53 protein-coding genes, 1 tRNA gene and 1 pseudogene (1 of these 55 running past the window's edge) are annotated in these 57,671 nt (G+C 66.7%); 37 read left to right on the top strand and 18 right to left on the bottom strand.

Annotated features, from left to right (window positions below):
- The 6 genes from ACWDXS_RS08075 to ACWDXS_RS08050 form a co-directional block, all read left to right on the top strand.
- A protein-coding gene (locus ACWDXS_RS08075) for an acetyl/propionyl/methylcrotonyl-CoA carboxylase subunit alpha (protein ID WP_449963563.1) crosses the window boundary here: on the top strand, positions 1–395 show its end. 1,603 nt of this gene lie to the left of the window's left edge; the window shows 395 of its 1,998 coding nt (coding positions 1,604–1,998); the start codon falls outside the window, past its left edge; its stop codon occupies positions 393–395.
- A 41-nt stretch (positions 396–436) separates the two neighbouring features.
- Positions 437–2,032 (top strand): ABC transporter substrate-binding protein, encoded by a 1,596-nt coding sequence (locus ACWDXS_RS08070; RefSeq protein WP_449963560.1) that lies wholly within the window; start codon positions 437–439, stop codon positions 2,030–2,032.
- Positions 2,033–2,038: 6 nt separating this feature from the next.
- Entirely contained in the window at positions 2,039–3,043 is a 1,005-nt protein-coding gene (locus ACWDXS_RS08065; RefSeq protein WP_449963558.1) for an ABC transporter permease, read from the top strand.
- Positions 3,040–3,906 carry an ABC transporter permease gene (locus ACWDXS_RS08060; RefSeq protein WP_449963555.1) on the top strand — a complete coding sequence of 289 codons (867 nt, stop codon included), beginning with the start codon at positions 3,040–3,042 and terminating at the stop codon, positions 3,904–3,906. The genes ACWDXS_RS08065 and ACWDXS_RS08060 overlap by 4 nt, the downstream gene beginning before the upstream one ends.
- Positions 3,903–5,690 (top strand): dipeptide ABC transporter ATP-binding protein, encoded by a 1,788-nt coding sequence (locus ACWDXS_RS08055; protein WP_449963552.1) that lies wholly within the window; start codon positions 3,903–3,905, stop codon positions 5,688–5,690. Before ACWDXS_RS08060 ends, ACWDXS_RS08055 begins: the two co-directional genes overlap by 4 nt.
- Positions 5,691–5,761: 71 nt before the next feature.
- Positions 5,762–6,547, top strand: coding sequence for a helix-turn-helix domain-containing protein (locus ACWDXS_RS08050; protein WP_449963549.1), 786 nt, complete (start codon positions 5,762–5,764; stop codon positions 6,545–6,547).
- Positions 6,548–6,564: 17 nt separating this feature from the next.
- Here ACWDXS_RS08050 and ACWDXS_RS08045 read toward each other — a convergent pair whose 3' ends face one another.
- Positions 6,565–7,185 carry an alpha/beta fold hydrolase gene (locus ACWDXS_RS08045; RefSeq protein ID WP_378993068.1) on the bottom strand — a complete coding sequence of 207 codons (621 nt, stop codon included), beginning with the start codon at positions 7,183–7,185 and terminating at the stop codon, positions 6,565–6,567.
- A gap of 309 nt (positions 7,186–7,494) precedes the next feature.
- On the opposite strand from ACWDXS_RS08045, the gene ACWDXS_RS08040 reads away from it, so the two are divergent.
- From ACWDXS_RS08040 to ACWDXS_RS08005, 8 genes are all read left to right on the top strand, one after another.
- The gene (locus ACWDXS_RS08040) at positions 7,495–8,697 is read left to right on the top strand and encodes a transcriptional regulator (RefSeq protein ID WP_449963545.1); all 1,203 of its coding nucleotides are present in this window, start codon (positions 7,495–7,497) and stop codon (positions 8,695–8,697) included.
- Between the two features lie 87 nt (positions 8,698–8,784).
- Positions 8,785–10,302, top strand: coding sequence for an aldehyde dehydrogenase (gene adh, locus ACWDXS_RS08035; protein WP_378993073.1), 1,518 nt, complete (start codon positions 8,785–8,787; stop codon positions 10,300–10,302).
- Positions 10,302–10,679, top strand: a complete 378-nt coding sequence (locus tag ACWDXS_RS08030; RefSeq protein ID WP_378993074.1) for a DUF779 domain-containing protein — start codon at positions 10,302–10,304, stop codon at positions 10,677–10,679. The genes adh and ACWDXS_RS08030 overlap by 1 nt, the downstream gene beginning before the upstream one ends.
- 161 nt (positions 10,680–10,840) lie before the next feature.
- Entirely contained in the window at positions 10,841–12,268 is a 1,428-nt protein-coding gene (gene eat / locus ACWDXS_RS08025) for an ethanolamine permease (protein ID WP_449963542.1), read from the top strand.
- Between the two features lie 74 nt (positions 12,269–12,342).
- Positions 12,343–13,755, top strand: a complete 1,413-nt coding sequence (locus ACWDXS_RS08020; RefSeq protein WP_387445858.1) for an ethanolamine ammonia-lyase subunit EutB — start codon at positions 12,343–12,345, stop codon at positions 13,753–13,755.
- Between the two features lie 59 nt (positions 13,756–13,814).
- Positions 13,815–14,651, top strand: a complete 837-nt coding sequence (eutC, locus tag ACWDXS_RS08015; protein ID WP_449963538.1) for an ethanolamine ammonia-lyase subunit EutC — start codon at positions 13,815–13,817, stop codon at positions 14,649–14,651.
- A gap of 75 nt (positions 14,652–14,726) precedes the next feature.
- On the top strand, positions 14,727–15,125 hold the full coding sequence (locus ACWDXS_RS08010; protein ID WP_378636247.1) for an NUDIX hydrolase: 399 nt from the start codon (positions 14,727–14,729) through the stop codon (positions 15,123–15,125).
- Positions 15,126–15,217: 92 nt separating this feature from the next.
- On the top strand, positions 15,218–15,391 hold the full coding sequence (locus ACWDXS_RS08005; RefSeq protein ID WP_378993080.1) for a hypothetical protein: 174 nt from the start codon (positions 15,218–15,220) through the stop codon (positions 15,389–15,391).
- On the opposite strand, the gene ACWDXS_RS08000 is transcribed toward ACWDXS_RS08005, so the two are convergent.
- Together ACWDXS_RS08000 and mca are read right to left on the bottom strand one after the other, a co-directional pair.
- On the bottom strand, positions 15,388–15,633 hold the full coding sequence (locus tag ACWDXS_RS08000) for a hypothetical protein (RefSeq protein ID WP_378636354.1): 246 nt from the start codon (positions 15,631–15,633) through the stop codon (positions 15,388–15,390). The two genes, ACWDXS_RS08005 and ACWDXS_RS08000, sit on opposite strands and share 4 nt — an antisense overlap.
- Positions 15,633–16,499, bottom strand: a complete 867-nt coding sequence (gene mca / locus ACWDXS_RS07995) for a mycothiol conjugate amidase Mca (protein WP_378993082.1) — start codon at positions 16,497–16,499, stop codon at positions 15,633–15,635. Before mca ends, ACWDXS_RS08000 begins: the two co-directional genes overlap by 1 nt.
- Positions 16,500–16,619: 120 nt before the next feature.
- Between mca and ACWDXS_RS07990 the strand changes: the two genes are divergently transcribed.
- Together ACWDXS_RS07990 and greA are read left to right on the top strand one after the other, a co-directional pair.
- Positions 16,620–17,084 carry a DUF4307 domain-containing protein gene (locus ACWDXS_RS07990; RefSeq protein ID WP_378993084.1) on the top strand — a complete coding sequence of 155 codons (465 nt, stop codon included), beginning with the start codon at positions 16,620–16,622 and terminating at the stop codon, positions 17,082–17,084.
- Positions 17,085–17,360: 276 nt separating this feature from the next.
- Positions 17,361–17,852 carry a transcription elongation factor GreA gene (gene greA, locus ACWDXS_RS07985; protein ID WP_056813695.1) on the top strand — a complete coding sequence of 164 codons (492 nt, stop codon included), beginning with the start codon at positions 17,361–17,363 and terminating at the stop codon, positions 17,850–17,852.
- A gap of 91 nt (positions 17,853–17,943) precedes the next feature.
- Here the strand turns inward: greA and ACWDXS_RS07980 are convergent, their stop codons facing one another.
- Positions 17,944–19,086 (bottom strand): cystathionine gamma-synthase, encoded by a 1,143-nt coding sequence (locus ACWDXS_RS07980; protein WP_379316169.1) that lies wholly within the window; start codon positions 19,084–19,086, stop codon positions 17,944–17,946.
- A gap of 98 nt (positions 19,087–19,184) precedes the next feature.
- Between ACWDXS_RS07980 and ACWDXS_RS07975 the strand changes: the two genes are divergently transcribed.
- Positions 19,185–20,366, top strand: a complete 1,182-nt coding sequence (locus ACWDXS_RS07975) for an acyl-CoA dehydrogenase family protein (protein WP_378993088.1) — start codon at positions 19,185–19,187, stop codon at positions 20,364–20,366.
- A gap of 1 nt (position 20,367) precedes the next feature.
- Here ACWDXS_RS07975 and ACWDXS_RS07970 read toward each other — a convergent pair whose 3' ends face one another.
- Positions 20,368–20,649: a hypothetical protein gene (locus ACWDXS_RS07970; RefSeq protein WP_378993090.1), complete on the bottom strand. Its 282-nt coding sequence runs from the start codon at positions 20,647–20,649 to the stop codon at positions 20,368–20,370.
- Positions 20,650–20,807: 158 nt separating this feature from the next.
- Positions 20,808–22,109: an NtaA/DmoA family FMN-dependent monooxygenase gene (locus ACWDXS_RS07965; protein WP_387445856.1), complete on the bottom strand. Its 1,302-nt coding sequence runs from the start codon at positions 22,107–22,109 to the stop codon at positions 20,808–20,810.
- 158 nt (positions 22,110–22,267) lie between these two features.
- On the opposite strand from ACWDXS_RS07965, the gene ACWDXS_RS07960 reads away from it, so the two are divergent.
- A complete protein-coding gene (locus ACWDXS_RS07960) occupies positions 22,268–22,612 on the top strand; it encodes a DUF6401 family natural product biosynthesis protein (RefSeq protein WP_379315497.1) in 345 nt (114 codons plus the stop codon).
- Between the two features lie 62 nt (positions 22,613–22,674).
- Here the strand turns inward: ACWDXS_RS07960 and ACWDXS_RS07955 are convergent, their stop codons facing one another.
- Complete coding sequence (locus tag ACWDXS_RS07955) at positions 22,675–23,508, bottom strand: mechanosensitive ion channel family protein (RefSeq protein ID WP_378993095.1); 834 nt, start codon at positions 23,506–23,508, stop codon at positions 22,675–22,677.
- A gap of 371 nt (positions 23,509–23,879) precedes the next feature.
- On the opposite strand from ACWDXS_RS07955, the gene erm reads away from it, so the two are divergent.
- A complete protein-coding gene (erm, locus tag ACWDXS_RS07950; RefSeq protein ID WP_449963526.1) occupies positions 23,880–24,704 on the top strand; it encodes an ErmE/ErmH/ErmO/ErmR family 23S rRNA (adenine(2058)-N(6))-methyltransferase in 825 nt (274 codons plus the stop codon).
- Positions 24,705–24,763: 59 nt separating this feature from the next.
- On the opposite strand, the gene ACWDXS_RS07945 is transcribed toward erm, so the two are convergent.
- Positions 24,764–26,011, bottom strand: a complete 1,248-nt coding sequence (locus ACWDXS_RS07945; RefSeq protein WP_387445898.1) for a Glu/Leu/Phe/Val dehydrogenase dimerization domain-containing protein — start codon at positions 26,009–26,011, stop codon at positions 24,764–24,766.
- 156 nt (positions 26,012–26,167) lie between these two features.
- Here ACWDXS_RS07945 and ACWDXS_RS07940 point away from each other — a divergent pair, with 156 nt between their 5' ends.
- Positions 26,168–27,139 carry a LysR family transcriptional regulator gene (locus tag ACWDXS_RS07940; protein WP_378993098.1) on the top strand — a complete coding sequence of 324 codons (972 nt, stop codon included), beginning with the start codon at positions 26,168–26,170 and terminating at the stop codon, positions 27,137–27,139.
- Here the strand turns inward: ACWDXS_RS07940 and ACWDXS_RS07935 are convergent.
- Complete coding sequence (locus ACWDXS_RS07935; protein WP_378636216.1) at positions 27,107–28,489, bottom strand: cystathionine beta-synthase; 1,383 nt, start codon at positions 28,487–28,489, stop codon at positions 27,107–27,109. The two genes, ACWDXS_RS07940 and ACWDXS_RS07935, sit on opposite strands and share 33 nt — an antisense overlap.
- Before the next feature lie 113 nt (positions 28,490–28,602).
- Between ACWDXS_RS07935 and ACWDXS_RS07930 the strand changes: the two genes are divergently transcribed.
- Complete coding sequence (locus ACWDXS_RS07930) at positions 28,603–29,472, top strand: SGNH/GDSL hydrolase family protein (RefSeq protein WP_378636213.1); 870 nt, start codon at positions 28,603–28,605, stop codon at positions 29,470–29,472.
- A gap of 61 nt (positions 29,473–29,533) precedes the next feature.
- Positions 29,534–30,754 (top strand): acetyl-CoA C-acetyltransferase, encoded by a 1,221-nt coding sequence (locus tag ACWDXS_RS07925; RefSeq protein WP_378993100.1) that lies wholly within the window; start codon positions 29,534–29,536, stop codon positions 30,752–30,754.
- Positions 30,755–30,930: 176 nt separating this feature from the next.
- On the opposite strand, the gene ACWDXS_RS07920 is transcribed toward ACWDXS_RS07925, so the two are convergent.
- Together ACWDXS_RS07920 and ACWDXS_RS07915 are read right to left on the bottom strand one after the other, a co-directional pair.
- Positions 30,931–31,788, bottom strand: coding sequence for a Bax inhibitor-1/YccA family protein (locus tag ACWDXS_RS07920; RefSeq protein ID WP_378636207.1), 858 nt, complete (start codon positions 31,786–31,788; stop codon positions 30,931–30,933).
- Between the two features lie 150 nt (positions 31,789–31,938).
- On the bottom strand, positions 31,939–33,087 hold the full coding sequence (locus ACWDXS_RS07915; RefSeq protein ID WP_378993102.1) for a class I SAM-dependent methyltransferase: 1,149 nt from the start codon (positions 33,085–33,087) through the stop codon (positions 31,939–31,941).
- Between the two features lie 402 nt (positions 33,088–33,489).
- On the opposite strand from ACWDXS_RS07915, the gene ACWDXS_RS07910 reads away from it, so the two are divergent.
- The 9 genes from ACWDXS_RS07910 to ACWDXS_RS07870 all read left to right on the top strand — a co-directional run bounded on the left by ACWDXS_RS07910 (position 33,490) and on the right by ACWDXS_RS07870 (position 39,152).
- The gene (locus ACWDXS_RS07910) at positions 33,490–34,068 is read left to right on the top strand and encodes an AMIN-like domain-containing (lipo)protein (protein ID WP_378993103.1); all 579 of its coding nucleotides are present in this window, start codon (positions 33,490–33,492) and stop codon (positions 34,066–34,068) included.
- A 24-nt stretch (positions 34,069–34,092) separates the two neighbouring features.
- On the top strand, positions 34,093–34,632 hold the full coding sequence (locus ACWDXS_RS07905) for a DUF6153 family protein (protein WP_387445852.1): 540 nt from the start codon (positions 34,093–34,095) through the stop codon (positions 34,630–34,632).
- Between the two features lie 65 nt (positions 34,633–34,697).
- Positions 34,698–35,297, top strand: coding sequence for a DUF305 domain-containing protein (locus ACWDXS_RS07900; RefSeq protein ID WP_387445851.1), 600 nt, complete (start codon positions 34,698–34,700; stop codon positions 35,295–35,297).
- A 155-nt stretch (positions 35,298–35,452) separates the two neighbouring features.
- A complete protein-coding gene (locus tag ACWDXS_RS07895) occupies positions 35,453–35,992 on the top strand; it encodes a hypothetical protein (RefSeq protein WP_378993107.1) in 540 nt (179 codons plus the stop codon).
- Between the two features lie 88 nt (positions 35,993–36,080).
- Complete coding sequence (locus tag ACWDXS_RS07890; protein WP_449963516.1) at positions 36,081–37,388, top strand: serine hydrolase domain-containing protein; 1,308 nt, start codon at positions 36,081–36,083, stop codon at positions 37,386–37,388.
- A gap of 108 nt (positions 37,389–37,496) precedes the next feature.
- Positions 37,497–38,228, top strand: coding sequence for a GntR family transcriptional regulator (locus tag ACWDXS_RS07885; protein ID WP_378993109.1), 732 nt, complete (start codon positions 37,497–37,499; stop codon positions 38,226–38,228).
- Between the two features lie 85 nt (positions 38,229–38,313).
- On the top strand, positions 38,314–38,589 hold the full coding sequence (locus ACWDXS_RS07880; protein ID WP_378993112.1) for a hypothetical protein: 276 nt from the start codon (positions 38,314–38,316) through the stop codon (positions 38,587–38,589).
- Between the two features lie 159 nt (positions 38,590–38,748).
- A complete protein-coding gene (locus tag ACWDXS_RS07875) occupies positions 38,749–38,904 on the top strand; it encodes a DUF6131 family protein (protein WP_378993113.1) in 156 nt (51 codons plus the stop codon).
- Between the two features lie 35 nt (positions 38,905–38,939).
- Positions 38,940–39,152: a hypothetical protein gene (locus tag ACWDXS_RS07870; protein WP_378993115.1), complete on the top strand. Its 213-nt coding sequence runs from the start codon at positions 38,940–38,942 to the stop codon at positions 39,150–39,152.
- A gap of 36 nt (positions 39,153–39,188) precedes the next feature.
- Here ACWDXS_RS07870 and ACWDXS_RS07865 read toward each other — a convergent pair whose 3' ends face one another.
- Together ACWDXS_RS07865 and ACWDXS_RS07860 are read right to left on the bottom strand one after the other, a co-directional pair.
- The gene (locus tag ACWDXS_RS07865) at positions 39,189–39,986 is read right to left on the bottom strand and encodes an MHYT domain-containing protein (protein WP_378993117.1); all 798 of its coding nucleotides are present in this window, start codon (positions 39,984–39,986) and stop codon (positions 39,189–39,191) included.
- A 187-nt stretch (positions 39,987–40,173) separates the two neighbouring features.
- Positions 40,174–40,620 (bottom strand): SRPBCC family protein, encoded by a 447-nt coding sequence (locus tag ACWDXS_RS07860; RefSeq protein ID WP_449963511.1) that lies wholly within the window; start codon positions 40,618–40,620, stop codon positions 40,174–40,176.
- A 163-nt stretch (positions 40,621–40,783) separates the two neighbouring features.
- Here ACWDXS_RS07860 and ACWDXS_RS07855 point away from each other — a divergent pair.
- From ACWDXS_RS07855 to ACWDXS_RS07840, 4 genes and pseudogenes are all read left to right on the top strand, one after another.
- A pseudogene (locus ACWDXS_RS07855) lies at positions 40,784–42,269 on the top strand (peptide MFS transporter).
- Positions 42,270–42,320: 51 nt separating this feature from the next.
- Positions 42,321–43,832, top strand: coding sequence for an APC family permease (locus tag ACWDXS_RS07850; RefSeq protein ID WP_449963508.1), 1,512 nt, complete (start codon positions 42,321–42,323; stop codon positions 43,830–43,832).
- A 116-nt stretch (positions 43,833–43,948) separates the two neighbouring features.
- Positions 43,949–44,022, top strand: a tRNA-Leu gene (locus ACWDXS_RS07845).
- A 1,227-nt stretch (positions 44,023–45,249) separates the two neighbouring features.
- Positions 45,250–45,792: a hypothetical protein gene (locus ACWDXS_RS07840; RefSeq protein ID WP_449963505.1), complete on the top strand. Its 543-nt coding sequence runs from the start codon at positions 45,250–45,252 to the stop codon at positions 45,790–45,792.
- Between the two features lie 615 nt (positions 45,793–46,407).
- On the opposite strand, the gene ACWDXS_RS07835 is transcribed toward ACWDXS_RS07840, so the two are convergent.
- Positions 46,408–47,889: a DUF2130 domain-containing protein gene (locus ACWDXS_RS07835; RefSeq protein ID WP_449963502.1), complete on the bottom strand. Its 1,482-nt coding sequence runs from the start codon at positions 47,887–47,889 to the stop codon at positions 46,408–46,410.
- 791 nt (positions 47,890–48,680) lie between these two features.
- Between ACWDXS_RS07835 and ACWDXS_RS07830 the strand changes: the two genes are divergently transcribed.
- Together ACWDXS_RS07830 and ACWDXS_RS07825 are read left to right on the top strand one after the other, a co-directional pair.
- Positions 48,681–49,604 (top strand): helix-turn-helix domain-containing protein, encoded by a 924-nt coding sequence (locus ACWDXS_RS07830; protein ID WP_449963499.1) that lies wholly within the window; start codon positions 48,681–48,683, stop codon positions 49,602–49,604.
- 1,243 nt (positions 49,605–50,847) lie between these two features.
- Positions 50,848–51,933: a restriction endonuclease gene (locus tag ACWDXS_RS07825; protein WP_449963497.1), complete on the top strand. Its 1,086-nt coding sequence runs from the start codon at positions 50,848–50,850 to the stop codon at positions 51,931–51,933.
- Here ACWDXS_RS07825 and ACWDXS_RS07820 read toward each other — a convergent pair.
- The 4 genes from ACWDXS_RS07820 to ACWDXS_RS07805 form a co-directional block, all read right to left on the bottom strand.
- Complete coding sequence (locus ACWDXS_RS07820; RefSeq protein ID WP_449963494.1) at positions 51,884–52,510, bottom strand: hypothetical protein; 627 nt, start codon at positions 52,508–52,510, stop codon at positions 51,884–51,886. The two genes, ACWDXS_RS07825 and ACWDXS_RS07820, sit on opposite strands and share 50 nt — an antisense overlap.
- 242 nt (positions 52,511–52,752) lie before the next feature.
- Positions 52,753–53,931: a tyrosine-type recombinase/integrase gene (locus ACWDXS_RS07815; protein WP_449963491.1), complete on the bottom strand. Its 1,179-nt coding sequence runs from the start codon at positions 53,929–53,931 to the stop codon at positions 52,753–52,755.
- A gap of 146 nt (positions 53,932–54,077) precedes the next feature.
- The gene (locus tag ACWDXS_RS07810; protein WP_449963488.1) at positions 54,078–54,386 is read right to left on the bottom strand and encodes a helix-turn-helix transcriptional regulator; all 309 of its coding nucleotides are present in this window, start codon (positions 54,384–54,386) and stop codon (positions 54,078–54,080) included.
- 356 nt (positions 54,387–54,742) lie between these two features.
- On the bottom strand, positions 54,743–57,671 hold a 2,929-nt coding region (locus ACWDXS_RS07805; protein ID WP_449963485.1), incomplete at its 5' end, for a TraG/VirB4 family ATPase.

Here is a 57,671-nt window from a genome sequence, read left to right as displayed (position 1 = left end):
CGGCCGATGTGGGCATCACCGCTCGGCGAACCGACGGCGACACGATCACGGTCGGCTCCACCCCCTGCGTCGTTCGACGCGACGGCGAGGGCTGGAGCTGCCAGGTAGCCGGGGTTTCCCGGCAGGTGCGCTACGCCGAATACCGCTCGCTCGGCACAACGGCGACGGATCCCGAGATCCGCTCGCCCATGCCGGGCACCCTCGTGCAGCTCCACGTCGAATCGGGCAACCCGGTCGAGAAGGGACAGCTGCTCGGCGTGGTCGAGGCCATGAAGCTCGAACACGAACTGACCGCTACCCATGCGGGGATCGTCACCGTGACCGCGGCCGAAGGCGCCGTGGTCACCACAGCTCAATCACTGTTTCTCATCGAAGAGAGGGGCGCCGCGCTGTGATGCGACATCGGCGACTACTTGCCACAGCTCTGGTATCGGCGGTGGCCGTGCTGGCGACCGCGTGTGGTGGAACGGACACCGCGGCACGCGAATCGGCGCAACCGGTCAGCGGCGGCTCGTTGACGTGGGGGGTGGAGACCGAGCCGACCACGTTGAACCCGCACCTCAACGGGCAGAGCAATACGCACCTGATGTTGCGCAACGTCTTCGAGTCGCTCCTCGCGCGCACCACCGAGGGCGGTTTCGTCTCGTGGCTGGCCACCGGCCACGAGATCTCGCCCGACGGGCTCACCTACACCTTCCCCCTGCGTGAGGGCGTGAAGTTCACCGACGGCAATCCGCTCACCGCGACCGCCGTGGCGCGCAACTTCACCACGATGCAGGACGTGTCCTATTCCGGCGGCTGGTCCGCCGGGCCGCTGTCACATCTGGCCGCGGTCACCGCCCGCGACGAGCGCACCGTGGTGTTCACCCTGAAGGACCCGTACGCGCCGTTCCTCGACTTCGCCGCCGGTTTCCCCATCATCTCCTCGGCCGCGTGGGACAAGCCGCAGCTCAAGGCCGGTGGGCCGGAGATCGCGGGGACCGGTCCGTTCATCCTCGACCGCTACGTGAAGGGTCAGGAACTGCACTTCCGCAAGAACCCCGACTACAACTGGGCGCCGCAGAGCGCCAAGCATCAGGGTCCGGCCTACCTCGACGAGGTAACCTACCGTTTCCTGCCCGAGTCGTCGGTGCGCACCGGCGCGCTCACCTCCGGTCAGGTCGACCTCATCGAAGGCGTCTCCGGCAACGACGCCGCACTGTTCCGGGACAATCCCGACTTCACCTATTCGACCGGGCTGAACAACGGCAGCCCGTACACGCTGTACTGGAACGCGACCTCCGGCCCGGCCACCGATCAACGAGTCCGCAAGGCGCTCAACAACTCTGTCGACGTGAACGCGGTGCTGCAGTCGATCTATCGCGGCGAGCGCACCCGCGGCTGGGGCATCGCCTCCAGCGTCGACACTCTGTTCTACGACAAGAGCATCGAGGGCACCTACGGCGCCGACAAGGCCGCGTCGAACCGACTGCTCGACGAAGCAGGCTGGACGGCAAAGGATTCCGACGGGTTCCGGACCAAGGACGGCCAGCGGCTGACCGTCGAACTGGTGCAGGCCCAGTCGACGGTGCGCGATCAGCGTGAGGTGCTGTTGCAGGCGGTGCAGGCGCAGGCCAAGCAGAACGCGGGCATCGATCTGAAGCTGTCCTACGTCGACCTCGGCACCTACAGCGAGCTCCGCAAGAAGAACGCCTTCGGGTCGATCGCCAACTCCGACACCATCACCGGCGGCATCGACATCGAGAACCACTGGTACCCGCCGACGCCGCTGGGCACGCTGAACTACAGCCGCGCCACCGATCCCGAACTGTCCACCTGGCTGCGGGCCGCCGCCTCGACCACCGACTCCGCCGAGCGGGCCAAGCAGTACGCGGCGTTGCAGCGCTTCGCGATCGTCGACAAGGCCTACGGGCTGCCGCTCTACATTCCCGAGAACCAGATCGCGACGGCGGCCCACGTGTACGGCGCGGGATACCGTCCGTACAAGCAGCTCGCGGAGAACGCGTACGACATCTGGGTCGATCGTGGATAGGCGACGATGACGACGGAAGCGATCTCACCGGACGTCGTGACCGCCACGGGGGCCGGCGATGCTCGCGTCGGCACAGCCAAACGAATTGTGCTGCGGTTGATCACGGGTCTCGGCGTGCTGTGGGGTGCGACCACGCTGTCGTTCCTCGGTGTGCGGCTGGCGCCGGGCGACACGGTGGACGTGTTGCTCGGCGAACAGCAGCGCACGCCGGAGGTCGAGGCGGCCATCCGCGCCGAATGGGGACTCGACAGTCCGGCCGTCGTCCAGTACGCCCGCTACCTGTGGAATGTGGCGCACGGGGATTTCGGGCGTTCCTATGTGTTGCAGCGGCCGGTGTCGGAAATCATCAGTTCGCAGGCCGGTCCCACCTTGGCGCTGACGAGTGCCGCGTTGCTGGTGGCACTGGTGTTCGCGGTCGTCGTCGCGACGAGCACGGCGCAGCGGCGACGATCGCGCGCCGTCGCGAATGCGGTGGAGCTCGCCCTTGTTTCGACGCCCTCCTTCTGGCTGGGCATCGTGCTGCTGTCGGTGTTCAGCTTCCAGTTGAAGATCTTTCCGGTGGCGGCGAACAAGGGCTTGTCGGCCTTGGTTCTGCCCGCACTCGCGCTCGGCCTGTCGCTGGGCGCGGTGATCTCCCAGGTCTTGCGCGACGGGCTGGAGCGGGCCCTCGACGAACCGTTCGCGGTGACGGTGCGGTCGTGGTCGGTGAGCGAGAGCGCGTTGCGGCTGCGGCACGGTCTGCGGCACGCGAGCCTGCCCGCGGTGACCTTGACCGGCTGGCTGGTCGGCGGATTGCTCGGCGGGGCGGTGATCATCGAAGAGGTCTTCGGCCGCCCCGGACTGGGACGGGTGACCGTCGAAGCCGTTCTCGCGCAAGACCTTCCCGTCGTGCTGGCCGTGGCGATTCTCTCGGCATTCGTCTACGTCGTGATCAGCACGCTGGTCGATCTGCTCTACCTGTGGCTCGACCCGCGACTGCGCCGCGACTCACGCAAGGAAGGCCAACGATGACTGCCATCGGAGTGCGGCGGACAACCGATCGAATCAGCCTGCGCGCCAGAAGTTTTGTAGTGACGCCGGGTGTCGCCGTCGCAGCACTGACAGTGGGGCTGGTGGCGATCGCAGTGGTTGCCCCCGCCCTGCTGACCGGCGCCGACCCGCTCGGCGCCGATCCGTTGGCCGCCCAACTGCCACCGAGTACGCAGCATTGGTTCGGCACCGATCACCTGGGGCGCGACGTCTTCACCCGCGTCGTCCACGGCGCGCGCTACTCGCTGCTGATCGGCGTCACCGCCGTCGCGATCGCGGTGGTGGCGGGCACGGCGCTCGGCCTGCTGTCCGGGCTGGCGCGCGGGCCGCTCGACGAGCTGATCACCCGGTTCCTCGACGTGGTCTCGGCCTTCCCCGATCTTCTGCTCGCACTGGTCCTGATCTCGTTCACCGGTCCCGGCACCACGAACCTGATCTTCGCGCTCGGCATCGCCTCGATCCCCCGGTTCGCCAGGGTGGTGCGCGCGCAGACCCTCGTCGTGCAGGAGTCCGGGTATGTCGAACAGGCACGGACGTTCGGGCTCACCAGGGCAACGCTGGTGCGGCGGCACGTCCTGCCGCACGCGGTCGCGCAGGTCCCGATCCTGGCCACCATCGGCCTCGGCACCGCGATCCTCGGCGCGGCCGGTCTGAGCTTCCTGGGGATGGGCCCGCAGCCGCCGGAACCGGAATGGGGCGCGATGCTCGCCGAGGGACGCAACTATCTGCGCAATGCCTGGTGGATCGCCGTGCTGCCCGGCGTGGCGGTGACCGCCACGGTGATCGCGGTGAGCTCGCTCGGACGGCACTGGCAGCGGCACTACGACGGAAGGCCAACGACATGAGTCTGATCGCGGTCGAGAATCTGCGAGTCGGGTTCGCGGGCAAGGAGGTGGTGCACGGCATCGATCTGCGGATCGAGCCGGGCGAGGCCGTCGCCCTCGTCGGCGAGTCCGGGTCGGGCAAGTCGGTGACGGCCCGCACGCTGGTCGGCTTGGCCGGTCCAGGCGCCGATGTGCGCGCCGACCGTCTCGAACTCTTCGGGCAGGACGCGCGCAATCATCGCGATCGGCAGTGGCGGCGAATCCGTGGCAGCAGCATCGGATTCGTACTCCAGGACGCGTTGGTCTCCCTCGATCCGCTGTACTCGATCGGTAGCCAACTCGCCGAAGCGCAACGCGCGCTGACCGACCTGCGCGGGCAGGCACTCACCGCCCGCACCGTGCGACTGCTCACCGACGTCGGTGTCCCCGAACCCGAACTGCGGCTGCGCCAATATCCCCACGAGCTGTCCGGCGGACTCCGCCAGCGCGTGCTGATCGCGACAGCGCTCGCAGGCGATCCACGACTCATCATCGCCGACGAGCCGACCACAGCGCTCGATGTGACTGTCCAGCAACAGATCCTCGAGCTGCTCCGTGCACGCAAGGCCGAAGGCACGGCACTGCTCCTGATCAGCCACGACTTGGCAGTGGTTGCCGAGGTGGCCGACCGGGTGCTGGTCATGCGGGAGGGGGAGGTCGTCGAGGAAGGCAGCACACACGACGTGCTGACCCGTCCGGAGCATCCGTACACGAAGAAGCTGCTGGCGGCCGTACCCTCCGCCGCCTCGCGCGGTTCGAAGCTGGCGGTTTCCGGCCAGCCCGCCGAGCTACCGCTGCCCCGCCCCACCTCGCCACCGCCGAAGGTCGCGGTCGCCACCGAATCGCCACGGCCCAAGAACCCGACTGCCACCGCAACGCCGGAATCGGAGCCGGTTCGCGCCGCGTCGACGGCAAGCCGAACCAGCGGGCACACAGAGGAACCCGGGTTGCGCGAGCCATTGCCGCCGCGCTCGGTCGACAACACCCGGGTCGTGCTCTCGGTCCGCAACCTGCGCAAGACCTACGGCTCCGGATCGGCCGCCCGCACCGTGGTCGACAACGTCGACTTCGACCTGTTCGGCGGCGAAACTCTGGGCATCGTCGGCGAATCGGGTTCGGGCAAGACCACCACGGCCCGCCTCGCGCTGCGGCTCATCACACCGTCGTCCGGACAGGTGGTCGTCGACGGCGAACCGTGGAGTGAGCTCTCCGACAAGGCATTACGGCCGCTGCGTGGCGCGGCGCAACTGATCGCCCAGGACCCACTGAGCTCGTTCGACCCCCGCTACACCGTGGAGCGCGTCATCGGCGAAAGCCTCGACACCGTCGATCTGCGGGGCAAAGCCCGCACCCGGCGCGTCCGCGAGATCCTCGACGCGGTCGGCCTCGCCCGCGACCTGCTCCCCCGCCACCCCCGCACCCTCTCCGGCGGCCAACGCCAACGCGTAGCCATCGCCCGCGCCCTCGCCCCCAGCCCCGCCCTCCTGGTCGCCGACGAGCCGCTGTCCGCCCTCGACGTCTCCGTCCAAGCCCAGATCCTCGACCTACTCGCCGAACTCCAATCCGAGTTCGGCACCGCCCTGCTGCTCATCTCCCACGACCTCGGCGTCGTGCACCACCTCGCCGACCGCGTCCTCGTCATGAAAGACGGCAGGGTCGTCGAATCCGGCGAAGCGGATTCCGTCCTGCGCGCACCCCAGCACGAATACACCCGCCAACTCGTCGCCTCGGTCCCCCGCCTCCCCGAGGCCGCCGATCGCCGATGACCACCACAGCGACGCCGACCCGAATCCCCGGGTCGCGGCGTCCCCGGCGACACGTCGATACCCTGGTACGGGTGAGCGTCGATACCCGTTCGAAGATCCGCGGTTCCGCGCGGATACCGACCGCGTGGGCACGGCCGGGCCACATCGGGTACATCGGGCCGGATCTGCGGCCCGATACGCACTCGCCGCCGGTCGCGATGCTCACCGTGGGCCTGGACGGACCGCTGATCGTGCACACCACCCGCGGTCTGATTCGCACGGGCAGTTCCTTCGCGCCTGCCCGCACCGCCCACCGCGTCGTTGCCACGCAGGGGTGGATCCTGGTGTTGTTCATCGACCCGTCGAGTGCGCCCGCGACCATGATCGCCGACGAGATGACTTCCGCGGCAGGTACTTTCGGTCTCAGTCACCGCCGCGAGCGCGAACTCGTCGAGCTGTGTGGCCAACCCGGCGTCGACCCGGATCTGCTCTACAACCGCGCCGTCGCGGGCCCGACCCTCGACACGGACGCACGCATCGCCAGGCTCGCCGCCGCGATCCGCGACCAGCCCGCCAACGCGCTGCGCGCCGACCAGATCGCCGCGAACCTCGGCCTGTCCACCGGCCATTTCTTGCACCTGTTCACCCAGCACTGCGGCACCACGTTCCGCGGCTATCAACGCTGGAACCGCATGATCACCGCGATCACCAACGCCGTCAACGGCCACGACCTCACCCGCTCCGCCATCGACGCCGGCTTCGCCACCCCCTCCCACTTCAGCGAATCCTTCCGCGCCATGATCGGCCTGCCCGCCACCACGATGCTGCAGGCCGGCATCCACTTCGACCTGGGTGCCGGGGCCGTCCGGCCCGGATGAGCAGCTCGGCTGCGCTATCAGAGCAGCAGACGCGCCAGTTCCGCGGGACTGGACACCATGACCATGTGCCCGCCGTCCATTTCGACCGGCTCGATCCCCAGCCGGGAGGCTACGAGTTCGCGCATGAAATCGGCTGGGAGGAATCGGTCGTCGCGCAGCAAGATGAACCGGGTCGGCACCTCGGGCCAAAACGCCAGCGGCCAAGGGGACGTCATCGGCGTATCGGACTGGCCGCGCTCGTATTTCTCCGCCTCGGCCCGCTGCTCGGGGGTGAGCTGGTTGTAGAACACATCGTCATCACCGGAGGTCGCGTGTCCGGTGTTGGCCCACCAATCGCCTGGCGCCTCGCCAGGCGCCGGAATCATCGCCGATACCAACACCATTCGCTCCACAGGCACTCGATCGCACACCAGCGGTGCGGTGAACCCGCCGAACGAGTGCGCCACCACGACAACATCCCGGCGCGCGCCGATCGCCTCGACCACCGCGTCGGCGTATTCCGCCAACCCGGCGCTGTCGTCCTCGCTCGGCAACGACACGGGCACCGCGTCATGGCCGAGCCCGCGCAACTCGTCGGCCACCGGCCCCCAGTAACCCGCCGCGCACCCCGCTCCGGGGATCAGTATGAATGTGCTCACCTGGTCACCGCTCGACCGGTGAGTCTTCGCCGATCCGATCCTCCGAATCGAAGAACTCATCCGCGTCCCGGCACATCGTCGCGCCATCCACCCGCGGCAACATTCGATGGCGGGCGACCAGTTCGGCGGCACTTCGCCCAAGGCGACCTGGTGGCTCCACGGAGACAGGGTACGTCGCCGTCTCGCCGAGTCGGGCGTCTCCAGGTTTATCGGGTAGTTCGGCCTGACGAAACCGCTGCTCAGCGGGTGGCGCTGGGGCATGATGAAATGTGGAATCCTCGCCCAGTTCGTCTAGTAGGAAGAACCGAGATGGTGCAGCTCACGCTTTCCGCGCAGCGGGCTGCGCTGGAGCGGGAGTGGGCGATGTGGGTGCCGGGCGGGGTGGGGGTTTCGAGGGCAGGAGTGCGGTCCGAGGTGGCGCAGTCCTGGTCGCGGTCGTTGCGGACCGTGGATCCTGGGCGCGATCACGCGCCGGTCAGTGAGACCGATATCGGGCCACGGTGGGCGGAGTCGCCGTTGCGAGGGCCGGTGACCGAGCTGAAAGAGCAGTTGCACAGTGTCGCCGACGACGCGGGCTACGTCGCGGCGGTCACCGATGCTTCGGGGACGATTCTGTGGACATATGGCGGACCCGTGATGCGCAGGCGCGCCGAGCAGGTGAACTTCGCGCCGGGTGGCCGATGGGACGAGGCGCACATGGGGACCAACGCCCTGTCATTGGCGTTGCGCACCGACCAGCCGCACACGGTGTTCTCGGCCGAGCATCTCGTCGCGGCCCTGCACGGCTGGGTCTGTTATTGCGCGCCGATCCGCGCCGCCGACGGGACCCTGCTCGGCGTGCTCGACCTGTCGACGACCTGGAAACGCTCACATCCGCTGGCCATGGCCACCGTGCGCACCATGACCAGCGCCATCGAATCGAAGTTGCACGCCGCCGTGCCCGCGCCCGCCGGAATGCGGCTGACCTGCCTCGGCACCGGCCGGTTGATGCGTGACGGTCAGCAGATCCGGTTGCGGCCACGCCATCTCGAGATCCTGACCCTGCTCGCCCTCGACGACGACGGCTACAGCCACGAACGCCTGCACTACGCCGTCTACGGTGATCGCGCGGTCGGCGCGAGCACTCTCAAATCGGAGATGTCGTACCTGCGCCGCGCCACCGGCGGCGACATCACCAGTCGCGTCTACCGCTTCACCACTCCCCTGTCCTGCGACGCTGTCGACGTGCTGCGCGCCATCGAGCGAGGGGACCTGGACACGGCCGTCCGCCTGTATCACGGCCCGCTGCTGCCCGATTCGGAGACACCGGGCATCAGCGAATGGCGCGACTACCTCGAAGTCGCCATGCGTAACGCGGTTCTCAACAGCCCGGACGCGAATCACGCACTGACATACGGCGATTCCGCCCCCGACGACATCGCCGTCCACGAACACGCCCTCGCCCTGCTCCCCGCCCGCGACGCACGCCGCGCCGTCGCCACCGCACGCCTGCACAGCGCCCTTCGCGCCTGATCGGTCCGGCTTCAACGTTTCATCAACCCTGAGCGGGGATAGTGATGGGCGTCACGATTCACCGGAATCAGCGAGGAGCCACCGCACATGATCTACGCCAAGCCGGGCACCGAGGGCAGCGTCGTCAGCTACGCGCCGCGATACGACAATTTCATCGACGGCAAGTGGATTCCGCCGGTCGAAGGCCGCTATTTCGAGAACACCTCGCCGGTGGACGGGCAGCCGTTCTGCGAGATCGCCCGCTCGAGCGCCGCCGATGTGGAACTGGCGCTCGACGCCGCCCACCGTGCGGCCCCGGCCTGGGGTGAGACCTCGGCCGCCGAGCGCGCCAACATCCTCAACAAGATCGCCGACCGGATCGAGGCCAACCTCGAGGCCCTCGCCGTCGCCGAAACCTGGGACAACGGCAAGCCGGTCCGCGAAACCCTGGCCGCCGACCTTCCCTTGGCGGTCGACCACTTCCGCTACTTCGCCGGAGTGCTGCGCGCGCAGGAAGGCGGCATCAGCGAGGTCGACAAGGACACCATCGCCTATCACTTCCACGAGCCGCTCGGCGTTGTCGCGCAGATCATTCCGTGGAACTTCCCGATCCTGATGGCCACCTGGAAGCTGGCGCCCGCACTGGCCGCCGGAAACGCGGTGGTGCTCAAGCCCGCCGAGCAGACCCCGGCCTCGATCATGAAGGTCGTCGAACTCGTCGCGGATCTGCTGCCGCCGGGAGTCCTCAACGTGGTCAACGGTTTCGGCGTCGAAGCGGGTAAGCCGCTGGCCTCGAGCCCGCGCGTGGCGAAGGTCGCGTTCACCGGAGAGACCACCACCGGCCGGCTGATCATGCAGTACGCCAGCGAGAACATCATTCCGGTCACCCTCGAGCTGGGCGGCAAGAGCCCCAACATCTTCCTGCCCGATGTGATGGCCGCCGACGACGACTACCTGGACAAGGCGATCGAAGGGTTCGTCATGTTCGCCCTCAACCAGGGCGAGGTGTGCACCTGTCCGTCGCGCGCGCTGATCGCCTCGTCGATCTACGACGAGTTCATGGCCCGCTGCGTCGAACGCACCAAGGCGATCATCAGCGGCAACCCGCTCGACGAGGCGACCATGATCGGCGCCCAGGCCAGCAACGATCAGTTCGAGAAGATCCTGTCCTACATCGACATCGGCAAGAAGGAAGGCGCCGAGGTGCTCACCGGCGGCGCGGTCCGCAGCGTCGACGGGCTGTCCGAGGGCTTCTACATCGAGCCGACGATCTTCAAGGGCAGCAACGACATGCGCGTGTTCCAGGAGGAGATCTTCGGCCCCGTCGTCGCGGTCACCACCTTCGACTCCACCGAGGAAGCGCTCTCGATCGCCAACGACACCCTCTACGGTCTCGGCGCCGGCGTGTGGACGCGCGATATGAACACCGCCTACCGCCTCGGCCGCGGCATCAAGGCAGGCCGGGTCTGGACCAACTGCTACCACGCCTACCCCGCGCACGCGGCGTTCGGCGGCTACAAGAAGTCCGGCATCGGGCGCGAGAACCACAAGATGATGCTCGATCACTACCAGCAGACCAAGAACATCCTGGTCAGCTACTCGGCGACGAAGCTCGGCTTCTTCTGATGGTGCAGCGCGTCGACCTCACCGAGAAGGCGGCGGCGCTGCTGCGGGACCTGACCGGGCAACACGGCCCGGTCATGTTCCACCAGTCCGGTGGGTGCTGCGATGGCAGCTCGCCGATGTGTTACCCGCGTGGCGAGTTCCGGGTGGGCGGTTCGGACGTGCTGCTCGGGTACCTGCCGGGCGACACCCCGTTCTGGATGAGCGCCGACCAGTTCGAGTACTGGAAACACACCCACCTCACCGTCGACGTGGTGCCGGGCCGCGGCGGCGGATTCTCGCTCGAGGCTCCCGAGGGCGTGCGGTTCCTGATCCGCTCACGCCTGTTCACCGACGAGGAAGCGGCCGCGCTCGAATCGGCGCCGCCGCGAACCGGGTGATCTGAAACACCCGTAATCAGTTCGTTTCCGCAGGTCAGCGGTGCTCGATACGCACCGCTGACCTGACGGATCCACGGCCGTAACAGTCGTCAACCATTCTTCAACCCTCGACGATCACCGTTGCCGCCGAACGCGCTTTGCTTGTTGATGAGGAGCTCCACGTGAGTACAGAAATCAGCCCCGCCACCGGCGAGGGCGCACCGGTCGACGACTATCTCGCCAAACGCACCCTGCGCAAGGGCTCGGCGGGCTGGGTACTGCTCGCGGGCCTCGGCGTGAGCTACGTGATCTCCGGCGACTTCTCCGGCTGGAACTTCGGTCTCGCCGAGGGCGGATTCGGTGGCCTGCTGATCGCCACCGTCGTCATCGCCGCGATGTATCTGGCGATGGTGCTCGGCATGGCCGAGATGTCCTCGGCACTGCCCGCGGCGGGCGGCGGCTACACCTTCGCCCGGCGCGCGCTCGGCCCGTGGGGCGGATTCGCCACCGGCACAGCCGTTCTCATCGAATACGCGATCGCGCCCGCCGCGATCGCCACCTTCATCGGCGCCTACGTGCAGTCGCTGAACCTGTTCGGGATCACCGACGGCTGGTGGGTGTATCTGGCGGTGTACGCGCTGTTCATCGGCATCCACCTGACCGGTGCGGGTGAGGCGCTCAAGGCGATGTTCGTGATCACCGGGATCGCGCTCGTCGGCCTGGTGATCTTCGCGTTCGCGGCCGTCGGCAAGTTCGACGCGGCCAACCTGACCGATATCGCGGCCGATCCCGCGGCGACCGGGTCGTCGTCGTTCCTGCCGTTCGGCTACCTGGGCATCTGGGCCGCCATCCCGTTCGCGATCTGGTTCTTCCTCGCCGTCGAAGGCGTGCCGCTGGCCGCCGAGGAAGCCAGCGAGCCGGAGAAGAACGTGCCCAAGGGCATCATCGTCGCGATGCTGCTGCTGTGCGTCACCGGCGCGGTGGTGCTGTTCCTGGTCACCGGCGCGCTCGGCGCCCAGAGCGCCTCCGCCTCGGGCAACCCGCTCGTCGAGGCGCTGGGCGACAGCTCGATGGCCAAGGTGGTCAACTACATCGGCCTGGCCGGTCTGGTCGCCAGCTTCTTCTCCATCATCTACGCGTACTCCCGCCAGACCTTCGCCCTCTCGCGCGCCGGCTATCTGCCGACCGTCCTGTCGATCACCAACTCCCGCAAGGCGCCGGTGCTGGCGCTGATCGTGCCCGGCATCATCGGCTTCGCCCTCTCGCTCACCGGCAAGGGCGCGATGCTGCTGAACATGGCCGTCTTCGGCGCGGCGCTGAGCTACGTCCTGATGATGGTGTCCCACATCGTGCTCCGCGTGCGTGAACCCAACATGCCGCGCCCGTACCGCACGCCGGGCGGCATCGTCACCACGGCGTTCGCGCTGGTCATCGCGGCCGCATCGGTGGCGGCCACGTTCCTGGTCGACCAGCAGGCCGCGCTGTGGACGCTCGGTGTGTTCGTCGCCTTCATGGCCTACTTCGGGCTCTACAGTCGCAAACACCTGGTCGCCAAATCCCCGGACGAGGAGTTCGCGGCCATCGCCAAGGCGGAATCCGAACTCGAGTAGACCGTCGGGCACCCGGCAGCGTCGCGCACGCTGCCGGGCTCCGGCGGCCGAGTACATCTCTCGAAAGGGACCCGATGACCGTGTACCGCAGCACAATCGGCGTCACGACCTACACCTTCGACGGTTTGATCGACCTGATGGCGAAAGCCACCCCCCTGCGCAGCGGCGACGAGCTCGCCGGTTGCGCGGCGGCCACCGATGCCGAACGTGCCGCGGCGCAGTGGGCGCTGGCCGAAGTTCCACTCACCACGTTCCTGAGCGACGTACTGGTGCCGTACGAGACCGACGAGGTCACCCGGCTGATCATCGACAGTCACGACCGATCGGCGTTCGCGCCGATCTCACATCTGACCGTCGGCGGATTGCGCGACTGGCTGCTCGCCGTCGCCGCCGCCGCCGATTCCGCGGCCACCCTGGCCGCGGTATCGCCCGGGCTGACGCCGGAGATGGTGGCTGCGGTCAGCAAGATCATGCGCAATCAGGATCTGATCGCGGTGGCCAAGGCGGCCGAGGTGACCGCGGGATTCCGCACCACCATCGGCCTGCCCGGCCGGTTGAGCACGCGGTTGCAGCCCAATCATCCGACCGACGATCCGCGCGGGATCGCCGCCGCCACCTTGGACGGGCTGCTGCTGGGCTGTGGCGACGCGGTGATCGGCATCAACCCCGCCACGGATTCACCGCAGGCCACCTCGGATCTCCTGCATCTGCTCGACGACGTGCGCCTGCGCTTCGACATCCCGACCCAGTCGTGCGTGCTCTCCCACGTCACCACGACCATCGGTTTGATCGAGGCGGGCGCGCCGGTGGATCTGGTGTTCCAGTCCGTCGCGGGCACCGAGGGCGCGAATACCGGCTTCGGCGTGAACATTTCGCTGTTGCGGGAGGGGAACGAAGCGGGACGATCGCTGCGGCGCGGCACCGTGGGCGACAACGTGATGTACCTCGAGACCGGGCAGGGATCGGCACTGAGCGCGAATGCCCATCTGGGCGTGGGTGATCGGCCGGTGGACCAGCAGACCCTCGAAGCGCGCGCCTACGCCGTAGCCCGGGATCTGCGACCGCTGCTGGTGAATACGGTCGTCGGCTTCATCGGACCCGAATACCTCTACGACGGCAAGCAGATCATCCGGGCCGGACTCGAAGACCACTTCTGCGGCAAGCTGCTCGGCCTGCCGATGGGCGTGGATGTCTGCTACACCAACCACGCCGAGGCCGACCAGGACGACATGGACACCCTGCTCACCCTGTTGGGTGCGGCCGGTTGCGCCTTCGTCATCGCGGTGCCCGGCGCCGACGACGTGATGCTCGGCTACCAGAGCCTGTCGTTCCACGACGCCCTGTATGCCCGCCAGGTCCTGAACCTGCGGCCCGCACCGGAATTCGAGGCCTGGCTGTCGGGTCTCGGCATGCTCGACGCGAACGGCCGTGTGCGACAGGTGGAACCGCTGTCCTCACCCCTGCGAGCCCTGACCGCCACTCGATGAGCGCACCGCGTCAGCCGGACGAGCCGCTCACGACCATCGACGCAGAAACGGAACCGCCTGTGACCCCACCTGTTCCGGCCCCACCGATCGCCGCTGCGCACGAGACGCAATCGCCTGTCGCCGAAGACTTCTGGCGAGATCTTCGGGGCAGTACGCAAGCCAGAATCGGGCTCGGCCGCACGGGCGACGCGTTGCCGACGACCGATGTCCTCACCTTGCGCGCCGCACACGCCGCGGCCCGTGACGCCGTGCACCTTCCTCTCGATGTCGCGACGTTCACCGAACACATCGCCGCACTCGGCCTCGGCACCCCGGTCACCGTAGCCAGCAGGGCGGCCGATCGCGCCGAGTACCTGCGCCGCCCCGATCTCGGCCGAGTGCCCGACGATCTCACCCCCGTCACCGCCAGCGGCGCGGACATCGGCGTCGTTCTCGCCGACGGGCTGTCCCCCTTGGCACTGTCCGAGCACGCCCCCGAACTCCTCGCCGCCCTGGCAACCGAACTCGGCGATCGCTACACCATGGCCCCACCGGTGATCGCCACCCAGGCCAGAGTGGCGCTGGGTGACCACATCGCCGAAGCCATGGGCGTGCGCACCGTTCTGGTGCTGATCGGCGAGCGCCCGGGCCTCTCGGTCGCCGACAGCCTCGGCATCTACCTGACCCACCTACCACGCCCCGGCCGCGCGGACGCCGAACGCAACTGCGTCTCCAACATCCACCCACCCGACGGCCTCACCTACGCCGAGGCCGCCCGCGTGGTGGCGGGTCTGGTCGCGGGAGCCCGCGCACTGGGTCGCTCGGGAGTCGACCTCAAAGACACCTCGCGTACCGACTCGCTGGCCGCAGCCGAAACGCTGACCGTCGACGCGCCGCCGCGGGCACCGTCTCGGTGAGCTGACCCAGACACCAGCGTGACGCGGAGCACGTTCGGCATGGAACGGGGCCGATCGCTCCTTAGAGTGATCCCCATGATCCGCACCGCCGCCCTCGCCCATGTCCGCGACCGCAGGCTGATTCAGACGCGCCCCGAAGGCAAAGATGTCTTCTACATGGCGGGCGGCAAGATCGACCCCGGCGAGACCCCTTTACAGGCGCTACATCGCGAGATCGAGGAAGAACTGGGCGTCGGGCTGGCCGGGGTCGCCGAGTTCGGCGTCTTCGAGGCCGAGGCTTTCGGGCACCGCCGCAACACCGGCCTGCACATGACCTGTTTCCGTGCCGAGCTCACCGGAGAACCCCACGCCACCGGCGAAATCGCCGAATTCCGCTACTTCACCGTGAGTGAATACGCCGCGATGGAGCACGTCGCACCCGGTTCGATGATGGTGTTCCGGCGCCTGCACGAACTCGACCTGATCGACTGGTAGGTCGCGCACGGCGTCGATTGGATATCGGCAGAAACGAACCCGTCAACGGTGACGATCCCATAGTCGTGAACCTGCCGATAACCACCGCGCCGATGACAGTGTCCGAACGTCGCGCCGCCCTACGCCAACTCGTCGCACTGTTCGGCCTGATGAACACGATGATCGAGTTGAGTGCGGGCGGCGCGTCGCGGTCGGTGGCCGAACACGCCGCCACCGCGCGCGACCTGGTCGGCGAACTCGTCGCCGACCTCGCCGCGGCGCGCTAGGAGTTCTGTTTCGGTTCGGATTCCTCGACGGCGATCACACCGGGCTCGGTGCCGTCGTCGGCCTTCTGATCCGGTTCCGGGTGCTCGGGTTCGAACGTTTCCGGCAGGCCCTTGAGGTGCTTGTTCATCGAGCGGACCAGCAGCACCGTGCCTGCCAGCAGGATCAGGATGACCAGCAGCCCGAGCGGGGAAGCCTTGCCGAACTCGGGGCCCGTCGGTTGCTGTGCGAGGTAGACCAACATCACCGGTCGTTGTCCTCGATGCCGGCGAACAGGTCGGTCTCCGGGATGGCGGTGGACACGCGCGTCTTGGCCAATTCGAACTCCTCGGTCGGCCAGAGCCGCTGCTGCATCTCCAACGGGATCGCGAAGAACGCGCCGTTGGGATCGATCTGGGTCGCGTGGGCGCGCAGGGCGTCGTCACGCTGGGGGAAGTACTTCGAGCACTCGATCTGGGTGGTGACCCGGCCCATGATGTCGCCGCGGGCCGCCTGGTACTGCTTCATCCGGTCCAGCCACTCCTGCAGCGGGAACGGTTCACCGATGCGCTCGTACTCCTCGGCGAAGGCCTCCAGGCGCTTCATGCTGAAACCGTGGTCGTAGTAGAGCTTGAGCGGCGTCCACGGCTCGCCCGCCCCGGGGAACTTCGTGGGATCGCCCGCCGCCTCGTACGCGGCCATCGAGACCTCGTGGCAGCGGATGTGGTCCGGGTGCGGGTAGCCACCGTTCTCGTCGTAGGTGGTGATCACCTGCGGCTTGAACTCGCGGATCACGCGCACCAGCGCCTCGGTGGATTCCTCCAGCGGCACCAGCGCGAAGCAGCCCTCCGGCAGCGGCGGCAGCGGGTCGCCCTCGGGCAGGCCCGAGTCGACGAATCCCAGCCAGTGCTGGCGCACGCCGAGCGCGTGCGCGGCCGCGGCCATCTCCTCGCGCCGGACCTCGTTGATCCGGTCCAGCACACCGGGGGTGTCCATGGCCGGGTTCAGGATGCTGCCGCGCTCGCCGCCGGTCAACGTCACGACGAGCACCTCGACGCCCTCCGCGGCGTACCTGGCGGTCGTCGCGGCGCCCTTGCTCGATTCGTCGTCGGGGTGGGCGTGCACTGCCATGAGGCGAAGGCCACTCACTTCTCGTTCACCGTCGCTCTCGCTCGCGGGTGTCAGATGTCGTTACCTATAGTTCCATCCGACCCCCTGTTTGTTCCGACCACCCCCGGGAGCGCGAAAACGATGACCGAGCCCGCACCGGACTCCGCCGCGACCTCGGCCGCCGCAGCAGCGCGACACGCCGATCGATATGGCACGAAACCACCTGCGCGTCGCCTGTGGCTGATGGTTTTGCTCGGTGTCGGCGTGGTGGCGGCCGGCTTCGCGGTGGCCTATCTCGGCTTCCAGAAATATGGCCCGAAGGCGATCGAGACCGAGCAGCTGGGTTACGTGGTCGTCGACGACGCCACCCTGGACATGCGGATCAAGGTCACCCGCGACGACCCGCAGCAGGCCGTGGTCTGCTTCGTACGGGCGATGGACCGTGACGGCGCCGAGGTGGGCCGGCGCGAAATACTCGTGCCGGGCTCGGACTCGACCAGCGTGCAGGTGAGCACTACGGTGAAGTCGTCGGCACGCGCTTCGGCGGGCGATATTTATGGTTGCAGCGACCAGATTCCCGGGTATCTGCGCACCAGCGATCAGTGAGCCCGCACCAGCGATCAGTGACACTGCACGGCGAATAGCCCGCCTGACTAGGCTGACCTGCATTTTTGTGAGACATGCTAAAATGGGCTGATACACGGTTCCGGGGTTCGGAGCCGTGTTTGCTGCATTGGCGGCCAGCGGTGCTGTTTGCGGGTATCGGGTTCACCCCCAGGATCGCTCCAGCCGTCGGGCTGGTGCATGCCCTCCTTCGGGAGGTTTCGCGCTGGTTTCAGGGAATCCCGGTGCGCCGGGAACAACTACTAGGGAGTGATCGAGATGACCGAGAATGTGACCTGGCTTACCCAGGAGTCGCACGACAGGCTCAAGGGCGAGTTGGACTCGCTCATTGCCAATCGTCCGGTCATTGCCGCCGAGATCAACGAGCGCCGCGAAGAGGGCGACCTCAAGGAGAACGGTGGCTACCACGCCGCGCGTGAAGAGCAGGGTCAGCAGGAGGCGCGTATCCGCCAGCTGCAGGAGCTGCTGAACAACGCCAAGGTCGGCGTCGCCCCCACCAAATCCGGTGTGGCACTGCCGGGCTCGGTCGTCACGGTCTACTACGACGGCGACGAGGGCGATACCGAGACCTTCCTGATCGCGACCCGCGAAGAGGGACTCGGCGCCACCGGCCTGGAGGCCTACTCGCCGAACTCGCCGCTGGGCGGGGCGCTGATCGACGCCAAGGTGGGCGAGACCCGCGAGTACACACTCCCCAACGGCAACACCATGAAGGTGACGCTGGTCAGCGCGGAGCCGTACCACAGCTGAGCTCGCTGAACCCGTACGTCGGGAACCCGAACGCAAGCGGCCGCATCCGGATACCGGATGCGGCCGCTTCGTCATGTGTGTCGGGTCCCGCTCAGCTCAGCGCCTGTTCGACATCGGCGAGGAGATCGCTGATGTCTTCGATGCCGACCGAGAGCCGGACCAGGTCGGCGGGGACTTCCAGCGCCGACCCCTCGGTGCTGGCGTGGGTCATGGCACCGGGGTGTTCGATGAGCGATTCGACACCGCCCAGCGATTCGGCCAACGTGAAGATCTCGGTCCGCGAGCAGAACTTCAGCGCCGCTTCCCGGCCACCGGCCAGGCGCACCGAGATCATGCCGCCGCTGCGACGCATCTGCTTCTGCGCGATCTCGTAGCCGGGGTGCGTGGGCAGACCGGGGTAGATGACCTGCGAGATGGCCGGATGGTTGGTCAGGAACTCCGCGATCACCTCGGCGTTGTCGCAGTGCTTCTCCATGCGCACGGCCAGGGTCTTGATGCCGCGCATCGTGAGGAAGGCGTCGAACGGACCGGGCACCGCGCCCGCGCCGTTCTGCAGGAACGCGAAGTCCTTGTCGAGGTCGGCGCTGTTGGTGATCAGCGCGCCGCCGACGACATCGGAGTGACCGCCGAGGTACTTGGTGGTCGAGTGCAGCACCACGTCGGCGCCGAGCAGCAGCGGCTGCTGCAGGTACGGGGTGGCGAACGTGTTGTCCACCACCAGCTTCGCGTCGGCCTCGTGGGCGATATCGGCCAGCGCGGGGATGTCACCGATGCTCAGCAGCGGATTGGTCGGCGTCTCGATCCACACCAGCTTGGTGTTGGGGCGGACGGCCGCGCGCACCGCGTCGAGGTCGGCGATGTGGGCGGGCGAGTGCTCGATGCCCCACTGACTGAAGACCTTGTCGATGAGCCGGAAGGTGCCGCCGTAGGCGTCGTCGGGAATCACGATGTGATCGCCGGGGCGCAGCATCGCGCGCAGCGCACAGTCGGTGGCCGCCATGCCCGAGGCGAAGGCACGCCCGTAGCTGCCCGATTCGAGGGCCGCGAGGTTGGCTTCCAGTGCCGTGCGGGTGGGGTTGCCGGTGCGCGCGTACTCGTAACCACCGCGCATGCCGCCGACGCCGTCCTGGGCGAAGGTGGAGCTCGCGTAGATGGGCACGTTGACCGCACCGGTCTGAGGATCGGGTTCGTATCCGGCGTGCACGGCCCTGGTGGAGAATCCCAGCTCACTCATCACCTCAGACTAGTTGGCCTGCTCCGGGTGCGATCGCTGGGGTGGCGGCCTGGTCGAAGTGTCGGTTTCGGGGCTGGTACTGCGGTTAAGCTCACGCCATGGTCACTGTCGAAGAGTTGTTCGCCATCGATCCGTTGCTGTCGTCGGAGGAGCGCGAAATCCGCGACACGGTGGCGCGATTCGGGGAACGCAGGCTGCGACCGCACCTCGCCGACTGGTTCGAGCAGGGCACATTCCCGGTCCGCGAGATCGCACCGGAACTGGGCAAGCTCGGGCTGCTCGGCATGCACCTCGACGGCTACGGCTGCGCGGGCGCGTCGGCCACCGCGTACGGCCTCGCCTGCCTGGAACTCGAAGCCGTCGACTCCGGCGTGCGCAGCATGGTGTCGGTACAGGGCTCGCTGGCGATGGCGGCCATTCATTTCTTCGGTTCCGAGGAGCAGAAGCAGCAGTACCTGCCTGCGATGGCGGCCGGTGAGGTGATCGGGTGCTTCGGGCTCACCGAGCCCGATTTCGGGTCCAACCCCGGCGGCATGCGCACGCGGGCACGTCGCGACGGTGACGACTGGATCCTGAACGGGTCGAAGATGTGGATCACCAATGGGTCGGTGGCCGATGTCGCCGTCGTCTGGGCGTATGCGGAGGAGCCCGGCGCGGACAAGGCGCGGGTGCGCGGCTTCCTGGTACCCGCGGGCACACCGGGTTTCACCACTCGCGAGATCCATCGCAAGCTGTCGCTGCGCGCATCGCTCACCGCCGCACTGGATTTCGACGATGTGCGCCTGCCCGCCGATGCCGTGCTGCCCGAATCACGGGGGCTCAGTTCGCCGCTGGCGTGCTTGAGCGAGGCGCGATTCGGCATCGTCTTCGGCGCGCTCGGCGCCGCGCGCGACTGCCTGAGCGCCGCGATCGACTACGCCCGCACCCGCGAGGTGTTCGACAAGCCGCTCGCGGGCTATCAGCTCACCCAGGCCAAACTGGCCGATATGGCGCTCGAACTCGGCAAGGGGCAGTTGCTCGCGCTGCACCTGGGCCGGTTGAAGGATCGACACGAGATCACCGGCGAGCAGATCAGCGCGGGCAAGCTGAACAGCACGCGCGAGGCCATCAAGATTGCTCGCGAATGCCGGACCATCCTGGGCGCCAACGGCATCACCCTCGACTACCCGGTCCTGCGGCACGCCAACAACCTGGAATCCGTGCTGACCTACGAGGGCACCGCCGAGGTGCACCAGCTGGTCATCGGCAAGGCGCTCACCGACGCCAACGCGTTCCGGTAGGTCAGGTTCGGGCCGACAGGCTCGGCCTCGGCGCGGGCCTGATCATGCCGCCGGCGAAGGCCGCGGCGAGCATCACGATCACCACGGTGAGCACGGTCAGCGCGATCGGCACGGTGATCGCTGCGGGAATGCCGAGCAGGGTCAGCCCGGCCACACTGCCGCAACCCCAGAAGATCGCGGCGGCGAGACGGCCGAGCAGGGGTGCGTAGGGCGAGCGGCGCCAGGCGCGGGAGACCCTTGTCTGCGCCGAATACCCTGCGCTAGCAGCGATTACCGTGCTCATGCCGAACAGGTGAACGGCCGGGTCGGTGACCTGCACTGCGGGATCCCTTCGCTCGCCGGGCTGGTTTGCCGAAAGTTGTCTCCGAACGGTTATACCCATTCAGAGTCCATCGGGCGCCCGGTTCACGCAAGTCCGCGATCTCGATCACATCTCGTCGGCTACGCCCTCGTCGTCGAGGTCGGCGCGGGCAGTTCCAGATTCTCGCGGTAGGTCGCGCCCAGATAGTCGGTGTCGAGCAGCTTCCGGCGACGCAGCTCGGGCAGCAGACCGTTGACGACGAAATCGTGGGTGCGCTCGTCGGTGAACCCGCCGAGGGAGATCACGTCGAGCACATTCGCCCGATAGCGCTCCTCGATCGCGTCGGCGAGCTGTTCGGGGGTGCCCGCCGCTGCCCAGTGGCCGGTGTCCTTGGCGGCGATGACGAGTTCGCGCAGCGTCGCGCCGGAGGCGGCGAGCTTGGCGAAGATCTCGACCCGGCCGCGTCGCCGGTGTACCGAATCCAGTTGCGGCAGCAGTGCTTCCGGGATGGGCTTGTCCAGCGGTAGCTCGGACAGGTCGATGCCGCCACCCAGCATGTCGGCCAGTTGACGGCGCCCCGCCTCGAAATCGGTGGCTTCGGCGGCCTCGCGAACCAGCCTGCGGGCTTCTTCCTCCGTCGCGCCGTAGGTGGCGTGGAAGGAACTGAAGATGAGCGGAAGCCCGTCCGGCCTGCCCAGCTCGGCGGCGCGGGTGCGGATCTTCTTCGTGTAGGTGATCGCATCCTCGAGCGTGGCCAGCGAGGTGAACACCACCTCCGCGAATCGTGCGCCGAGTTCGACGCCGCCCGCGGATTGACCGGCCTGGAACTGCACCGGCCTGCCTTGGGGCAGCGGCGGGATGTTCAGCGGGCCGCGGACCGAGAAATGCTGTCCGGCGAAGTCGATCGGCCGCACGAGCGATTCGTCCAGGGTCGCGCCCCCCGCGCCGTCCGGCCGCAGCGCACCAGGGCGCCAGCTGTCGAACAGCGCGTTGACCACCTCGATGGATTCGGTGGCGCGCGCGTAGCGCTGCTCCGGGCTCGGTAGATCGCGGTCGCCGTAGTTCTCCTCGCCCAGCGACGAGGTCACCGCGTTCCAGGCCGCGCGGCCGTTGCTGATGTGGTCGAGCGTGCCGAAGAGCCGGGCCAGGTTATAGGGATGATGGAAGGTCGTGGACACGGTGGCGATCAGGCCGACATCGGTGGTCACCGCGCCGAGGGCGGCGAGCTGGATCAGTGGTTCCTGCGCGCCGATCGCCCCCTGTGCGCCGAAGCTGAGCAGGTCCGCCGCGAAGATCGCACCGATCTTGTTCTGCTGTGCGATCCGCGCGATCCGGATACCCTCCTCGAGCGTGGAACGGGTCGGGTCCAGTGCCGCGGCGTACACATCGCGTGATCCGCTCACCCCGGTGACGGTCTTCAATTTCCGACGTTCGCTGCCCATGGTCGACAGTCCAGCAGGGCGCTGCGCGAGCGACCATGGTTGTGCTCAACCGAATTCGATCGACCCGCGAAATGGTTGCGACGTATTCGCCCGGTCACGCTATCGATCTTGAATCGATCCAATTTCTTCAGCGACGGAGAGATTGCTACCATATTGCAATGTTTGCGCCAGGTCCCGCGTTGCTCGAACTCTCGGCGCAACGACAATTACAGCAGTTGAACACCGAGTTCGGAGCACCCGCGGCCGCCGTCGCCGCGGTGGTACCCGGACTGTCCGCCCAGCTCGACCAGCATGCCGCCGCGGTGCGCGACATTCTCGCTCTCGGCGTCGACGATTCGACGCGGGTGCCACTCGGTATTCTGCTCGCCGGTTATGTCCGCGGACTGCTCGACCATTTCGCCGAGCGGGCCGACGGGTTCTTCGCGGGCGCGCCGGACAACTGGCACGACGCCGACTGGCTGCAGTTGCGCCTTGCCGCGGTGTGCGCGTACGCCGCCGACTGATACCCCACCGACGACATCGGCGCACCGCCACCCGAAGGTGACGGTGCGCCGATGCCCGTTGATCACCGCACGGTTTCGCCGCCCCAGCCCGGCTCGCCGCCGGGGTAGGTCGCGCCGGGCGTGACCCGCGCCTGCTCGGCCGCACTCGGCGCCACCCGCTCGCCCTGACGCTCGGCGTCCTCACGTCCGCGCTGGTAGGCCTGGGCATGGCCCTTCATCGCCGGCATCTCCGATTCCAGGTTGCCGAGCCAATTGCTCCAGCGCTGCTCCATGGGCCTGACCAGGCCGCCACCGACACCGACCACCAGAATGCCGCCGATGGTGGCGAGCACGGCGATTAGGACCGGGGTGGTCACCGAGGTCGCGACACCGATCTGGTTCAGCGCCGCGATGATGCCGATACCCCAGATGAACACCGCCGCGATCCGGCCGAGCATGTGCCCGTAGGACAGCCCGCCGAGCGCGTTGGAGACGAGATCGCTCACCGCGTGCGCGATCGCCGCGGCGATCACCACGATGATGATCGCGACCACCGCCTTGGGCAGCCACGCCACGATGCTGGTGAGCAGCGCACTGACCGGGTTCGGCCCGAACACCGCGAAACCGATCTGCAACGCGATCAGCAGAATCGCGTAATAGGCGATCTTGGCGATGATGTCGGAAGCGTCATATTTACTGCGGGACATCATTTTCCGCAGTTCGCCACGTTCGACGAGCTTGTCGAATCCGACACGTTCCAGCACCGCGTTCACGATCTTGGCGACCACCTTCGCGATGATCCAGCCGACGAGAAGAATGGCGATGAATGCCACCGCTTTGGGGACGAACTGCGCGACCGAACTCCATGCGTCGGTCAAGCCCTGCTGGAAATCTATCGCAATGACGGAGGTATCCACGGCCTATCCTTTCGCTCATTCCGATCAGTGCGGCTGAATTGCCGATGCACCTGTTCGTGCTGTTTACCCAGGTAATTTCCATCGAATCCGCGTAGTTGCGATAAATTTGCTCACGGCCGGTCAGAGCCACAGTGACCCACGGATCTCGTTCCGCCCAGCCCCTCGAGCCGATCGGCGCCGGTCCGAAATTCGGTTGCCTGGTTCTCGACCGCTTCCTAGAGTCGGTCCCATGTCGTGCCACTACTTCATTCGCCTCCGCTACATCCGGGCTCTGGCCCGCTAGCGGACGCGGATAACTTCATCGGCGTCCACCGGCGCGCCCAGGGCCCTTCGAGACTCATTCGACTCGAAGACCCGAAGGGGCAACTGCCGTGGCGCAGGATTTCGCACACCGAAACTACTCACACACTCAGCGCAAGGTCACCGGCAAGAGCGGCGGTCGGACCGCCCGTGACCACGCGAGAAGAACACTGTCCCAGAACTTTCTGGTGGATCGTGCCGCCGTCGACTCGATAGTGGCGGTGGCCGATCCGGCGGGAACAGTTCTCGAACCCGGTGCGGGCGAAGGCGTTCTCACGCACGCACTGGCTCGCCGGGGCGCAAAGGTCACCGCGTACGAGATCGATCCGCTGCTCGCGGCCAAGCTCTCGGCACGAACCCGGTCCGAGAACGGAATCCGCGTCGTCCGTGGCGATTTCACCAAGGCCAGGGCTCCCCGGGAGCCGTTCGCCGTGGTGGGCAACATCCCGTTCTCCGTGACCGCCGAGATCGTCGACTGGTGTCTGACCGCACCGGCCCTGACCTCGGCGACACTGCTCACCCAACGCGAATACGCCCGCAAGCGCACCGGCGACTACGGCCGCTGGAGCCTACTGACCGCGACGACCTGGCCGTGGTTCAGCTGGGAACTCCACGGGCAGGTACCCCGCGACAGCTTCCGCCCGATCCCGTCGGTCGATTCGGCGATCTTGAGGATCACCAGAAGACCGGAACCACGTGTACGACAGCAGGATTCCTACACCGAGCTGGTGCGAACCGGCTACTCCGGTATCGGTGGCACGGTGCGCGCTTCGCTGCGTACCCACTACCGAGGAGTCGACGAAGCGTTGACCGCTACCGGCATCGACCACAGCACGGTCGTCGCGTATGTCCACCCGGACCAGTGGGTGGAGTTGCACTCGATACTCACTCGCTGACCAGGAGTCGGTGCTGCCTTCACTCGTGCGGGCAGCACCGTCCTCCGCGTGCCGCGCTGTCAGGGGATGACGACCGGTCCGGTGAGCGGTGACGGGTCGTCGGCCCAGCGGTGGCCGATCTCGCGGGGGGTGATGTTCTCGTCGGCCCATGCGATCAGCAGCTGTGCGACCTTGTCGTGCATGGTGGTGCGGAGCCGGTCGAACGAGGTGTCGGGGACGTCGTCCACTTCGCCGAGCAGCAACCACCACGCCCAGGCCACCGCACCCGCGTTGGCGACGAAATCGGGCAGTACCGGGACACCGCGGGCGGCGAGCATGGCCTCGGCTTCCGGTGTGGTGGCGGCGTTCGCGGCTTCGACGACGACGCGCGCCCGGATGTCGTAGGAGTTGTCCGGCGTGATCGCATACGAGATCGCCGCGGGCACAAGGATATCGACGTCGGCCGATATCACGGCGCCGCGCGGCATCTCCTCGATGCCCGCGGGCAGGCGGGACCGGTCGATCTCGCCGTAGCCGTCGCGCAGTTCCAGCAGCGCCGGAATGTCGAGGCCCTCGGCGCAGTACAGGGTGCCCGCGGCATCGGCCACCGTGGTGATCTTCATCCCGGCCTCGTGCAGGTAGTACGCCGCCGCCCCGCCCATGGTGCCCACGCCTTGGATCGCGGCCGTCGTGTCGGCGGGCGCCTGCCCCCACTGCACCGCCGCGGCCAGACAGGCGTGCGCGACACCGAAACCACCGATGACGTCACCGAGCAGGAAGCCGCCGTCGACCGCGACGTTGAGCCCGCCGCGGACTCGCGCCAGCGTCGCCGCCGGGTCGGCGGAGCGCCGGATGGCGGCGTGGAAGCTCTGATCCAGGTCGAGCTTGACGAAGACCGCGTCGATCAGGTGCTGCGGGACCCCCAGGTCCTCGGCGGTCACCCAGTGCGTGTCGAGCCACGGGCGCATCGCCTCGCAGAACCGCTCCAGCACGTCCACCGCGCGCGGATCCTTCGGATCGAAGTCGATCCCGCCCTTGGCGCCGCCGATCGGGAGGTCGAAGGTGGCGGTCTTGTTCGCCATGCCGCGCGCCAGATCCTCGACCTCGCGCAGGGTGCAGCCGGCGCGCATCCGGGTGCCACCGGTGGCCAGGCCGCCGCGCAGGGTGTGGACGACAAGGTAGCCGACCGCGTCAGTGCGCGAATCCGTCCAGTGCAGACGCAGGTACGGCTCGCAACGACGGTTCGCGGGAGTGATGGCCGGGTCCGTCGATGTGCCCGCAACGCCGTGCGAACTCACCTGCGGCATACCTGTGCCCGGGTCGAGCATCGTCATGGTGCCCACCTCCTCATTCGTCGTGATCGCCTGTGGCGGACCTCGTCGTCCCCGGTAGCACCAAGCCTGCGCGGCCCCTGCCCGCGCGTCTATTTACGGTTCGTTCACGGCACCCTTCACGGTTCCTGCACAGTGCATACGCTCGGTGCTATGGACCTGTCTCTGGCCCGCTTGCGAATGTTGCGCGAACTACACCGGCGCGGCACCATCACGGCCGCCGCGGCCGCTCTGCACTACACCGCGTCGGCGGTCTCCCAACAGCTCGCACAGCTCGAACGCGACGCGGGCACCCGGCTGTTCGAACGACGCGGGCGCCGCGTGCAGCTCACCGACCTCGGGATCGTGCTGGCAGAGCACGCCGAAGAGATCCTGGCCGCGGTCGAGCGCGCGACCCAGGCGCTCGAGGAAGCGGGCGGATCGGTGACGGCGAAGATCACCGCCGGAGTGTGGGCGTCGGTGGCCTCCGGGCTGCTCCCCGACGCGCTCACCACCCTCGCCGCCTCACACCCGGGCATTCTGGTGCGTACCACCGAACTCGCACCGGAGTCGACGGCCGCCGCGGTCCGTGACGGCACGCTGGACCTGTCGTTCGTTCTCGACTACTCGAACTATCCGATGACCTGGGACCGTGGTCTGGAGCGGGCGGTCATCGGTGTCGAACGGATCCACGCCGCCGTCCCGGCAGGCGCGGTGCCCACCGCAGGGGTGACCCTGGCCGAGTTGTCCGAGCATCCGTGGATCATCGCGCCCGCCCGGTCGCACTTCGGGCACGCGGCGCGGCTGGCGTTCCAGTCCGCCGGGCTGCGGCCGCGCATCGATCACGAGCTGGAAGAGCAGGCGACCTCGATGGCGATGGTCGCGGCCGGTCTCGGTGTGACGCTGGTGTCGGATCTGGGTCTGGCGTTGCGCCCACCCGGGGTGGACATCGTGCCGCTCGGCGACGCCCTCACCCGCACGGTGTCGCTGGCCTACCGCACCAACTCGGCGGGCCGGGCCGCGCTGCTGCTGGTGGTGGACGCGATCCGGACCGCCGCGGCGAAGAAGGGACTCGCCCCCGATATCCGCACCGCACCCACCGTGCGCCGAACCTCAGATGCTGCCGGTGCTCAGGAAACCGAGTAGATCGTGGCGGGTGATGACGCCGACAGGCTTACCGTCTTCGACGACCATCAGCGCGTCGGAATCCGACAGTGCCTTGGTGGCGGTCGAGAGGGGCTCGCCCGAGCCGATCAGCGGGAACGACGGGCTCATGTGCTGGGCAACGGAGTCGGTGAGATTGGCGCGGCCTTCGAACACCGCCGAGAGCAGGTCGCGTTCGGTGACGCTGCCCGCGACCTCACCGGCCATGACCGGCGGCTCGGCCCCGACGACGGGCATCTGGGAGACACCGTATTCGCGCAGGATCTCGATGGCGTCGCGCAGGGTTTCCGACGGGTGGGTGTGCACCAGGTCGGGCAGGGCGCCGGACTTGCCGCGCAGCACGTCGCCGACCAGCGGTTCCGGGCCGGCTTCCAGCGGAGTCTGGAGGAAGCCGTAGGAGCTCATCCACTTGTCGTTGAAGATCTTCGACAGGTAGCCGCGGCCACCGTCGGGCAGCAGCACGACCACCACGGCGTCGGGATCACGGCGGGCGACCTCGATCGCGGCGACCACGGCCATGCCGCAGGAACCACCGACCAGCAGACCTTCCTCGCGTGCCAGGCGCCGGGTCATCTCGAAGGAGTCCGCGTCGGAGACGGCGATGATCTCGTCGGGGATCGACGCGTCGTAGGCGGTGGGCCAGAAGTCCTCGCCCACACCCTCGACCAGGTAGGGGCGCCCGGTGCCGCCGGAGTACACCGAGCCCTCCGGATCGGCGCCGATGATCTTGACCTTGCCGCCGGACACTTCCTTGAGATAGCGGCCGGTGCCGGAGATGGTGCCGCCGGTGCCGACGCCCGCGACGAAGTGGGTGACCTTGCCTTCGGTGTCGGCCCAGATCTCGGGACCGGTGGTCTCGTAGTGGCTGTCGGGGCCGCCCGGGTTCGAGTACTGGTTGGGCTTCCAAGCGCCCTCGATCTCCCTGACCAGGCGATCGGAGACGTTGTAGTAGCTGTCGGGGTGCTCCGGCGGCACGGCGGTCGGGCAGACCACGACCTCGGCGCCGTAGGCACGCAACACGTTGCGCTTGTCCTCGCTGACCTTGTCCGGGCACACGAACACGCACTTGTACCCGCGCTGCTGGGCGACCAGCGCCAGGCCGACACCGGTATTTCCCGAGGTCGGCTCGACGATCGTGCCGCCCGGCTTCAGCAGTCCGTCCTGCTCGGCGGCGTCGATCATCTTGACCGCGATCCGGTCCTTGGAGCTGCCGCCCGGGTTCAGGTATTCGACCTTCGCGGCCACCAGGCCCGCGTTGGGGCCGACCACCGAGTTCAGCCGAACAAGGGGGGTGTTGCCGATGAGATCGACGACATGATCCGCGATGCGCATGGTGCCGAGGGTAGCCGAGCACTTGCGCCCGACGCCGAGCGGATGGGCGCCCACCAGGCCGCAAGTGGCCGACATCTCCGTTCCTCACGATCTCCGTCGTAGAATTTTCGAATGTGAGCGCACCTCGAATCAGCTGGCGGACGGCGGCCGTGACCGGAGCGACGACGGTGCTCGCCGGATCGAGCGCCGGAACCGTCTCCTGGGCGACGTATCGCTTGCTGATGACGCAGGCGGGTGCGGCGCGCGCGGTGATCGGCCGCGATACCTCCAAGCCGCCCGAGGCCGATGGCGTGTACGCACCGGGCGCGAGCCTGCCGGAACCGTGGCGTAAGACGACGCCGGTCGACCTGCACCTGATGATCTTCGGCGACTCCACCGCGGCCGGGCTCGGCTGTCTCGGCGCCGCCGATGTGCCGGGGGTGCGGTTGGCCCGCGGGTTGGCCGAGGCCACCGGCCTGCGCATCCGGCTGAGCACCAAGGCCATCTCCGGCGCCACCTCGAAGGGCTTGGCCGGACAGGTCGACGCGATGTTCGTGGCGGGGCCGCCGCCGGACGCGGCGGTGATCCTGGTCGGCGCCAACGACATCACCAAGAAGCACTCCATCCGGGCCTCGGCGCGCAGGCTGGCCGCCGCGGTGTCGCGGCTGCGCGAGGCCGACGCGCTGGTGGTGGTCGGCACCTGCCCGAACCTGGGCACCGTCACCGCGATCCAGCAGCCGCTGCGCACGATCGTCGCGAACTGGAGTGTGCGGCTGGCCAAGGCGCAGACTGTCGCGACCACCATCGCGGGCGGCATCGCGGTGCCGATGGGCTCACCGCTGGTCGCCTCGGAGTTCCGCGCCGCGCCCGAAATCCTCTTCGCCACCGACGGATTCCACCCGTCCGCCGCAGGCTATGAATTGGCCGCCGCGCAGCTGCTTCCCGTGCTGATCGCCCAGGTGCGCGACCGCCCTGCTCTTCCCGTCGCGCAGCTGGAGACGTAGATTCGAGAATGACCGGCATGTAAACAGCCGTTCACGTCGAACAACGCGAAAAGGAGTCCTCATGCCCGAGGCCGTCATCGTCAGCACCGCCCGTTCCCCCATCGGCCGTGCCGTCAAGGGGTCACTGGCGGGAATGCGCCCGGACGACCTGACCACGCAGATGATTCGTGCCGCGCTGGCCAAGGTGCCTTCGCTCGACCCGACGCAGATCGACGACATCATCCTCGGCACCGGCTCCCCGGCCGGTGAGGGCGGCTTCGGCATGGGCCGCATCCTCGCCATCCAGCTCGGCCTCGACGTCGTCCCCGGCACCACCGTGCAGCGCTACTGTGCGTCGTCGGTGCAGACCACCCGGATGGCCTTCCACGCCATCAAGGCAGGCGAGGGTGACGTGTTCATCTCCGCCGGTGTGGAGACCGTCTCGCGCTACGCCCGTGGCTCCGCCGACAGCTCCCCCGACACGAAGAACCCCGAGTTCGCCGAGGCCGAGGCCCGCACCGCCGAGACCGCACAGGGCGGCAAGGGCGCATGGCACGACCCGCGTGAAGACGGCCTGCTCCCCGACGCCTACATCGCGATGGGCCAGACCGCCGAGAACGTCGCGTCGCTGACCGGCATCTCGCGCGAGGACCAGGACCGCTGGGGCGTGCGCTCGCAGAACCGTGCCGAAGAGGCCATCAAGGCCGGCTTCTTCGAGCGGGAGATCACCCCGGTGACCCTGCCCGACGGCTCGATCGTGAGCAAGGACGACGGCCCGCGCGCCGGCGTCACCTACGAGGCGGTCAGCCAGCTCAAGCCGGTGTTCCGTCCCGACGGCACCGTCACCGCGGGCAACTGCTGCGCGCTCAACGACGGCGCCGCGGCGCTGGTGATCATGAGCGACACCAAGGCCAAGGAACTGGGCCTGACCCCGCTGGCCCGCATCGTCTCCACCGGTGTCTCCGGCCTGTCGCCCGAGATCATGGGCCTCGGCCCGGTCGAGGCCGTCAAGCGCGCGCTGGCGATCGCGGGCAAGTCGGTCTCCGACATCGACCTGTTCGAGATCAACGAGGCCTTCGCCGTGCAGGTGCTCGGTTCGGCGCGTGAGCTGAAGATCGACGAGGACAAGCTCAATGTCTCCGGCGGCGCGATCGCGCTGGGCCACCCGTTCGGCATGACCGGTGCCCGCATCACCACCACCCTGCTGAACAACCTGCAGACCTACGACAAGCAGTTCGGCGTGGAGACCATGTGCGTCGGCGGCGGCCAGGGCATGGCGCTGGTCATCGAGCGCTTGAGCTAGTCCGCCTCTCCGCGTCTTCTGGCCAGGATCGGGTGCCGCGAGTCATCCGACGCGGCCAGACTTCGCAGTCGGCCGAGTCAGCCGGTCCCCGGTGAGTTACCCATGTACTCGCTGGACATAGTCGAGCGGCTCCCCACAGATCGTGGGGAGCCGCTCGGTTTGTTTGTGCTTCTAGATCAGTCGCGCTGGAAGTAGCTCAGCAGGCGCAGGATCTCGACGTAGAGCCAGACCAGGGTGATGGTGAGGCCGAGGGCAACGCCCCAGGCGGCTTTCTCGGGGGCCTGGGCGCGGATCAGCTGGTCGGCGGCGTCGAAGTCGAGCAGGAAGCTGAACGCGGCGATGGCGATGCAGACCAGGCTGAACACGATCGCCAGGGCGCCACCGTCGCGCAGGCCGAAGCCGCCGTCGGTGAAGAAGCTCGCGATCAGGTTGCCGACCATCAGCACCAGCACGCCGACCATCGCACCGATCAGCATGCGAGTGAAGCGGGGGGTCACGCGGATGGCGCCGGTCTTGTAGACGACGAGCATGCCGAAGAACACGCCGAACGTGCCGAGCACCGCTTGGCCGATCAGGGCGCTACCGCCCACACCGCCGAATTCGGTGTCGGTGAACATCAGCGACAGCGCGCCGAGGAACAGGCCCTCGAAGGCCGCGTAGGACAGCACGATGGCCGGGTTGTCCATCTTGCGGCCGAAGGTCGCGATCAGGACGAGCACCAGGCCGACGATGGCGCCGCCGATGACGAACAGTGGCGCCAGCGACGGGTTCGCGCTGGACAGCGCGAAGGAGATGATCGCCGAGACGGTCAGCACCGCGAGGGTGATGCCGGTCTTGGTGACCACATCGTCGATGGTCATCGCGCGGGTGGCAGGGGCCTGCTGGAATTGCTGGCCGTACTGCTGCCCGTATTCGCCGTACTGCTGGTTGCCCAGCTGGCCCGCGCCGGCTACGCCCGAACCGAAGTTCGCGTAACCGCCGACACCCTCCTGGCGGGGAAGGTTCTTGAACACCGGATTCGATGAGGTACGCACCGTGCGCCTTTCTTGGAGTTACGAGTCGCTGTACAAGCTCCAACTGCCCTGTTCAACGCGCCACGATCGGACAAAGTTCCCAGCGATCCGGTCCATGACCACACCGCCCGCCCGTTCGGACAAATCGGACTCTACCGCTTTCGGGTCGCCCTATCGTTGTACGTCGCGCAGACCACGAACGGACCGCGTGACCGTGAACTTCTGGTTCCGGCCGATCACATCGGTGCGCCCCACCATCCGCTCCACCACGCCGCGATAGTTCAGGTGCGAGTTGTACACCGTCCACAGCTCGCCGCCGGGCCGCAGCACGCGGCCGGTCTCGACGAACATCTTGATCGCCGAACCGGTGTGCACGGCCGCGCCGACATGGAAGGGCGGATTGCACAGCACCAGGTCGGCGCTGTTGTCGGCGGCCGAGGACATGGCGTCGTCGCGCACCACCGTCACCCGATCGCCGACGCCGTTGGCCTCGGCGGTGGCCCTCGCCGAGGCGACGGCGGCGGCGGACTGGTCGGTGCCGACCACCCGGATGTGCGGGCGCGACTTGGCCAGCGCGACCGCGAGAATGCCGGTGCCACAACCGAGATCGACGGCATCACGCGCGTCGGGCTTCATCCGGTCCATGTGCTCGAGCAGGAAGCGGGTGCCGATGTCGAGGCGCGAGCCCGAGAAGGCCGCACCGAAAGCGACGACGTCGCCGTCGATCTCGATGACGTGCTCGCGCGCCGGGAACCGGGGTTCGCCCACCGGCAGCGGTTCGCCGACCACGAGCACGCGCGACTTCTGCCGACCCCGGCCCGCGCGGACCTGCGCGAAGAATTCGGCGAGTATCTCGTTCATGGCCGGAGTGAGGTACTTGTCGCGACCGCCCGCGAACACCACCACATCGCCGGCGGCGTGGCGGGCGATGGCCTCGGCGATCTCGGCGACACCCGACAGCATCCGCGGCAACCGCATCACGACCACGCGCGCCCCGGACAGCAGGTCGGCGTCGAGGGCGTGGGCGGTGTAGCGATCGGTGAGCCCGAGGGTCTTGGCGTTGGCCGCCAGCGCAGATTCGCCGGTGATCAGGTCCTGGTGCACGCGAATACCGGCGAGTCCGTGCTGCGCGGCGATCCCGAGGGTGAGCGCGCCGTACGCGTCGCCGATCACCGCAACCTCACCGCTACCCGCGGCCGCGAGGGCATCGGCGGCTGTGTCGAGGATCAGTCGGTCGGCGGCGTCGACGGCATAGAGGTTCGGCGCCTCCACATCCGGATACCGGCGTAGTCGGTCGAATACGTCCTCAACACTGTCCACCCGGCAAGTGTGCTAGATCGTTGCCCCACCGTCACATCCGGCCCCGGTATCGACAGGCGAGGTGGCTCCGGAGGGGTCGCCGTGAGACGTATTTCACTGAGCACTAACGGGTTCCGTCGATTTGCGACGTCCTTGCAGATCGCTCCGGATTCGCCGGTCTCACGAATTTCGTTGTTCCCCAATGCTTCGCCGAAGGTCACCGCCCGGTCCGTGCCGGAACCGATCGCCGCAGGTCGCGCTAACCGCGGAACTGGTACGCGTTCACCGAAAAACCCGGCCCCGACCTGGGCGCATCAACCGCAACCGCTCCCATTTCGAAGTAATCAGCAAACTTTCGGTAGCCCGAACACACCCCGTGTTACTTCGCCCACCACGCCGCTGTCCCTGCGTAGCATCAGCCCCATGCGCAACGCCCTCGTGTTCGTGCTGATCGCCGCGGCCGCGGTTTCGGTATCCGGCTGCGGCACCGACGACGCACCGGCCGCCGCGCCGCCGACAACGAGCACCACCAGCACGTTCGCCGATGCCACCGGCGAAGTGCCGGCCGACGCGAGCCCGAAGTCCGGCGCGGCCTCCCCGGGTGCGGCGCTGACCGTCAGCGATATCCGGATCGGCAGGCAGCCCGGCTTCGACCGCGTGGTCTACCAACTCGGCGGCACGGGCTCCCCCGGCTGGCAGGTGGCCTACACCGACAGCGCGGTGCAGGACGGCAGCGGCAAGACCATCGACGTGGCAGGCCGCGCGATCCTCGAGGTGCGCATTCTCGGCTCGGCGTACCCGTTCGACTCGACCGTCGCCCCGTTCGCCGGGCCTGATCCGGTGACCGATCCGGGCACGCCGACCATCACCGGCGTCTACAAGAAGCTGGTCTACGAGGGCGTCACCCAGTCGTTCATCGGCCTCGACGCCGACCAGCCACCGTTCTCCGTCACTGCTCTCGCCGATCCCCCGCGCCTGGTCGTCGACATCGCCACCCCGTGATCGCTACCCCTACCGGGTATCACGATGGCGATCGCTAGACTGGTCGCCGTGATGGACCAGCAGCCCGCGCGCGCACCCGGCATTGCCAGGGCGCTCGCCGTGCTGATGCTGCTCGCCGGGATCGTCGCCATGCACTCCGCGGTCTTCGGCACCGCGCACGCGAGCGACAGTGCGCACGGCCCGCAGGCTCCGGTCGCCACCGACCACTCGGACCCGCGTCCGGCAGCGGCTCCGCCCGACCAGCACGCCGTGTTCCCCGCGATCGACCACTCCACGCAAGATCTCGCCGAAGTACCGTCGACAGGCTCGACGCTGTCCATCGCCGCCCCCACCGACCCGCACACGGGCTGCGGCGCGGCGGGCTGTGATGAGCACTCCGCCGTCCACGCCTGCGTTTTCGTCCTGGCCGCACTCGCCATCGCACTGACCCTGGTCCTGCTCTACCGCCTCGGCGACACCTCCGAAGCCGCTCGGCAACCGTCGAGGGCATGGCGCGGCCGACGCGAACGCCCACCACCATGGACCGTCCTCACCCTGTCCCAACTGGCGATTCTGCGGATCTGACAGGCACGGCACCACGCGTGCCCTGCCAGTTTCGACACCTCACCCGAATCCCCAGGAGGATCACCATGTCCATCAGCCGTACCCACATCCTCGTCGCCGCGGCCGCCACCGTCTTGTTCGCGGCGGGTTGTAGCGACGACAGCACCACCACGCACACCGCCGAGCACTCCACCACCACCGCGACCAGCGCCGCCGCGAGCACCGACTTCAACGATGCCGACGTCACCTTTTTGCAGATGATGTACCCGCATCACGCGCAGGCCGTCGAGATGGCGAAGATGGTGCCGAGCCACACCCAGAACCAGCAGCTCATCGCACTGGCCGCCCAGGTGGAGAAGGCACAGGCCCCGGAGATGCAGCAGATCACCGACCTGCTCGCCGGTTTCGGCAAGCCCGCGCCGAGCGCGACCGAAGGACACGGCGGGCACGACATGCCCGGCATGATGACCGACGCGCAGATGAGCAGTCTGCAGGCCGCGAACGGCGCCGATTTCGACCGGCAGTGGCTGGAGATGATGATCGAGCACCACGAGGGCGCGGTCGGGATGGCCCAGACGGAGCTGAACGCCGGTGTGAATCCGCAAACACGTCAGCTCGCGACGACGATCGTGGCCGATCAGGAGGCTGAGATCGCCACCATGCGCGGCATGCTCGGACAGAACTGATCGGGTGCGGCGCCGGGCGCGACACCCCGGCGCCGCGTCTCGGTTCGTCATCGAAATCGCCACCGCGACCTGACGTCACCCGGAAGTTGCCAGTACGGTCGATATGTTCGGCTCCGGCCCAACCGGTGCCTGCAATCTCGAGGCAGGAGAGAGAAATGCGAGTACTGGAACGGCTGGGGCTCGGGACCGCGTTCGCGGCCACCGCGACCGGAGTGATCTTCCTCGGCGCCTGCTCCCAGCAGGTACCGGGCACCGCCGAGGTGAACCAGAGCGAGCTCGCCTCGTACACCTCCGAGGTAGCGGCGTCCTCGGCGGCGGCGGCGTCGTCGAAGGCGGCGAAGATCGAGGCGGCCAACGACACGGCGTGCGACGGCCTGCGCTCGGCCAACAAGACCTCGGTGACCTCGTTCAACGCCTACATCGCGGCGTCCAACGATCAGGCCCCCGATGCCGATGCCAAGGCCACCGACGCGGTCACCACCCTGCGCAACAGCGCTAAGGACCTCGACCGCAAGATCACCGCTGATGTGATCGCCGATCTGTCCGTGCCGCTGCGTGCCTACATCGAGAAGACCAACACCCTCGCCGATACCCTCGAACGCCGGGCGCCCACCGACGAGCTCAACGGCGTGATCGACATTTTCAACACGTCCAAAGACGAAGCGATCGCGGTGTGCACGCCGTACGGCAGCTGATCCCCTCGTAACAAGAACGTGATCGTTCACGATTCCCCTCCGGACACACCATCTGGAGGGTTGCGTGCAGGGCTTTCTGAAATACGTTGTGGCAGCGACGATTACCGCGATAACCCTGATTTCGGGGGCATGGCTCCCGAGCTCGGCGAAGGCCGACCCGGTCACCGCGAAGCAGTGTGAGGTCACCACCGGCCGCACCCCGCAGTCCGCGACACCGGCCGAAGCCGCGCTCGACCCCGCCGTGCTGGCCGCCGCCATGGCGCGGGCCACCGACGTGACCCGCTTCAACATCCAGCTGTACCGCAACAACTGCCTGATCGCGACGGGCCCGCGCAACGCCGAATCCGGCGGGGTGGCGTGGAATCTGTGGAGCGGGACCAAGAGTGTCGTGGCACTCGTCGCCGGGGCCGCCGTCGACGAGGGGCTGCTGCGGATCGACGAGCCGATCGGCCGCTATCTGCCACCGGGCCTCGGCGATGCCGCGCACCGGGAGATCACCGTGCGCAATCTGCTCACCGAGTCCTCGGGCATGGAAGTCGCCGTCGCCGCGGAGGGCGCGACCGGGCTGGCGCAACTCGATCCCAATGTCGTCGCGCAGGCCCTCGCGATGCCGATCGAACGCCCGCAGGGCACGATGTTCCGCTACAGCCAGCGCGCGGTGGACCTGCTGGTCTACGTGGTCCAGCAGTCGGTCGGCGATGATTTCCAGAGCTTCGCGCAGCGAAAGCTGTTCGACCCGTTGGGCATCGCCCGCGGCGACTACTACTGGGCCCGCGACCGTGCCGGAAACACCTACGGCCACGCGCATTTGATCCTGCCGCCGGACGACTTCGCGAAACTCGGTCTGCTCGTGGGCAATCGGGGCCGCTGGAACGACCGGCAGGTGATCTCCGAGGACTACATGCGCGCGGCCGTGTCACCGTCGCCGAGCATGCCCTGCTACGGCTTCCTGTTCGTGATCAACGGCGCACCGTGTCGGCTCGAATTCCCCGGGCTGCCCGATGACGCGGTGAAGATGTCGGGCATGCTGCGCAACGACAGCTTCATCGTGCCCAGCCTCGGCCTGGTGCTGAATTGGACCGGTGTCGCGACGGTGGGCAGTTCGACCACCTACACCCACGACGTGATGCGCACACTCGTCTCCGCGTTCCGCGACCAGCAGATCCCCGATCCCGGCGAGTATCGGGAACGTCCCGATGTGAGCGTGACCGATCCGATGATCGCCCGGCCCGATGCTTTCTTCGGCACGCTCGGGGTCGGCCCGTACGCCTACCCCGGTTGCACCTTCCTCGACTGCCTGGGCGAAACTCCGAAGGCCCCGTTCGCGGATTCGCCACCGGGATGCGTCATCCTGGGATGCGTCGGCACCGACCCGCGTACACCGGGAATCCGCTGATCCGGGTGTAGATCTCTGGGCTCCTCGGCGCCGGTCGCGTATTCTCGGTTCCACCGGATAGGACCAGTAGGGACCGGTCGGCCTACCAGGAAAAAGGAGCCACTGGCGATGCCCGCACCGCTGCGCGACAGCGCAGTGCCCAAACACGAACAGCTGCGCGCGATCCTGCTGCAGAAGTGCACGCGCGAGCTACAGCCGGGCGACCTGCTGACCAGCGAGCGCAATCTGATGCAGGACTACGGCGTCAGCCGGATCACCGTGCGCGAGGCGGTCGGTCAGCTGGTGAACGAGGGATATCTGGTCCGGGTTCGCGGCAAGGGCACCTTCGTCGCGCACCGGCCCGTGCAGTCGCGGCTGCACCTGGCCTCGTTCACCGAGGAGATGCGCGCGCTCGGCCACCATCCGACCACCCTGGTGCTCGTTGCCGAGGAGGCGATAGCGCCCGAGGCCACCGCCCGCGCGCTACGTCTGCCGCAGGGCGTGCTCGCCTATCACGTGCGCCGATTGCGGTTGGCCGACGACGATCCGGTCAGCGTCGACGACGCCTGGTTCAACCCCGAACTGGTGCCGGGCCTGATCTCGCACGACCTCACCGGCTCGATCTACCGGACCACGGCAGACCGCTACGGCAGGCCGATCGAACGCGCCGTGCAAACAGTCGACGCCCAGGCCGCCGAAGCCGGTGTCGCGGCGCTGCTCGGCGTCAAGAAGGGCGCTCCCGTACTGCATTTCGACCGGGTGTCGTTCAGCGCGGAGGTGCCGATCGAGCACACCCAGAGCTGGTACCGCGCCGACCGCTACCGCGTTCAGATGGAAGTGGGCCAGCGGCCACAGGCGTAGCGGACCGCGCCGATCTGGTGTGAAATCAGCGTATTTCAGTTACCGTCTGGGAGCTATCACAGCGAAGCTCTCGGAGGTATCAGCCATGTCCATCCGTCAAACCACCGCCGCCAGGGCAGGCCTGCTGGCCGTGCTCGCCGCGGGAACCCTGCTCGGCACCGCCGGCACCGCCGGCGCGGTCGGCAGCGCCGATTGGGATCTGCTCCCCTCCGGTTCGGTCGTGATCGGCCCACCCACCGGTAGCTCGATGGGCTCGGTCGACGTCGGTAGCGGCACCGGCTCGTTCGACGCCGACCTCGGCTCCAGCGCCCCGCCCCCGCCGTCGACGGGCTCGGCCGCACTGCCGATCTTCGGACGCTGACCCGTCCCCGCGCCGCCGTGGCCGACTGCTCGGCCACGGCGGCGCGGTGCCCCGGTCGCTTGGGGCACAGCCTGTTTCGAATCGGGAAAACCGGGCATGCGGCCATTGTGGGTGCCTGCCGGCATTCCACAGTCCCGACACCGAACAAGGTGAGATCTGATGATTATTCTCGGCGCAATTCTTCTCATTGCTGGACTCGTTTTCGGCATCCCCCTCCTCAGCACGGTGGGAGTCATCCTGCTCGTGGTCGGTCTCGTCCTGGCATTGGTCGGTAGCACCGGGCGTGTTATCGGCGGCCGTCGGCACTACTACTGACCATGCGCAGAATCCGTCGAACCAGAGGACCAGTCATGGCAGGCAGTAGATCACGCATCATTTCGATCGTTGTACTGGTGTGGTTACTGATCGGAATCCTGGCCGCGGGCCAACGCGGCTACTACACCGAACGCGATCAGAACTGCGCGACCCTCGGCACCATCGCGGTGACGATCATCGCGGGCCCCTTGAACTATGTGGGCGCCAATCCGAAGGTCGATGATTGCGACCTACCTCAGCCGAGCTGATGGATGCCGCCGTGGCCGAATACTCGGCCACGGCGGTCACTCCGGCTGACGCGGCCAGTGTTTTCCGCTGTCGGAGAGCGTGGCCGGATCGGTGCTGTACATGCCACCCGCGCTCGTTCGCACCGGCGTGAATTCCGACCGGCTGTCGCCGGCTTCCACTTCGGCCAGCCCGACCACGATCACCAATCCGGTGACCACCAGCGACACCGTCGCGATCAACGGCAGCAGCAATTGCACCGGCGTGACACCGTCCACCACGGTCATCGATTCACCGTGGTGCACGCGCATCGCCGCCATCGCCGTGTAGTGCATGCCGCACACCGCGATTCCCATGACCAGCGCGGCGCCCGCCGTCATCAGCAGGCCACGCACGTGCAGCATGAACCACAGCGCCGCCGTGGCCGCTACCACCGCGATCACGAGCGACAACGCCATCAGCGCCGGCTCGTATTCGATGACAGCCTGGGTGCGCATCGCCCACATCCCCAGATAGTGCATGGCGGCCACCCCGAGCCCGGTGATGGCGCCACCCATCGGCAGCGCCACCCACTCGTTGCCGCCCCCGGTGACGATGGTGAGCCCGATCAGCACCACCACGATCGCGATCACCGCGCTGAGCAGCGTCAACGGCACGTCGTAACGGATGGCCGCACCGTCGATGCCGAATCCGAGCATGGCGGTGAAGTGCATGACCCAGATGGCGGCTCCGCCCAGCGCGACCGACGCGGCGATGAGCCACCCGAGCGGCGCGGACGACGCTTTGGCGTGCACCGCGCACCGTAGCCCCAATACCGAACCGATGAACGACAGGCCGAAGGCCAGTACCGGATTCATCCAGCCATTGTTGAAGTGCTCGATATGAAGCACACGCGTTCCCCTGATCTACCCTATGCATTTCGATAGTGGGCTAGAGACTAATCCACATGCGCAGACAGAACACCAGGACAGCGAATTCCACAAAACTATTGCAGCGCGAAATACTCGCTATCGAGAAATACGAACCGGTCGGAATTCCTGCGAGTCATTCATTCTGCGAACGAGCACGAATCAAAGCGGCCAACCGATCCAGCGATTCCTGGTTACGTGCCGAGAAGAGCAGATCTTGCGCCATGCCGGGGATCAACTGCGCGGGTCCGCGGGCGGCGCGTTCGACCATCCGGATCGTGGTGTGCCCCGGGGATTGTTCGTCGAGCGTGAGCGTGATCCATGCCGAGCCGACCGACCACAGCCGCGCCTCCAACTCCAGCCGGTGCGGCGGGTCGATCGCCCGCACCACTGTCGTATCGCTGATCAGCACCGGCCACAGCCCGAATCGGTAGTGGATGCGGCTGCCGATGGCAGGCCAGCCGGGGTCGACCTCGCCGATGTGCGAGGCGCCGACCACCCAGCTCGCGTAGAGCCAGCCGTCGGCCAGGGTCGCGAACGCCCGCTCCGGCCGCACGGGCACGGTCACCTGGGCTGTCAGCACGTCTGATTTCCTCGTCCGTCGCGGGAGTCCGGTCACCACAGCCTAATTGGTGCCGGGGTCCGCCGCCGGACGTGTTCGCACCGGCCCGGCGGGCACGGCACGCCGAACCCGCGACGATGCGGGAAAATTGCTGTCCGCCGTTTCGGCGTGGGATCGTTCCCTTATGTCCACGGAAGAAACACGGCTCGGCGACCCGCCGAGCCCCGCCGACACGGCGGCCGAACGCACCCTGTTCGGTCACCCCATCGGTTTGACCAACCTGTTCGGCGTCGAGCTGTGGGAGCGTTTCTCCTTCTACGGCATGCTCACCATCCTGGGCTACTACCTCTACTACTCCACCACCGAGGGCGGCCTCGGGATCGCGCAGAGCACCGCGCTCGGCATCGTCGGCGCGTACGGCGGCTTGGTATACCTGTCCACCGTGCTCGGCGGCTGGATTGCCGACCGGGTGCTGGGGATGGAGCGAACGGTCTTCTACGGCGGTGTCGTGGTCGTGGCCGGGCATCTCGCGCTGGCGGTGTTGCCCGGGCTCACCGGTGTCGGCGTGGGTCTGGTGCTGGTCGCGCTGGGCAGTGGCGGGTTGAAGGCGAACGCGTCGTCGTTGCTCGGCACTCTCTACGCGCCGACGGACGCGCGAGTCGACGGCGGGTTCACGCTGTTCTATCTGGGCATCAACATCGGCGCGTTCTGCGGCCCGCTGCTGACCGGCCTGTTGCAGCGCGAGTGGGGTTTCCACGTCGCCTTCGGCGCGGCGGCCATCGGCATGGCGCTCGGCCTGGCCCAGTACGTGATCTTCCGCCGCAATCTCGGCACCCACGGGCGCGAGGTGCCCAATCCCATCACCCGCCGCGAACTGACCCCGGTGCTGATCGGCGTCGTCGTCGCCGCGGTCGCGGTGCTGGTCGCCGTGCTGACGAAGCTGATTGCCCTCGAGAATCTCTCCGACGTCACCACCGGCGTCATCGTGGCCGCCTCGGTCGTCTACTTCGCGGTGATGCTACGCAGCGCCAAGGTGACCCAGGTCGAACGAACACGGGTGGTCGCGTTCATCCCGCTGTTCCTCGCCAACGCGGTGTTCTGGTCGCTGTTCCAGCAGATGTTCACCATGCTCGCGGTGTATTCCGACGAGCGCGTCGACTGGCGGATCTTCGGCTGGGAGGCGCCGGCCAGCTGGATCGGTTCGGTCGAGCCGGTGTGGATCATCGCCCTCTCGCCGCTGTTCGCGCTGATGTGGACCAAGCTGCAATCGCGCGCCGAGCACGCCGATCAAGTTCGCGCTCGGCGTCATCGGGATGGGCATCGCGTTCTGGTTGTTCGCGCTGCTCAGCGGTTTCGACGGCAAGACCGTGCCGGTGCTCGCCGTCTTCGTGATCCTCGGCGGCTTCGCGGTCTCGGAATTGCTGCTCTCGCCGATCGGTCTCGCGGTCACCACGCATCTCGCGCCCGCCGCGTTCCGCTCGCAGATGATGGCCCTGTACTTCTTCTCCGTCGGTATCGGCACATCGATGGCGGGCACGCTGGCCCGCTTCTACAGCCCCGAGAGCGAAACCGCCTACTTCGGGTTCAGCGGTGCCGCGGCCATCGTGGCCGGTCTCGTCGTCATCGCGTGCGCGCCCTGGATCAAGCGCCGCATGCAGGGCGTGCACTGACCTGGTTACGGGTAATCCCCGATTACGTTCGTGAGAAGAAGGAGAAATACCGTGCCGACACCGCAAGACGCTCCAGGCGTGGGCCGATCGCCCGGCCGAGGGAGCGGGTTGTTCCGCACCAAATCCGTCGAGCAGTCGATTCTCGACACCGACGATCCCGATTCCAAACTCCGCAAAGATCTGACGGCCTGGGATCTCACGGTCTTCGGTGTCGCCGTCGTCGTCGGCGCGGGCATCTTCACACTGACCGCACGCACCGCGGGCAATGTGGCCGGGCCGTCGGTGTCACTGGCATTCGTTTTCGCGGCGATCGCGTGTGGGCTCACCGCGGTTTGTTATGCGGAATTCGCGTCGACCGTGCCGGTGGCCGGTAGCGCCTACACCTATTCCTATGCCACTTTCGGTGAATTGGTGGCGTGGATCATCGGCTGGGACCTGATCTTGGAATTCGCGCTCGCCGCGTCGGTGGTCGCGAAAGGCTGGTCGCAATATCTCGGCACGGTATTCGGATTCGATTCCGCCACTGCGCAACTGGGGTCGATCACCTTCGACTGGGGCGCGGTGTTACTGCTCGCCGTACTCGGCGTGCTGCTCGCCGTCGGCACCAAGGTGTCCTCACGGGTGTCGGCCGTCGCGGTGGCGATCAAGCTCGCCGTCATCGCGCTGGTGCTCGTGCTCGGTATCACCTATTTCAAGGCGTCCAACCTGAGCCCGTACATCCCGCCGTCGCAGCCCGCCGAGGAAAGCGCCAGCGGACTGCACCAGACGCTGTTCCAGTTCATCACCGGCGCGGGTGACACCAACTTCGGCTGGTACGGCCTGCTCGCCGCGGCCAGCATCGTGTTCTTCGCGTTCATCGGCTTCGACGTGGTGGCGACCGCCGCCGAGGAGACCAAGAACCCGCAGAAGGCGGTGCCGCGCGGCATTCTCGGTTCGCTGCTGATCGTCACCGTGCTCTACGTGGCGGTAACGCTGGTGCTCACCGGCATGGTGCCCTACACCGAGCTGTCCGGTGAGAACGCCACGCTGGCAACGGCATTCCAGATCCACGGCGTGGACTGGGCCAAGAACGTCATCTCGATCGGCGCCCTGGCCGGCCTCACCACCGTGGTGATGGTGCTGTTCCTCGGACAGACCCGCGTGCTGTTCGCGATGTCGCGCGACGGTCTGCTGCCCCGCGGGCTGGCCCACACCGGCAAGCGCGGCACGCCGGTGCGGCTCACCGCCATCGTCGGTGTGATCTGCTGCGTGCTGGCCGGTTTCGTCGACTTCGGCACGCTGGAGGAAATGGTGAACATCGGCACGCTGTTCGCCTTCGTCCTGGTCTCGGTAGGCGTCGTCATCCTGCGCCGCACCCGCCCCGACCTGCCCCGCGGCTTCCGGGTCCCCCTGGTCCCCCTCATCCCCATCCTGGCGGTCGCGGCCTGCCTGTGGCTGATGGTGAACCTCTCGGTGGAAACCTGGCTGCGCTTCGTGATCTGGATGGCCATCGGCTTCGCCGTCTACTTCGCCTACGGCCGCCGCCACTCGGTCCTCGGCAAAAAGGCCGCGAGTGACGACTGACCAGCCCCTTCGATGACATGATCGGTCCCGGCGTGGTCTGTTCCGACACGCCGGGCCGACCTTGTCGACCAACAGGATTCCGGTACACCCGTACGATTCGCTACGCTATCCGGGACGCCCCTATAGCCCAATTGGCAGAGGCAGCGGACTTAAAATCCGCACAGTCAGGGTTCGAGTCCCTGTGGGGGCACTGAAACACCAGGTCAGACCCGATTGCTGGGTCTGAGAACTTGCAAAATGCGGACGATTCCCAAAAAAACACCAAGAATTCGCGCCGAACTTCCTGTCGCCCGCGAACCCCAGCCATCGTCAGCCGGGACCGCTGCAGTGAGGTAGACCCTCCAGTTTCGGGACTGACAGACGTCCACGCAATTGCCTCAGACGCTACACCTGCTGCCACCAACGCCCGGCCGACAAAGGGATGCCGCACCGCAATGAATACGGGCGATGTGGCCAACGTGGGCCCCATGCGACGGTCCAGGCTGACGGTCTATACCGCCCTGCACGTCTTGCGCGCCACCGACGCCGACACGGGCGGAGAAGTCTGGTTCAGCACCGAGGAATTCCCCAGGCGCTACAACGTCTCCCACAAGACCCGCGCCGCAGGCACGAAGGAACTGATCGAGAAGGGCATGCTCACCGTCGAATCCCGAAGCTTGGCCGCCTGGTCCGGAGCGAGCGTCTTCGACACGCAGCGCTATCGCAAGGTCTACCGGCTGACCCGCTCGCGCAAGCCACACCCGCAGCACCTCTTCCGAGCCCTACGAGGCCTCCGCGACCTCCGGTTACAGACCCCGACCGCTGACGCACCCGAAGGACGAACCTGGTCAGCGCTCGTCACCTCGTCCGACCGGGGCGATGGCATGCGGACGAGCCGTGTCGTGTGCTGGACCAGCTTCGGTGAAGAGCCTGCTTATGCGCAAGTACAGCGATGTGGACGTCACGACGCTGGAGCGCAAGCCGGACTCCGAACCAAAGAAGGACTCGCTGGCCGAGGACCTCGACGACGCCGGCGCCGCCGGTGATCCCGAGCTCGGTACCGGCGGCCGTCGCGGTGCTGGAAGCGATCCAGCAGCATGCCCCGCATGCGGTCAACCAGGTCAACCACTGGAGCGACCAGTGGATGGACGTGGTCGTACTTGTTCGGCATGCCGGAGGGCGGAGCAGGTTCCGGTTCCACAATCATCGGCGCGGCGGTCACGTCGGCGCTGGGATCAACGGGCGCGTGGGCGATCTCGATTGCCGGATTTGGCGCGGCGAACGCCAGCTCCGCGACCAAGCTCGGGTCGAAGCGGATAGTGATCTCGACCCTGGGCCGGTGCACACTCGAAGAGTCCATGGCTACGCCCTGCGAGCGCCAATCCAGACGTAGGACAACCCATCTCGATCAACCGATTGCAACGAACCATTCCACGTGATGACCGACAACGGCCAGGGCGTGTCGCTCGAGGCATACGCGCCGAGCAAGAAGGATCAACGTCGTCAGAACGACGCCGAGAGGACGAGCCGGTGGGTACGTGAGCAGCTCGCCAAGCTCGACGAACAACTCGACACGGATCCGGTGTTCAGGGAGGCCCATTACGCGAACGTACGAAAGGCGCTGGATATCCTCAGGATCCCGACTCCGCCAGTGCCCGACCATGAGATCAGGCGTTGGCGCGTCAAGCTCTTCTGCGGCGACATCATCGAGATCACTACCGCCTACACCGATGAGGACCCCGTGGCGAGCCGCGCTACGGTGAGCAGCTGCCCGATTTGTCATCAGGATCCGATTGTCATCGTGGCGTGCGAAGCTCTCGGGCGGAAAGCTGATCCGCCTGAGCCGCAATCGATTTCTTCGCTTCGCGTCCCCCGGCCGACTCGTGCTCAACTGGAGGCCCAGGTCGCCGCGCTCCGAGCCGAGGTAGCTGCCCTGAAATCGATCCGGTCGGGTGAAGACATCGAAGGCGAGCCGACCTGATCCGGCACCCCAACTGCCCCGCGCGGTGCAGATCTAAACAAGGCCAATCGCATGGCGCCCGAAAGGACATGAGTTGCCTGACAACGAATTTGATGCGAACGAGCCAACGAAGTGCGACCATCCCCCGTTGGCGACTACCCACCCGATATCCGTTGGTGCTGAACGCCTAGGGACCTCCGTCGACTGGTACTCGAGGCAACTCAACAAGCGTAGGTTCCCCGGACGCAAGGTCGGACGGTCTTGGCGCCTCACCGAAGACGATATCCGCGAGGCGATCGAGATAGTGGCTAAGCCAGCACTCTCACCGCCGGTGGTCGACGACATCCCTGCCGAGGTCGTCACCCCTCCCGGAGTAGTCGGCAGCATGGCCGCAGGACTTACCCCAAGAGGCCGCAGGGCCCTTGCTAAGCGGTTCCGCTAGGAAACGCCCTGCGGTCTCTCTGAGGGGGTTCGAGCTATTTGTCATTCCATATTCAGTTGTGAACGTACGGTCCGCAGCCGACGCTACGTGCTCGGCACAGTCCTTCCAAATACCGGGTTGTGTGGGCGATTTCACGCCCAGACCGGACCTCGCGCTGGCTATCCAGGTCGCTGTGCGGACCTCATCACAGAGCTCTACGCGGCCAACGCCTCCGGGTCGTCCCCGGCGGGCAGTGCCAACGGCTCCATCGCTGCGACCTCGCCACGCAACGGCTCAGACAGTTTTGCGCCAGCAGATTCGATGTGTCCGGCGATGGTGTAAACCGCGTCGATGATGTCGCGGGTCGTATCTTCGGCGTTGGCGTACAGGCGGTTAACCTGGCTACGGAACGCGGCGAGGTCGCCGCTGAACTTGTTTGCCCGCTTCATGATTAACACAAGGCAGCTCATGAACTCTTCGCTGGTGACATAGCTGTACATCCTTGCCTCGGACCGGCCGCTGCGCGCGGCGTTGGCCAGCTCGAATCGGCGAGCGGCAATGACGATCATCCGGAACGATCCGGCCAGGTGCGGGGCGAAATCGAAATCGCAGACGGGTGTGCCATCGATGCAGCCCGATCCCTCGACCCCTGGTGGCATCGCCTCAGTCACAAGGATGGCGAACTTCGCGCGCGCGGACTGTCTGTCATCGGCCAGTTTCTTCAGCCAAGACTTGTTGAAGGTCTTGGTCCACTTGCATTCCCACGCGATAACCCCCCAGTCGCGGCCGTGCTCGCGCACGGTTTGGATGACGTCTGCGCCACGCTGGCCGCGAGGCACGACCCTGATGTCGTCCTCGGGGTAGCGCCGCTTCAGTTCGTCGGCGAACAGCTCCTGGCGGATGATGCCCTCGGACTGAGGTCGCGACCCGAATGCCGCTACGGTCTGATGGGCCTTATCCAGCTCTTTCTTCGTTGCGGCAACCTGGTCCTCCAAGTCCGCGATCTTGGCCTTGTGCTTCTGCTCCTCACGCGCCGCTACCTTCTGGACCGTAGTGTTTGCCATTTTCTCGGCCCGTTCACGGATCTCGTCATCGATCTCGGCGCGCGCGGCGGCTTGCTCCACCCGCATCGCTGCGTTGGAATCCTTTAGTTGTGCCACCTCCTGGCGCGCGAGGAGGTGCTGCGCAGCTTGATCGGCTAGCTTGTCGTGCAGCGCCTGGATCTGATCGGCGCCCTTGGCCGCCACCTGGGCGGCGGTGGCACGCTCGAACTCAGCACGCTCACGAACCGTCGCGGCTACTGCGTTCTCCAGACGCTGACGCTCGCCCGTCAATGCCTCGATGATCGCGGCGCTGGCCTGCATCTGCGTGTCATGTTGCAATCGCAGCTCTGACTCCGCTTGCGCGCGGGCGTGCTCGACCGCCTGGACAATCTGCTGCTGCGTCTGCTTCTCCAGCTTGCGCTGGGCTTCAGCCGCGCCCTGGATTCGTGCCTCCGACAGCCGAACCGCGAAACCTGCGTTCTCGACGGACAACTGCCCGAGGCTCTTCTCCACCTTCTGCATCGACGCCTGGGCCTGCTTGATCGTCTTGTCGCGCTGCGTGATCTCAGCGTCTTTGGCCGCGAGCAGGGCCTGACTCTCCGTCGTGGCCTGATCGCGCTCGCTTTGGCGGATTTGGGCAATCTGCGGTGCCATCACTTGCTCAATCAACGCAGACCCAAGGTCGCAACCGCACTTCGGGCACGCCACCGCGCCATCAACAAACTCAGGACTACTTCGCCGGGCCATTGTTTCTCTCTCGTCAAGTCATTGGAACGGCGGCAGTCTGCACCACCGCACCGACACACCCAACCAACAGACCTCACTATGGCGACCTCACAGCTACTGATGCGCTCGACTGCAGACGGCAGCGAATGACGAACGCCACGCGCACTACACGACGGAATATCAAGCGCTCTCACACGAATTCCATTGCGAGAAAACCTCGTTAGCGCGCCGGGCGTGTACGCAGCGCACAGTCAAAGTCGGAAATTCAGCAACCATTGAGTCACTCATCACGACGGCTGTCACGCCGCCCACAGAACCGCCATGACCTTTCACCAGCCCGACATCGCTCGGCGGACCAATGTGGGCGCATGGACGCCGTCGACCGCTGGGGCTATCCGCTGTCGAAGGTTCTGTCCGACACGGCGATCTAGTCCGGTACCGCGTCGGAGGTCTATGCCGTCTCCCGACCACTGACAGGTGCACGACTGGGCCGCACCTCGGAGCCTGGACGGGCAGAATCGCTGCGACGCGCGCAATGACGCCGCCCTACCTGCGACGCCGACCGCTCCGTGGACAACCGACACTGCGGTCTCGGAGATCCACGGCAGCCTGCTTGCTGACTCGCGCTCCGCGGCGAGATCGCGAGCGAGCAACCATCGAGCTCGTCCAACTCGTCGACTATTTCGGTACGCCGCAGGTCAGTGTGGTTTCATGCTCTCATGTCGATCGCCTATCAAACGAAGCAAATGAGTGCTGCGCAGGCGTTTCTCAAGAGGACCGCCGGAGATCATGGGCCGTACATCCAGATGAGACCGGACGGCAGTCTGTACATCGAGTACGAAGGGGCGACCCTTGAAACGACGATAGTCACCGAGGGTAAAGCCACTACGGTGTACTGCGCTGGCCCGTCCGGGTGCCGCCTCTACTTTCACAGCATCACGGACGACCCGGACGCGGCCCTCGTCCAGAAGAAGCCGGCCGGAGAGTGCGCGTGGACCTATTCGCGCTGGCGCCAGGGCACTCAGGAACTCGAGTGCACCGACCACCATCGGGCGGTGTACGGGCCGGGGCTCAACGACGAGAAGCTCGACGAGAAACTGCTGCGCCGATTGTGGTACACGCCAGCCGTTGCCGACGACGAGCTCGCAAGGCGCCTCGGCTGCGAACTGCGCTCGGCTATCCGCTGGGCCTACCATCTCGACCTTCCGCAACCACGATACAAAGCACAACAGATGCGATGCAATCCAGCCCTTGTCCAGGAGCTTTGGAACGACGCGAGTCTGACGAAAAAGTCTATTGCCAAACGCTTGGAGATCTCCGAAGCCGACCTCAGCAAGGTAGCCAAGAGCCTGGACCTCCCAGCCCGAAAGCCGATACGCAAGGACGTGATCGGGGGTTTTACCGGGTCGCCGCCCGAAAGGGGCGACAACGATGCCCTCCAGTCCAGCACGATTGACCTGCTCGGCCGAACCTACGCCGCCCTTCAACTTCCGAAAGACGCCGTACCGTCCAGCCTGCGCACTGCTGGTGATCTGCGCCTGCGCCATCCGCATGCATCGCTGTCAGAACTTGCCGAGGTAGCGGGATGCACCAAAGACACTATGGCAGGGCGGCTTCGACGACTCTGTGCTCTGGTCGCATAGGCCCATCTGCCCTGGGCGTATCGCGCCTGTTGCACGGCCCGAGGCGGCCCGCGACCGACGGGCCGCGCTCGACTAGCCCGGGTAGCATGAACGAGCTCGGCTCCGCGTTGGGCTGGCGCCGACCTCACGCATCTCGACGCCGCGGACTTCGCGAGCGCGGTACCACGTTACGAACGCTCTGACAGATCCCACAGGACTCCCACTACGGCAAATTCACTCGGGGAGACGCGTCCCGCCAATCGCTTGCCGCGCACAACATCCAGAGCGAGGCGGCACAAGGGTCTCATCTCGAAGACCGTCGTCTTTTGATCCGATCGACCGGTGTCCAACGCCAACGGATAGCTCCGACCGAAGCCATCCGATACGCAGCCTGGGTTGATCACCATCTAGGACGCGGTTCTCGTGCAGTCTGGCAATACGTTCGACCACCGACCCGACAGCGGCGCCGTCGTGGTACGCCACAGCAGACCTGAGCGAACAACAGTCAGCAGTTGTCGGTGGGCGGCTATAGCGTGTGCGGTGCCACTGATCGCCAGCTCCAACGTGCCTTCGGCGGTCACCGATTAGCCGGAAAATGCGACGAAAGTGAACCACGATGGCGCAGCAAGGCAGTGACACCAAGGACCTTTGTCTGGGTACTGGCGAGCGCGGAGTACTCGATTTTCAGGCGGTCGGCGACGACTGGTACGTCAAGTGCGCGGTATGCGGGATGACGTGGTGCGGCGGGAGCGCTGACAGCATATTGCCACATCGCGATTGGCGAAACCGCTGATTCAACTGTCGCGGCCCCCCGGCGTGAACTGACGCTGATCGGTGCGGCGGAGGGGTGGGAACGACAGGCGACCAGCGAGGCATTGCGATGCCACACTGATTCCTCCGACATTGACTTGCTGCTGGGCACGCCGGTGGCGAGGCGCAGGACGTCGCCACGCTGCAGAGGCTCGACTACCTCGGGTTCTGCCCCTATCGGCCGGGCCGCGCCTGGATTGCGCCCCTCAACGCATTTCGCGCCTTCGCTCGCAGCCGGATGAACTCCCTCGACACTGCAGCGTGTACGTGATTTCCGCTCAAGTCCCAGCAAGACCTTCGGTGCCGCAGGTAGGCGGTGCGGCGGATTCACTGCCGGAATCGGGCGTCGCTCCCTGACTGGCGGAGCACGGCGGGCTTGTCAGCCGCGCGGTCGGTATCCTGACCTGGGTTCACCGAGCCGTGAGCCTTCGAAGTTAGCCGGTAGAGGATTTAGTTGAAGTACATAGTCACCGCGCACGAGGCAGAAGAGAACGCTGCGGTCCAAATGTGTTCGCTAGGTTTCAGCGACGCTCGGGTTACGGCGTCGGGCGCGGACGGCGGCATTGACGTTCGCGCCAGTGGCGCGATAGCACAGGTCAAATGGCGGGCAGGACAGGTCGGTCGACCTGAGCTTCAACGTCTCTTTGGTGCCCGAGGGAAGAGATTTGAACTTCAGCTGTTCTTCTTCGCTGCGTCGCCTTACAGCGCCCACGCCGTGAGCTATGCAAATGAAGTCGACATGGCCTTGTATATGTACGACCCCACCGGTCGAATCACCGCAGTCAATCCTGTGGCCAGACGAATCGCAGCCAGGGCCAGCGCTCCAGCTGTGGACGCGCCGAGCCGTCCTGCGTCCGAAAAACGACTCCAGGCCAGCGCTGCTGCCTCCCGGCAACGCGAGCAAGCTGCGCAGAGGAAGGCGGATCTCGCGAAGGCCCGTGAACAGTCGAAGGGCGCCCGAAGCACCGAAATACGCCCTAAAGCAAGCGCTGCTGCCTCCCGGCAACGCGAGCAGGCCGCGCAGAAGAAGGCAGATCTCGCGAAGGCCCGTGAACGTTGGACAGGCGCCCGCAGCACCAACCTCGCTGCACATCTCACCGGCAACTCAGAAATTGATAGTTCGAACCGACTACTGCCCGCGAAGCCCTACGTGGTGCAAGTCAGGCGGAGTCGCGAACAGCAGCAAGCGCAAGCCGTTCAAAAAATGCTGGCGCTCGCCGACACCCGCCGTCGGATGCAGGCCGCAGTTGCTGCGAACCGCAGCAGTATGACCGCAACCAACAACACCGACAAAGGGCCTAGTCAACCTGCTCGTCGATACGCGCACCACCTTGTGCTGTCGATCGTGTTTGCTGGCGTCGCTTCGGTTTTCGGCACAGCAGTATTCGCCGAGCAGGTGCGTGCCGATAGCTCCGCGCGCGCGACATTCGTTGTTCTTGCAGTCATGTTCACCGTGATCGCATGGCGGCACTTCTCCAAGTATCGGAGTGCTAACCAACGCGGGAGGGAGTGGTCACTGGACCGCTCCGGGCTCTGCTGAGGATCGTGCGGGGACGAGGTTGACTGCCCAGCTGCAGCTTTACGAGCATCTTCGCGGTCGTCCAGGTTGCTTCACGAAGAAGCACGAGGTCCGAGAGCAGGTCTCCATCGTCGTATTCCTCTGCACCGAGGAGGCTGATCACAACCTCCATCGGGGCATTCGGCCCCAATCGTGAATATCCCATCCGGATCATCTCGTGCGCAACAGCATTACGTTTATCGACGGCAGATCTGAGTAGGTCAAGATCATCGTCGAACTCTTGAATGCCGGACTGTAGCATCACTTTTCGCACCCTGCTCAGGAGTCCACCCGCCGTTGCTTTCGAAAGATCGGCTTCAGGCTCGAAGAACCTGAGAACCTGTGCCAACCCGAGTTCCATTTCTGTGGACTGCGTCATGATTACCCCTCGAAGGCGAATCATCCTCGAGTCTAGAGATTCGTAGTATTGGTCCGGTTCGTCGTCGTCCGGCAAGGACTCGTCAGGGTTGCGGGCCTTGACTTCCTCTCGGTAGACGATGTCCCACGAGAGCACGTCAGGCTCGGCGCCCCAGTCATATCCACGTTCGTAGTCGTCCACGTCAGAAAACCTACCGAGGGCGCGGCGGAACCGCTACCGAGTTTGCGCTCGACATTCGTTGCGGGCGTATGTTTCTGCGGGCAACTGTGCGTTGGTTGCTCGCCCCTTCGACAACTCAAAGGGAGCGCCCTGGCAGCGCCTGGCGCTTTCAATGACGGAGGTGTGGTCGATGGCATACTGGCCCAAGACCGTCGGCTCGCCGACGTCAAAATGCCGCAGCGCGGTGCTGGCGGTCAACACGATCAGCTGGCCCTGCCCAGCCCCTTTTGCAGTACAGCCGAGGAGTCAGGTGCCAGTTCTGCCGACGCGATGTAGTGCCGCTCTGTGATCGCTTCCCGGGACTGCCCCAGTTGCTTGGCCGCAGTTTTCGAATCGGTCCCCTCGGCGATCAGGGTGGCGACCGTCCTGCGGAACGTGTACTGAGTGACATCCTTGTACGCGGCGCCACGCGCGTCGCGCCAGGTGCGGTTGAAGTTGTGTGGATCGCGTAGTACGCCACCTCGTCCCGGGAACACGAGGGGTGTCTTGTCCTCCACCTCCACTACTTTGCCGTTCACCTCACGCAGTGCCTTCACCGCGCACATCCGCCCGTGCGCCGGGTCTTCTCGGAGCCGCTTCAGCATGTCGAGGGCAAATGCGGGCAAAGCGACAATTCGACGCCCCGCAGCAGTTTTCGTCCATTCTTGTCGGAATAGCCCCTTACCTTTCAACCTCACGACGGTGGCGGTGACAGTGAACGTCGCTGGTTCCGCCTCGAGGTCGAACTGATCCCAGGACGCCGCCAGGGCTTCGCCGGGACGCACTCCCGAGCCGAGGATCAGATCGGCGATGTCCACGATGAGTGGATCACGTTTCGGGCCGTGCGTGTATGCGGGCGTGCCAGGAATTTCGTTGCCTTCCAGCCATTCTCGAAGTTGTTCGCGCAGGCCGTCTAGGCGTTCCCGTTCGATGATCTGAGGGTTGATTTTGCGTTTGCGCAACCGGGAGGTGTCGCGCACGGGGTTCTCGGTCAGCGCGCCGTATCGAACTGCCAGGCCCATGATCCCGGTGAGGATTGTCTTGTGGCGGCGGGCTTTCGGTATCAGTCCAGCCGCCGCGACGGCTTGGATATGTTCGTCGAGTCTGCCTGCGTCCGCCTCCCACACACGGAGGTTGCCGAGGGAAGGCCGAAGCTTGATCGTGTCCGGCTTCGCGCGCTTGTCCGTGCTGGCTTCTATCTCGACCTGATACCGGTCGTAGGATTGCTGATCCACACCCTCGTCTTGTTGCACCTCTGCGAGCCACATGTCCATCAGGATCGAGAGGCGAGTGTCGCGGGTGATCTTGCCGCGTGCGCGGCCCTTGTACTGCTTCTGGCAAGCCGTCAGCTTGTTCCGTAGCGTCGTCTTGGCTTTGCTCTCCGTCGGCCCGAGGGCGTCCAAAAGGCGCCCCTTGCCGTCGTATCCACGGAACGTGGCCCATGCTCGCCACGTGCCGTCTGGCTTCTGCTTGGTACCGATGTCTCCGTAACTACCGAGCTCGGTGACTGGCCGTGGCATAGATCTTCTCCATTTATGCGTGCAGCTACTCAGGCAGCTTCGGGCTGATCATCGGTGTGCACCATGTGCGCCTGGAGGTATGCGTCCAGGTCGTCGAGTCTGTACATGCACGATTTGCCGGACGGCTTCGAATAGCGCGGGCCGTGCCCTGTCGCGGCCCAATTCGCCAGCGTTCGCGCGTGAATGCCCATGTAATCGGCAGCGTCTTTACGGGTAAGCCAGCGCCGGTAGCCGGTCACCATCGGCACCGGCTCGCCGTCGCCTGTCACCGATTGGCGCGAACCATCGGGTTGGCGCAACGGTGTGACTACTGCTCTGGCCGAGAATGCGTCGTCCATGAAATCGCTTTCCCTTTCTCTTCAACACTCCCCGCAACTGAGTTGAGCTGCGGGAATAGCGGGTATTGCTGGCATCTACAGTCCGGCAGCGTTGGGTCCCGGCGGTCGGATTGCGGTGCGACGGGTCTATGAACGCTCCATAGCTACCGAGTCGTCAACTAACCTCTCCTGCAACGTTTCTGACGCAGCGTCGGCCGATTCTGGTTCCGCAGGCCGGGACCGTGTAGTTATCGCGCCCTGCGCCGTTGTAGGGGCGAAATCCGTCCGGCGTGCGGTCGGCGGGGTGGGCCGCACGCGATGATCGGCGCTGCCGGTCCTGTGACGCTGGGGCCGATTGGCGAAGAGTCGAATCTGTCTCAGTCCGCGTAGCGATGGAGAATCAACTCTTCCTGCTCGTCGGCATCGTCACCTCCCTCGCCTCGGTGGGTCCGAGCAGTGGGCGACTCGTCGGGCTCGGTGAGCGTGGGCAGCGTTGTCGCTGTGCTGATTTCGATGTCGGTGTCACCGTCGTCGGCGGTGGCGGCGAGCTCGCTGGGGTCGGTGGTGATGGCGGTGTTCTCCGATATTGAGGCCAGCGATCCGAAGACTGCCCGAGCGCCGCCTACTGCGAGGAGACCGGAGCCGCGTGCTGCGGCGAGTAAGAACTGTTGCTCTCCGTCGGAGAGGTGGAACGCGGCGGCGACTTCGTCGATGGCTTGCGGTGCCTGGCGGAGGAGGATCTGGGTCGCGGCGTTGGACACGATCGCTTTGCCGAGTTCGGTGGAGCACACGTCGGCGCAGTCCTGGGTGGCGACAGTGAGTCCGGCCCAATGTTTGCGGAAGCTCTTCGCGGCCCGGAACAGGAATTGCGCGCCAGCGGGCTGGCGCATGAGCAGCCATGCCTCGTCGACGGTGATCATGCGGGGCCGCCGGTTGCCCGGGTGTGAGACCCGTCGCCAGGTCGCGTCCAGCACGAGCAGGGTGCCGATCGTTTTCAGTTCCTCGGGTAGGTCCCTGAGCGAGAACACGATCAGGCCGCCGTCGGGGTAGGTGGTGGTCGGCCCATCGAGCAGGCCGGCGTAGGCTCCGCCGTCGACGAACGGATGTAGCCCAGCGGCCAGCTCGGCGGCGGCGGGCGCGCTGACGCGGTTCAGTCGTTCGCGTAATCCGCTCAGGGTGGGTGCGGGGCGAGTCCAGGTGGCCGGGTCTTCTGTGATCCCGGCAGCGGCGTAGGTGGCCGTCAGCGCGGTATCCAATGCTGTTCTCAGCGCGGCGGTTTGGTCGCCGAGCAGAACCTGGATCAGGGTGTGGAGAAAGAGTTTGCGGCGGGTGAGGGCATCAGGTGGGGCACTGTGGCGGCCGTCGCCTCTGGTATGGATTTCCAGGTCGAAAGGGTTGAGCCGCACGCCGCGAGCACCGAGGCGGATGGTGGTTCCACCGACAGTTTCGGCGAGGCGACGGTATTCGTCTTCGGGATCGATCACGATCTGTTCGATCCCGCGATATAGCGAGCGCAGAATCTCGGTCTTGACCAGGTAGGACTTACCCGCACCACTGCGCCCGAGGATGACCAAGTTGTGGTTGTGAGCCTCGGGAGCGAACCGATCCATGAACAACAACCCCGACGCGGCGTCACGGCCGTAGAGCACCCCGTGCGGGCGCGCGGCCTGCGCCGGATCAGCGGCAGGCAGTTGTGGGGAGTCGAACGGGAACGCCGCGGCGAGGGCGGTGGTGTCGAAGGTCCGCTGCACTCGGATCAGGTCCAAGCCCAAGGGCAGCGTGGTAGCCCAGGCTTGAGCGGCGCGGTAGGACAGGGTGCAGGTGTCCACGAGCAGACTCGCCGCCAGCGCCCGCACGGCGGCGACCTCATCGGCCAGCTCGGTTTCGGATTCGGCGTGCACGCTCAGATATACCGCGACCCGGAACAGTCGCGCCTCCGCGCGCGCGACCCGGGCGGAGAGGTCGGCGGCGTCTTCGACCGCGACATCGATCTGCGGGTCGGACACCCGGCCTCGGCCGACGTCGTGCATTCGGGAGGACTCGAGCCGGGCTTGTTGGCGGCGTAGGCGGGTGGCGGCGGTGACCGGGTCGACGGGGTCGATGTGGATGGCGACCTCGACTCTGCCCGGATGGGAGAGCAGTGGTGCGAGCCAGCCGGCCGTGACTTCCCTCGGGTATCCGGTGACCGCGAGGGTCTGTGTCCAATCCGAGCCGATCTCGAGATGGCGGGTGCCGATGGTCAGCGATTCCGGCGCGAACCCGGCCTCGCCGGTGAACGGGTCCGGTACTGCGGAGTCCGGGTCGGTGGTGATGATCGCCGAGGGTGCGGCGATGTTCGCGGCGGCCGAGACGAGACCCTCGGGGTTGGTGCAACTGGTCAACACCGCCATGGCTTGCGTGTCGTCGAGGGCGGTGACCGACACACCCAACGGACCCAGAACATCGGCGGCCTCGTTCATCCGGCGCAACAGCCGCGACTCGGCACCCCGGCGCGCGGCGGCCGACAACGCGGCCCGCGCCTGGCCACGACCGGGCAGCCGGGCCCGAGTCCTGGTGGCGGACAGGCCCTCGGCCGGTTCTCGCCAGACCAACAGGACTTGGCGGTGGGTCGGGTTTTCGGCTGTGGCCAGGTCGGTGAGGTGGTCGGCGTGATCGAGCGCGGCGGCGGCCAGCTCCGGCGACATTTGTTGGGCAGCGTTGTGCAGGCCGGTGATGTGTTCGGTCAGGTCCAGTCGGGCTGAGCGGACGAGGATCTGGACGGGTTGGCGCAGGGTGTGGAGCCATCCGGCGAGTTGGCCGACGAGGCTGTCTTGTTCGGCGGGTGTGCGCAGGGACAGGTTGAGGGTTCCCGCGACCGCGACGACCGCGAGTCCGTCGGTACCGAGGTCGATCACCCCGACACCGCCACTTCCGCTGCCGGACACCGATTCCGGTAACCGCACCGACTGCGCGGTCAACGCCGCCGGAGCTGGCTGTCGTGGCCGGGATCGGGTGGCGCGCTCTGTGATCCACCTCGGGGCTTCGCGCCCGGCAGCGGCGTGCCCGCGTGACGACACGAGATGGCGGGGTCGGAGGCGGTGGCCGATCGCGGCCATGAGCAGCAGGTCGGCTGAGAGACCGTCGCGGCGCGTCAGGACCGTGATAGTGACCACGACCGCGATCGGGGTCGCGGCGGCGACGAAGATAAGCGGCGCGATCACCGTCTTGCTCACGATCCATGCCGAGTAGAGCAGCACAGCGGTGGTGGCGAGGATGGCGACTTGGCGGATGGTGAAGGGGCCGATGATGCGGTCGCTGCGTTCGACG

It is taken from the genome of Nocardia sp. NPDC003183, assembly GCF_053590715.1.
This window is presented reverse-complemented; position numbering and strand designations above follow the sequence as displayed.

Coding starts and splice junctions, on each gene's coding strand:
- ACWDXS_RS08065 (WP_449963558.1), top strand. CDS start 2,039: ATGACGACGGAAGCGATCTCACCGGACGTCGTGACCGCCACGGGGGCC.
- ACWDXS_RS08060 (WP_449963555.1), top strand. CDS start 3,040: ATGACTGCCATCGGAGTGCGGCGGACAACCGATCGAATCAGCCTGCGC.
- ACWDXS_RS08055 (WP_449963552.1), top strand. CDS start 3,903: ATGAGTCTGATCGCGGTCGAGAATCTGCGAGTCGGGTTCGCGGGCAAG.
- ACWDXS_RS08040 (WP_449963545.1), top strand. CDS start 7,495: ATGGTGCAGCTCACGCTTTCCGCGCAGCGGGCTGCGCTGGAGCGGGAG.
- adh (WP_378993073.1), top strand. CDS start 8,785: ATGATCTACGCCAAGCCGGGCACCGAGGGCAGCGTCGTCAGCTACGCG.
- ACWDXS_RS08030 (WP_378993074.1), top strand. CDS start 10,302: ATGGTGCAGCGCGTCGACCTCACCGAGAAGGCGGCGGCGCTGCTGCGG.
- ACWDXS_RS08020 (WP_387445858.1), top strand. CDS start 12,343: ATGACCGTGTACCGCAGCACAATCGGCGTCACGACCTACACCTTCGAC.
- ACWDXS_RS08010 (WP_378636247.1), top strand. CDS start 14,727: ATGATCCGCACCGCCGCCCTCGCCCATGTCCGCGACCGCAGGCTGATT.
- ACWDXS_RS08005 (WP_378993080.1), top strand. CDS start 15,218: ATGACAGTGTCCGAACGTCGCGCCGCCCTACGCCAACTCGTCGCACTG.
- ACWDXS_RS08000 (WP_378636354.1), bottom strand. CDS start 15,633: ATGTTGGTCTACCTCGCACAGCAACCGACGGGCCCCGAGTTCGGCAAG.
- mca (WP_378993082.1), bottom strand. CDS start 16,499: ATGGCAGTGCACGCCCACCCCGACGACGAATCGAGCAAGGGCGCCGCG.
- ACWDXS_RS07990 (WP_378993084.1), top strand. CDS start 16,620: ATGACCGAGCCCGCACCGGACTCCGCCGCGACCTCGGCCGCCGCAGCA.
- greA (WP_056813695.1), top strand. CDS start 17,361: ATGACCGAGAATGTGACCTGGCTTACCCAGGAGTCGCACGACAGGCTC.
- ACWDXS_RS07980 (WP_379316169.1), bottom strand. CDS start 19,086: ATGAGTGAGCTGGGATTCTCCACCAGGGCCGTGCACGCCGGATACGAA.
- ACWDXS_RS07975 (WP_378993088.1), top strand. CDS start 19,185: ATGGTCACTGTCGAAGAGTTGTTCGCCATCGATCCGTTGCTGTCGTCG.
- ACWDXS_RS07970 (WP_378993090.1), bottom strand. CDS start 20,649: ATGAGCACGGTAATCGCTGCTAGCGCAGGGTATTCGGCGCAGACAAGG.
- ACWDXS_RS07965 (WP_387445856.1), bottom strand. CDS start 22,109: ATGGGCAGCGAACGTCGGAAATTGAAGACCGTCACCGGGGTGAGCGGA.
- ACWDXS_RS07960 (WP_379315497.1), top strand. CDS start 22,268: ATGTTTGCGCCAGGTCCCGCGTTGCTCGAACTCTCGGCGCAACGACAA.
- ACWDXS_RS07945 (WP_387445898.1), bottom strand. CDS start 26,011: ATGCTCGACCCGGGCACAGGTATGCCGCAGGTGAGTTCGCACGGCGTT.
- ACWDXS_RS07940 (WP_378993098.1), top strand. CDS start 26,168: ATGGACCTGTCTCTGGCCCGCTTGCGAATGTTGCGCGAACTACACCGG.
- ACWDXS_RS07935 (WP_378636216.1), bottom strand. CDS start 28,489: ATGCGCATCGCGGATCATGTCGTCGATCTCATCGGCAACACCCCCCTT.
- ACWDXS_RS07925 (WP_378993100.1), top strand. CDS start 29,534: ATGCCCGAGGCCGTCATCGTCAGCACCGCCCGTTCCCCCATCGGCCGT.
- ACWDXS_RS07910 (WP_378993103.1), top strand. CDS start 33,490: ATGCGCAACGCCCTCGTGTTCGTGCTGATCGCCGCGGCCGCGGTTTCG.
- ACWDXS_RS07905 (WP_387445852.1), top strand. CDS start 34,093: ATGGCGATCGCTAGACTGGTCGCCGTGATGGACCAGCAGCCCGCGCGC.
- ACWDXS_RS07900 (WP_387445851.1), top strand. CDS start 34,698: ATGTCCATCAGCCGTACCCACATCCTCGTCGCCGCGGCCGCCACCGTC.
- ACWDXS_RS07895 (WP_378993107.1), top strand. CDS start 35,453: ATGCGAGTACTGGAACGGCTGGGGCTCGGGACCGCGTTCGCGGCCACC.
- ACWDXS_RS07885 (WP_378993109.1), top strand. CDS start 37,497: ATGCCCGCACCGCTGCGCGACAGCGCAGTGCCCAAACACGAACAGCTG.
- ACWDXS_RS07880 (WP_378993112.1), top strand. CDS start 38,314: ATGTCCATCCGTCAAACCACCGCCGCCAGGGCAGGCCTGCTGGCCGTG.
- ACWDXS_RS07875 (WP_378993113.1), top strand. CDS start 38,749: ATGATTATTCTCGGCGCAATTCTTCTCATTGCTGGACTCGTTTTCGGC.
- ACWDXS_RS07870 (WP_378993115.1), top strand. CDS start 38,940: ATGGCAGGCAGTAGATCACGCATCATTTCGATCGTTGTACTGGTGTGG.
- ACWDXS_RS07865 (WP_378993117.1), bottom strand. CDS start 39,986: ATGAATCCGGTACTGGCCTTCGGCCTGTCGTTCATCGGTTCGGTATTG.
- ACWDXS_RS07840 (WP_449963505.1), top strand. CDS start 45,250: ATGACCGACAACGGCCAGGGCGTGTCGCTCGAGGCATACGCGCCGAGC.
- ACWDXS_RS07835 (WP_449963502.1), bottom strand. CDS start 47,889: ATGGCACCGCAGATTGCCCAAATCCGCCAAAGCGAGCGCGATCAGGCC.
- ACWDXS_RS07830 (WP_449963499.1), top strand. CDS start 48,681: ATGTCGATCGCCTATCAAACGAAGCAAATGAGTGCTGCGCAGGCGTTT.
- ACWDXS_RS07810 (WP_449963488.1), bottom strand. CDS start 54,386: ATGGACGACGCATTCTCGGCCAGAGCAGTAGTCACACCGTTGCGCCAA.